A 57,671-nucleotide genomic window follows, 5' to 3' on the forward strand; every position below is an offset into this window, starting at 1 on the left:
CACACCGCGCTCGAAGGCTCAACACCCATCCAACGCGTTCACAACCTCACGGGGAAGAACACCTAACCGGATGAGGGAAGATGAGACGTCCACAGTCTCCGATCACGAGGTCTCACCGTGCGCCTGCGTCCGCTCGCCCTGCTGTCCACCGTCGCCGCGGCGACCCTGATCCTGGCCGGCTGCTCGGGTTCGCCGGATGCCGGGTCGACGCCGACGCCCACCAAGAGCTCGTCGTCGTGCGTGCTGGACACTCAGCCGGGAGCGACCTCCGACTCGGTGAAGGTGGAGGGGTCCGGACTGGAGGCCAAGGTCACCGTCCCCAAGGACGCGAAGTTCGCCGACGTCGAGCGCACCGTCGTGAAGAAGGGCGACGGCAAGGACATCACCCCGACCGACTTCATCTCCGTCCGGTACCAGTTGATCGAATCCGGTGACAGCAAGGTGCTCGGCACCTCCGAACGCGGACCGGAAGGCGTGCTGCCGGTGCTGCTGAACCCGAACCAGCAGCAGCAGTTGTACGACTTCACCCAGTCGTCGATCTTCGTGATCGCGACCGAGTGCATGCCGATCGGCTCCGAAGCCGTGCTCGCCATCCCGGGCGAGAAGCTCGGTGAAGGTCAGCCGTCGGTCGTGCTCTATGTGCAGACCCTCGAGAAGCTCCCGACCGTCGCCACCGGTGAGGAGGTCGACCCGCCGGCCGGCATGGCGACGGTGAAGCTCGGCAAGGACGGCGCGCCCACGATCACCATCCCCGAGACCGACCCGCCCGCCGAGACCGAGATCGGGCAGCTCAAGCAGGGCGACGGCGCGACGGTCACCGAGAACGACCTGGTGACCGTGCAGTACCGCGGTGTGAAGTGGAGCGACGGCAAGGAGTTCGACTCCACGTGGAGCCGCGACGCGTACCCGTCCCAGTTTCCCGCGACGGGCGTCGTCACCGGATTCCAGAAGGCTCTCATCGGGCAGAAGGTCGGCTCGCAGGTGATCGCCGAGATTCCGCCGAAGGACGGCTATGGCGCGTCCGAGGGACATGAGCTCCAGAAGGAGACCCTCGTCTTCGTGGTCGACATCCTCGGCGCGACGCCGCTGGAGAAGTGACGCGCGGGACAGCGCAATAGGCTGACAGCATGCGTCGCATCCTCGTCCTCGGCTCCACAGGCTCCATCGGCACCCAGGCGTTGGACGTGATCCGCGCGAATCCGCGGAGGTTCGAGCTGGTCGGCATCGCCGCCGGATCGAACGCGGCGATGCTGGCTGAGCAGGCATCCGAGTTCCGGATCGAGCACACCGCGCTCGGCGCGGAACAGGCGGAGCAGTTGGTGCGCGACGTCGAGGCCGACGTGGTGCTCAACGCGATCACCGGCTCGATCGGACTGGGCTCCACGCTCGCGGCTCTGAAGGCGGGGCGCACCCTGGCGCTGGCGAACAAGGAGTCACTGATCGTCGGCGGCTCGCTGGTGCGGGCCGCCGCGGCTGAGGGGCAGATCGTCCCGGTCGACTCCGAGCACTCCGCGATCGCGCAGGCGCTGAGATCGGGGGAGCACGGCGAGGTGCGGCGTCTGGTCGTCACCGCATCCGGAGGTCCGTTCCGCGGGCGCAGCCGCGAGCAGATGGCGGACGTCGCCCCGGCGGAGGCACTCGCCCATCCGACCTGGGACATGGGGCGGATGGTGACGACGAACTCCTCGACCCTGGTGAACAAGGGCCTGGAGGTGATCGAGGCGCACCTGCTGTTCGACGTCGCCTACGACGACATCGAGGTGGTGGTGCATCCGCAGTCGATAGTGCACTCGATGGTCGAGTTCGTCGACGGGTCCACGATCGCGCAGGCGTCGCCGCCGGACATGCGGCTGCCGATCTCGCTGGGGCTGGACTGGCCGCACCGCGTGGGCGGCGTGGGGCGGCCGCTGGACTGGCGACAAGCCACCAGCTGGACCTTCGAGCCCCTCGACGACGTGGCGTTCCCATCCGTGGCGCTCGCGAAGCAGGTCGGCCGAGCCGGCGCGACCTTCCCCGCCGTCTACAACGCGGCGAACGAGCAGGCGGTGGACGCCTTCCACGAAGGGCGACTGCCGTTCCTCGGGATCGTCGACACGATCGCCGCGGTCGTCGACGCGCACGAGCCGCCGGAGCAGCTCACGATCGAGACGCTCGCGGATGCCGAGACCTGGGCTCGCGCGAAGGCCGACGCCCTCATCGCCGCCGCCGGTCGTTGAGCGCGCGCCGAGGAACATCCCGCTCCTCGGTCGTTGAGCGAGCGAAGCGAGTCGAAGTGACGAAACGCTCTCAGATCAGCTGAAGCCGTTTCGTCTCGCTCCTTCGTCGCTCACTCAACGACCTGAGGTCGCTCAACGGCCGGAGGACGCTCAACGACCGGAAGGCGCCGGCCAGCCGGCATCCTGCAGCGCCTGGCGGGCCAGGGCGCGCGCGGAGAACGGGGTGCGGACGCCGTCGATCTCGCGGTAGTCCTGGTGGCCGGGACCGGCCCACAGGATCGCGTCGCCCTCGCCGGTCATGGCGACCGCGGTGCGGATCGCCTCCTCCGGAGCGGCGATCTCGATGATCTCGGCATCCGTCCCCGCGGAGCGAGCGCCCTCCAGCAGGGCGGCACGGATGGGAGCCGCCTCCTCGTAACGGGGGTGGTGATCGGTGACGATGACGACGTCGGCACCCTCGGCGGCGACGCGCCCCATGATCGGCCGCTTGAGCGTGTCCCGGTTGCCGGAGGCGCCGAACATCATCAGCACTCGGCCGGGGGTGACCTTGCGCACGGCGGCGAGGGTCTTCTCGAACGAGTCCGGAGTGTGCGAGAAATCGACGTAGACGACAGGACCCTGCGCGCCGGAGACGATCTCGGTGCGCCCGGGCAGCACCGCCCGGACCCCGCCGTCGCGCTCCAGAACCGCCGCGATCTCCTGGAAGTCGTGGCCGGCCTCGACGAGCATGGCGATGGCGAGGCCGGTGTTGGCGGCCATGTGCGCTCCGATCACCGGGATCGTGGTGGTGATCTCCGCGCCGCCCGGCGCGCGGACCGTGAACGTCGTGGCGCGCTGCGTCTCCTGCTCGATGCGGACGATCCAGTCGGCTGAGGCCGCGGCATCCGCATCCTGCGCCAGCTGCGGCGCGCCCACGGTCACGACCGGGATCTCCGCGCGCGAGACGACCTCGAGCCCCGAGGGAGTGTCCACGCAGATCACGCCGCGGCGGGCGCGGTCCGGCCGGAACAGCGCGAGCTTCGCCTCGAGATACGTCTCCAGGTCGCCGTAGTCGTCGAGGTGGTCATGGGTGAGGTTGGTGAAGCCCGCGACGTCGAACAGGAGCCCGTCCACGCGGTGCCGCGAAAGCGCCTGGGCGCTGACCTCGACGGCGACGGCGGCGACGTCGCGTTCGCGCATGAGCGCGAGCAGCGCGTGCATCTCGGACGACTCCGGCGTCGTCAGCCGCGACACGATGGTCTGTCCGGCGATGTGCCGCTCGGCCGTGGAGCTCAGGCCCGTCACGACACCGAGCTGGTTCAGGATCGCCTCGAGCACGTGCGCAGTGCTCGTCTTGCCGTTGGTTCCCGTGACGGCGAGCAGCGTGGGCATGTCGCGGTCGGTGCCGTACAGCCACGCGCTGATCCCGCCGAGCACCGCACGCGGGTCGTCAGCGATCAGCACGGGGAGCCCGCTCGCGGAGGCGATGTCCGCGCCCTGCGCGTCGGTGAGGATCGCGACAGCGCCCTGCTCCGCGGCCTGGCCGGCGAACTCGGCGCCGTGCCGGCGCGCACCGTGGATGCCCACGAACACCTCGCCGGCGCGCAGATCGGCCGTCGCGAGCGTGATGCCCGTGACGTTCCGACCGGTGAGATCCCCGCGGATGCCGAGTCCGAAGCGCTCGGCGAGATCGGACAGCGTCCGGTGCGGAGGGCGCTCCGGACGCAGGACGGGGGGCAGGGGAGCGGAGGCAGGTGCAGTGGCCATGGCGGTTCCAGTCTCCCACCCCTTCGGAGTCACAGCGGATTCCTCGCCACGGCCAGTACGGTGATCTGGTGGAAATCCTGCTGTACCTGGGCGGCATCCTGTTCATGCTGATCGGTCTCGCGCTGTCCATCGGACTGCACGAGATCGGGCACCTCGTGCCCGCGAAGCTCTTCGGCGTGCGCGTCGGGCAGTACATGATCGGCTTCGGCCCGCGGCTGTGGTCCAAGCAGATCGGGGAGACCGAGTACGGCGTGAAGGCGCTGCCACTGGGCGGCTTCATCTCGATGTCGGGCATGTATCCGCCGTCGAAGGACACCGGCAAGGCCAAGGGACTGTTCTCCAAGCTGGTGCAGGATGCCCGTTCCGCCAACGACGAGACGATCGCGGAGGGCGCCGAGGACCGCGTCTTCTACAAGCTCCCGGTGTGGAAGCGCATCATCGTGATGTTCGGCGGTCCGTTCATGAACCTCGTCCTCGGCCTGCTGATCTTCACGGTGGTCGCGTCGGGCATCGGCATCCAGCAGGCCACGACGACCGTCGCCTCGGTGAGCGAGTGCGTGCTCCCGGCCGGGACGAGCCAGACCGCCTGCGCGCCGGACGACCCGACGGCACCCGCGGCCGAGGCGGGCATTCAGCCCGGCGACGTGCTGCTGAGCGTCGATGGAGAGCAGGTGGACACGTTCGCCGAGGCGTCCGCGATCATCCAGGCCTCCCCGGGAGAGGCGCTCCCGGTCGTCGTGGAGCGCGACGGCGAACAGGTCGACACGACCCTCACCCCGGTCCCCGCGCAGCGCCAGGAGGTGGATGCGAACGGGCAGCCCGTCGTCGACGCGAACGGCGAGCCCGTGATGCACGAGGTCGGGTACGCGGGCATCACCTCGCAGCTGGCCTACGTGCAGCAGCCGATCGGCATGGGCGCGCAGATGACCGCGCAGCAGGTCGGGGGCGTCGCCTCGATGATCGTCACCCTCCCGCAGAAGATGTGGGACGTCGCCGAGACGGTGTTCGCGGGCGCGCCGCGCGACCCGAACGGGCCGCTCAGCGTCGTCGGCGTCGGGCGCCTGGCCGGTGACGTCGCGGTGACAGACAGCCCGGTCCTGAACCGACTCAGCACGCTGCTGTACCTGCTCGGGGCGCTGAACATCGCGCTGTTCGTGTTCAACCTCATCCCGCTGCTCCCGCTCGACGGCGGTCACATCGTCGTCGCTCTCTGGGAGGGCATCAAGCGCACCTGGGCGAAGCTCACCGGCCGTCGGCAGCCGAAGCCGGTCGACGCGACGCGGCTCGTCCCGCTCACCGTCGTGGTCGCGGTCCTCATGATCGGGATGGGCGGACTGCTGATCGTCGCCGACCTGCTCAAACCCGTCAACCTGCTGGGCTGAGGGCGTGCTCCAGCGCGCGACCTGGCGGCTGTGGCCGTGGCTGAACTGGCTGCTGCCGATCGGGTTCGTGCTCTTCTGCCTGTGGCGACTGCTGAGCTTCCGCGGCGAGACGGCACTGACGCTCGTGCTCGCCTCGCCGCTGATCATCCCGGCGGCCGGGCTTCTCGGCTCGCTGCCACGCCTCGTCCTGCGCCGCGCCGGAGTGCGTTCGACCCCCGCGCCCCGGATCTGGCTGCTGGTGCTGCACTGGTGGTGCTGGCCCGCGGTGGCGTTCGCGATGCCGGACATGACCCTCACGGGGGATCCCACGGAGACACCTTCGGCCCCGGTCCCGTCCGTGCTGCAGCAGATGGTCGGCGCTCCGATGGGCGGAGTGCTCTCGGCATGGGCGCTCGTGGTCGCGGTCGTCGTCGGCCTGGGATCCTGGGTGGCGCTGCTGGTGGTCACCGCCGGTCCGGCGGCGCTGCGGCATCGGCGAGCGTGGCTGCGGGCCGGGTGGGCGGCGGCCGTCCTGGCGCCGGTGCTGCTGTTCGGGGTGGCCGCAGCGGGCGTCGCCGCCGGGCAGGCGCGGTGGGATGCCGCGGGTGAGCGTCCGGCGCAGGCGACGGCGCGGACGGCGGACGAGCAGATCGCGCTCGCCGAGCACCGCTACGACACGGTTCAGCAGGTCGTCGCAGATCTGCGCGCCGTGGCGGCTCCGCAGCTCTGGGAGTCGGATGCCGCATGCGCGGAGCCCGCCGATGCCACGGCGACCGGCCTGGACTCCTATCGGGTGATCATCGGCTTCCGCCACCAGGCCACCGGCGACCTCGTGGTCGATCGCGACGCCTTCGTGCGCGTGCTCGCCGACGCGGGCTGGACGATCACCGACGAGCGGGAAGCGCCGATGTCGATCGAAGCCCGCGGCCCGCAGGGCGCCGAGATCCGCCTCGTGGCCGACGGCGACATGCCCTTCCGGATCTCCGCCACCGCAGGTTCGTGGTGGCAGTCGGCGGATCAGCCGGGCACGTCGAGAACGTGCGAACCGGGCCGCGGCGCCGGTGGCGGCTACGCCGCCGACCGCTGGCCGGGGCTCGGATGAGCCGGAATCGACCCGCGGACGCTCAGCGACCGTCGGATGCCAGGGCGTGCTCCGCGAGCCGCTCGAGGGTGCGGATGCCGTCGCGGGACAGGATCGACTCGAGGTGGCCCTGGATCGATGCGAAGCGCTCGCCGCGGAGCGCGTAGACATCTCCGGTCACCGCATCGGCCGAGACCTCGACGTCCGCCGCGGACACGGTGCCGGGGGAGACCCGTGCGGTGAAGGTGTTGTAGAAGCCGACCGAGGCGTCCTCGCCGAACACCGGCACGATCTTCTGCACCCCCTGATGCGGCGCGTCCAGCGGCACCAGTGCGATTCTCAGCGAGTCCGCGAGGATCTGGTGGCTCAGGCACACGGCCAGCAGCGGAGCATCCGCCGTCCGGCGACGGGCGACGACCTCCCGCATCCGCGCGATGCGCGCCGAAGCGGCATCCCGAGGGTCACCGGGGCCGGGGCCGGCCACCACCAGGTCGGCGGCGTCGATCTCGTCGTCGGTCACGGTGTCCCACGACACGACGCGGGCCTCCAGACCCAGGTGGCGCAGCTGGTGGGCGAGCATCGTCGTGAACCGGTCCTCGGCGTCGACGACGAGTGCGGTGCGGCCGGACAGCGGGCCCGCAGCCGCGGCGTCCTGCGGCTGCAGCCAGAACTCGGCCAGCCGCGCGTTGCGTGAGGCGAGCAGCTCGGCGACCTCTGGGTCGTCTGCGAGCGACGGTGCCGCATCGGGGGCGTCGGCGTCGTCGCGCGCCTCGGCGGCATGGTCGCGTTCGATCGCGCCGATCGCGCCCAGCACGCCGGCGGCCTTGCCGTGCGTCTCGCCGACCTCGCCGTACGGGTCGGAGTGGCGCACCAGCGTGGCGCCTACCGGGACGGCGAGAGACCCGCGGTCGACATAGACCGTGCGGATGAGGATCGGGGCGTCCAGGTCGTGGCCGCCGCTCGCGTTCGGGCTGAACAGCGCCGCCACGCCGGAGTAGTAACCGCGCGGTGACCGCTCATGCCGACGGATCACCGTGCACGCGTTCTGCATCGGCGAGCCGGTGACGGTCGGCGCGAACATCGTCTCGCGCAGCACGTCGCGCGGGTCGAGAGCGCTCCGCCCGCGCAGCATGTACTCGGTGTGCGTCAGCCGCGACATCTGCTTCAGGTGCGGACCGGTGATGCGCCCCCCGTCCGAGCAGACCTGGCTCATCATCTTGAGCTCCTCGTCGACGACCATGAACAGCTCCTCGGTCTCCTTCGTCGAGGAGAGGAACTCGGTCAGCGCCGCCTTCGTCGCACCGCCCGCCGGATGTCGGAACGTGCCCGAGATCGGGTTCATCGTGACGAACCCGTCGCGGGCGACGACGTGCGCCTCCGGGCTCGCCCCGACCGCGATCCGCCCGGGTGTGATGACCGCGAACGTCCAGTAGGCGCCGCGCTCGTGCTCGAGCAGGGCGCGGAACCAGGTCAGCGCCGCGGTGCGGTCGTCCGTGTCGAAGGATGCCGTGTAGTCGCGGCGGATCACGAAGTTCGCGCCCTCGCCGCGACCGATCTCCTCGTCGATGACCTGCTCGACGATCGCGGCGTAGTCCTCGTCGGAGATGTCGAATCCGCCGTCGCGCAGCGCGATCGGTTCGTCCGGCAGAGCGGCGATCAGCTCTGCGGCATCCAGCGTCTCGTGCTCGTCGACGAGGATGCAGCGCAGCGGTGTGCCGTCGTCCTGCGCCTCGAAGCCGCGCTCGCGCACCTGCCGGTACGGCACGAGGGCGAAGACCTCGCGGTCCGGCTGCAGCGGGATGTCGGCGAGCAGCTCGACGTCGGCGACGGTGCCCGTGAGCAGCTCGACACCGCCGTCTCGCGCGATGAGCACGAACGACGCGTCGGGGTCGGCGGTGAGGGCGTGCAGGCGGTCGGCGATGGCCATCGGGTCTCCTGTATCGGGGAATCCGGCGCGGGATGCAAAAAAGACCGCCCCGGAAGGCGGTCTGATTCTCGTGGGTACGCGAAACTCCGCCTAGAAGGCGGGCCACCAGGTGCGGTTCGCGGACATATGGCGAAAGTACCACACAGGCGGCATCCGGCCCAGGCGTGTGACGCCCGGGTACGCTGGAGGGGTGCCAGCAGTGAACCTGGGGATGCCGCGCGTCCCGGAAGTCCTCGCGCCTCGTCGCAAGTCCCGTCAGATCCGGGTCGGCAAGGTGCTCGTCGGCGGCGACGCCCCCGTCAGCGTCCAGTCGATGACCACGACGAAGACCACCGACATCAATGGCACCCTGCAGCAGATCGCCGAGCTCACCGCCTCGGGCTGTGAGATCGTGCGCGTCGCGGTGCCGTCGCAGGACGACGCCGATGTGCTGCACATCATCGCTAAGAAGAGCCAGATCCCGGTCATCGCCGACATCCACTTCCAGCCGAAGTACGTGTTCCAGGCGATCGACGCAGGATGCGGCGCGGTGCGCGTCAACCCCGGCAACATCCGCAAGTTCGACGACCAGGTCGGCGCCATCGCCAAGGCGGCGAAGGATGCCGGGGTCTCGCTGCGCATCGGCGTGAACGCGGGCTCGCTCGACCGCCGGCTGCTCGAGAAGTACGGCAAGGCGACCCCTGAGGCGCTCGTGGAGAGCGCCGTCTGGGAGGCGTCGCTGTTCGAGGAGCACGACTTCCACGACTTCAAGATCTCGGTCAAGCACAACGATCCCGTCGTCATGGTCAAGGCGTACCGCATGCTCGCCGAGCGCGGCGACTGGCCGCTGCACCTCGGCGTGACCGAGGCCGGCCCCGCGTTCCAGGGCACGATCAAGAGCGCCACGGCGTTCGGCATCCTGCTCGGCGAGGGCATCGGAGACACCATCCGCGTGTCGCTCTCGGCGCCGCCGGCCGAGGAGGTCAAGGTCGGCCACCAGATCCTGCAGTCGCTGAACCTGCGCGAGCGCAAGCTCGAGATCGTCTCCTGCCCGTCCTGCGGGCGCGCCCAGGTCGACGTGTACACGCTCGCCGACGACGTCACCGAGGGCTTGAAGGACATGACCGTGCCGCTGCGCGTCGCCGTCATGGGTTGCGTCGTGAACGGTCCCGGCGAGGCCCGCGAGGCCGACCTCGGCGTCGCCTCCGGCAACGGCAAGGGTCAGATCTTCGTCAAGGGCGAGGTCATCAAGACCGTGCCGGAGGCGGACATCGTCGCCACGCTCATCGAGGAGGCGAACCGCATCGCCGCCGAGATGGGCCCCGACGCCCCGCTCGGCACCGCGCAGGTCGTCACCAGCTGACCGACGCCGGACATGTCCGATCACGGACATCGGAATTCCTTGTGAGTCTCACAGCCACTTGATTCACTGCTCATGAGTTCAGGCACCCCAGGCCTGGCGAAGAGTAAGGAGATCAGTGCTGATGAAACTCTCGATCAAGACACCCCTCGCGATCGCCTCGATCGCAGCCCTCGCGGTCACCGGCTTCGGAGCGTCCGCCGCCTCAGCGGCGACCGCTCGGACGGCGCCCGTGACTCCGGCGTCCATCGCGTCCCCGTCGGATGCCCAGGATGCGGCGTCTGCGCGCGCACAGTTCAACGAGTATCTGAAGACCGCCGATCTCGATGACGCGACCCGGGCGGAGTACGAGGCGATCGGCGCCTCGGACGAGTCGTTCCGAGCCGCCGTGCAGACCGAACTCGCCGCCGTGCGCGAGACGCTGCGCGACGCCGGGATCTCGGAGGGGATGGCCGGCGCCATCGACCCGGGTGACTACGAGTGCAGCACGAGCGAGCTGACGACGTGGGCGCGCGCCAAGCTGGCGGCCGTGGACCCGCAGTCGTGGCAGTGGTACAACAACGGCCTGCTCGGTGTCTCGCCCGCGCTGTTCCTGCAGTACTGGACGCTGATGAAGACCCCGACCGACCCGCACGACGCCCAGTTCGGGGTGAACGGCGACAAGACGAACGAGATGTCGCGCACGTTCCGCGCGCTGGAGAGCTTCTGGGGCATCGACGACAGCGAGATCGGCCTGGTTCCGTTCGACGCGAAGGTGTTCGCCGACACGCCCGAAGCGGCGGCAGACCGGCAGTTCGTCTACGACAAGTTCGGCGAGGTCAACGGCCTGATCTCCATCCTGATGATGCTCTCGGTGGAGAGCGGCGTGAAGGCGGGCTGGGTGGACGGCTTCCCCGGCGGCGTCGACAACCCCCTGTTCACGCTGAACGCGTTCGCGCTCGACCCGGACCGCGCAGGCGACAGCACGGGGATGCTCGCGGACCTCGGGATCACCCGCCGCGTCGCGATGGGTGTGGGGCTGAGCAGCATGTGGAGCGAGATCGGACTCGGCTCGGTCGGTGACCGCGCAGTGCTCGGTCACGAGTACGCTCACCAGGTGCAGTACACGCACGACCTGTTCGAGACGGATCTGACCGATGAGTCAGAGCAGACCCGCAGGTCCGAACTGATGGCGGACGCCTTCAGCACGTACTTCACGGTCAGCAAGCGCGGCGAGTCGCTGAACAAGGCATCGGCGCTGCAGGCCATGCAGTCGTTCTACACCGTCGGCGACTGCTCGTTCGAGAACCCCGGTCACCACGGGACTCCGAACCAGCGCTACGCCAGCTCGGCGTGGGCGGCGGACTTCGTGAAGGCGCAGGAGAACCAGGGGCACATCATCGCCACCGAGGACCTCGCCACCGAGTGGGAGCGGGTCTTCCCCGAGCTCATCGCCCCGGACGCGGAGTGACCTCGCCGTATCCGTGACCGAACCGCGCGCATGACCGTGGCGGCCGTCGAGTCACACCCAGCCCTGCATGGCCAGCTGCAGACCCAGCTGGAACCTGGTGTCCACACCGAGGTGCTCCTGTAGAGCGGTGACTCGGCGGCCGACCGTGCGTTCCGAGACGCCCAGCTCGCGGGCGATGGCCCGGTCGGTGATCCCTAGGCTGAGCAATCGGACCAGCTCGCGGTGCTCCTCCGGCGCGGGATGGCGCACCGACTCCAGGGCGCTGCCCGGGTCGAAGGGCAGCGCCAGCTGCCAGAACGTCTGGAAGACCGCCCGCCACGAGGCGACCAGCCGACGGCTGCGCATGAACGCGAGATGGATGGGCTCATCGTTGTCGTACGAGACGTTCAGGGTCGCGCAGTCGTCGGCGATGACGAGATTCACCGGCACGCGGGGGAGCACCCTGGCCTGCTCTCCTGCCGCGACGCACTCTGTCGTGACGGCCAGAGCCGACTCGTTCTCGAACAGTCGGCTGTGGTACACGACCTGCACGCTCACACCGCGGTCCAGGGCATCCAGCAGGCCATGCGCGGGTTCGATCGTCATCCCGGCTCGCGGACCGATCGAGAGCGCGAGGATCTCGCGTCGTGCCTGCGCGATGTGGGCGTCGAACTCCCGGCTCGCGGCCGGTCCGGAGAGCACCTCCACGCCGACCTCCTGACCACGAGCCGTGCGCCAGATCGCCATCAGATCATCGATGGCGAGCTGCGCGGCGACGGCCCGCTGGGTGTGCTGGTCCGCGATCTCCTGCAGCGGACCGGCCGGCGGCACGATGTCGACTGATCCGGCATGCACGACGGCCAGCCCTGCCGCGAGGAGAGTGCGCAGCGCGGCAGTGTCGATCTGCTCGAGCGGGAGCGGGCCCATGCTCGCCAGGTGGGCGTACAGCGTACGGGAATCGTCGTCGATGCCGGGCAGGTCGTAGTGCGCGGGGAGCAGCAGCCGCGGGATGCGTTCGTTCACTTCACGGTCACCTCGGGTCGGACGTGGCGGGAGCATCCGATGCCTCAGCGTATCGCGCGCTGATGCCGCGGACGCCGCCCGCGTGGAAGCATGGAGTCATGCATCCCGATGTCCTCGCGCGCCCCACGACCGTCACGTTCCCCACCGGAGCTCTGCGGGCGGATGCCCGGGTGCTCGCGGTGCAGGGGGACGTCGTGGTCACCGATGCCACCCCGTTCCACCCCGTGGATCACACCTGGCCCGATCAGCCGGGTGACTCAGGGACGATCGTGGTCGGTGCGGATGAGGTCGCGGTGGCGGAGGCCGTGATGGCGGCGATCAGCGACGACGGCGCCTTCGCTGTCGGGACCGACATCCCGGTCAAGCGCGGCGCCGAGGGCTGGACGTGGCTGGTCGCCCACCGCATGGACGGCGAGATCCCGGCATCCGTCGTCGCGGGGTCCACTGCGGCGCTCGAGGTGGACGCGGATCGCCGTGCCGGGCTGAGCCGCGGGCACACGGCCTGCCATCTGGCATCCCTCGCCCTCGATCTCGCACTGGCGGACCTGTGGCGCAAGGACCCGGGGCCGGATGCTCTCGGCAATCCGGATTTCGAGGGCCGAGCGAATCAGACCAGCTTCATCCACGCCGACGGCGCCGTCGACGAGTATCGCCTCGGCAAGAGCCTGCGCAAGGCGGGCTTCGACACCGAGACGTTCGCCGCGAGCATGGCGGAGCGCGAGGCGGCGATCAACGGCACGCTGGCCTCGTGGGTGTCGTCCGGGGCACCGAGCCGTGTGGTCGTCGACGGTCCGACGATCATCGACATGCGGCGCTGGGAGTGCGAGCTGCCCGAGGGCACCGCGTCGATCCCGTGCGGCGGCACGCACGCCTCCTCGCTCGCGGAGTTCGCCTCGATCACCGTCTCGCTGGACCTCTCCGACCCTCAGCTGCTGGTCATGACGACGACGGCCGTTCCGGCCTGAGGTCTCAGGCCGTCGCGCGGCCGTCGAGACCGTGCTCGTCGAGCCAGGTGTGCCAGGGTGACACCGTCTCGACGAACGCGATCGCGTCGAACGCCGCGCGCACCGGCAGCGGCTGCAGCACGTCCCCGTTCTGAAGCCCGGCGGTCCGATCCAGCGCCTCGGCCGCCGCCGGCGTCGCCTGACGCAGATCCACGACGAAGTCGCCGACACCCGCGCGGGCGAATGCCGCATCCGCGCTGTCCGGACGCGCGGGTTCGAGAGGCTGCACGAACGGCCGGGAGTGACCGGGGGCGTCCGCAGGATCCGGCCGGTGCAGCCACGCGTCACCACCCCCGAACGAGGTGCCGATCGCGACGTAGTCCGACCCGAACCGGTCTGAGAGGTGCCCGCCGAGAGTGATCATCGGATCGGGCACGTACGGCGGCGCTGAGAACGGCGTGTGCTGCACGTGTCCGTTCGCTGCGGCCACGAGGATGCGCGGCTCGTCGCGCAACATCCGCTCGACCGCATCCGCCATCCAGAGATCCCGGATGTTGGCGGGCGGCCAGGTGCGGACCGGCCCGACGGCCATCGCACGCAGGAAGTCGTCGGCGGCACGTGCGCTCTCCGCCGCATGGATCGCGGAGTCGACACGGCGCACCGCCGACCGGCCGCCGCCGCACCGCGCGACCAGGTCCGGCCGGAGCGCCCGCATCCGTGCGGTGAGATCTCCGATGGCTGCCACGATCTCATTGCGCCGCTCGGGCGGGAGGGCGAGGTAGGCCTGGATGGCCGGTGCCGCCTGCACCAGCCCGGTACGATCCGCGGGGAGATGGTCGAACAGTGGGACGACGCTCGCGCGGACGTGTGCCGCGTACGCCGGGTCGGCCTCGTCGAGAACCTCCAGTGCGGCGAGGATGCCGGGAAGAGCGCTGGCCGAGGAATCCGGCACGTCCATCCCGGCGAATCGCACCGGGATGCCGCGGACGTTCTGTTCTCGCATCCAGGTGACCTGATCGAGCATCTCCTCGCAGGCGTCGAAGCGGTAGGTGATCCCGCGACTGAGCACCTCGCGCAGTCCCGTGCCACCGTGACGCAGCCAGCGATCCACGCCGAGCCCTTCCGGCTGCCCGCTCTCCATCACCAGGGCGGTGAACCCTGCACGGCGCACCAGGAAGCGGAACACACGGTGCCGCAGAGCGAGGAACTCGTGCACGCGATGCATCGACTCGCCGATCGCGACGATGCGCGCGTCGCCGATGATGCCGAGGAGCGGCTCGAGGTCGCTGTCGTCTGGTTCGTCCGGATCCAGGGTGCGCAGCCGGTGCGCGTCGGTGCGGAGCCAGGAGACGAGCGGGTCTGCAGTCACAGCAGGATGGTACGCCGCGCGAGGTCTCCACACGTCCGGCGTCGACCCCGCTGCCTTCTTCCTCGTCGAGGGAGTAGCGTCGTTGCCTGTGACCGCCAATCGGATGAGCAGGGCCCTCCGGTGCGCGGCCGTCGCCGGTGCGGCTGCGCTCGCCGCCGTCATGGTCTGGTCGGAGCTCGTGCACGAGCGCTCCTCCCGCCGGCGGATGGGCGCCGGTGACGGGCATCCGGTGCGGCGCGAGGCGATCGTGGTGCTCGGGTTCCGCAATCGGGGCACGCACGCGAACGCCGTGAACCGCTACCGGGTGCGTGCCGCGCTGCGATCGCTGTCGCCGGATGCCGGCGAGGCGGTGCTCGTGCTCTGCGGTGGCGCGGTGGGCGGGGATGTCCCCGAGGCGGAGCTGCTCGCCGCGTACGCGAGGCGACGCGGGTACGCCGGCCCGGTCCGGCTCGAGACTCTGAGCAGGACGACGCGCGAGAACGTGCAGAACGCGACCGGGCTGATCGAGGATGCCGATGCGATCAGGATCGTGTCGAACTCGCCGCACGCCGAGCTCGCCAGGGCGTACCTCTGGGAGCTGCGGCCCGATCTCGGCAGGCGCCTGCAGCGCGCGAAGGAGCAGCGTCTCGGCGAGGTCCTCTACATGAAGCCGTATTCGGCCGTGCGCGGGCTCAGCGCTCTCGCGCGGTACGACCGTGGAACCGGAGACGAAGGAGCATGACGATGCAGAAGCGAACCCTCGGGCAGGGACTCGAGGTCTCGGCGATCGGGCTGGGTTGCATGGGGATGTCGCGGGCCTACGGCCCGAACCCCGGAAGCCGAGACGAGATGATCGCCGTACTCCGCGGCGCCGTCGATCTCGGTGTCACACTGTTCGACACCGCGGAGGTGTACGGGCCGTACGTGAACGAGGAACTCGTCGGCGAGGCACTCGCACCGGTGCGCGATCACGTGGTCATCGCGACGAAGTTCGGATTCCGCATCGGCGAGGAGGGCCTCGACAGCAGGCCGGAGCACATCAGAGAGGTCGTCGACGCCTCGCTGGGACGCCTCGGCACCGACGTGATCGACCTGCTGTACCAGCACCGCGTCGACCCGGCCGTGCCGATCGAGGATGTCGCGGGGACGGTGGCCGAGCTCATCGCCGAAGGCAAGGTGCGGCATTTCGGCCTGTCCGAGGCATCCGCCGCGACCATCCGTCGCGCACATGACGTGCATCCGGTGACGGCCGTGCAGAGCGAGTACTCGCTGTGGACCCGTGACCCCGAGGCGGAGGTGCTGCCGGTGCTCGGCGAGCTCGGCATCGGCTTCGTGCCGTTCAGCCCGCTGGGACGAGGGTTCCTCACGGGCGGGATCGACACCACGACGGTTTTCGCGGCCGACGACATGCGCAACGGATTGCCGCGCTTCAGCGAGAAGAACCGCGAGGCGAACGCCGGTCTGATCGCACATGTCACCGCGCTCGCCGCGGCGAAGGACGCCACGACCGGGCAGATCGCGCTGGCATGGCTCCTCGCTCAGCAGCCGTGGATCGTGCCGATCCCCGGCACCCGACGGCTCTCGCGCGTCGAGGAGAACCTCGGGGCGGCCGAGCTCGTGCTCCGGGGTGACGAGCTCGCCGCGCTCGACGCGGTCGCCGACGTCGTACAGGGGGAGCGGTACACCGCCGCCCAGTTCGCCCAGGTGGATCGGTGAGCGCGCCGATCGTCGATCAGCCGCGGAGGAACCCCAATACCGCGTCGACGTACGCCGAGGGGCGCTCGACGAACGCGAAGTGGCCCGCCTCGGCGATCGTGGCCACCGAGCCTCGGGTCGCCGCGCGGTAGTCCGCCACGATCGCCGGGGCGGCGACGAGGTCCGCCTCACCGTGTACCAGCATCGACGGCATGGTCAGGTCTGCCAGACGCGGCAGCCGGTCCACGTACATGTCGGCCAGCAGCACGCGATGCGACCACGACTTCGACCAGTCCAGCTCGTCGGGTGCGGCATCCGCGATCTCCTCGTAGCGCCTTCGCCCGTCCGCGTCGGCGAAGAACAGGTCGAGGTACTGCGCGCCGAGCGGCGTCATCGCCTCCCACGACCGGTCCTCCGCGGTGAGCCGGTCCCCGCGCGCCGCGATCTCGCGGCAGCGCGCGGCCTCCTCCGGCATTCCGGCGGCATCGAGCATGGCGGCGGCGCGCGGCAGGCGATGCCGGTCGGTCGCGTCCGTGTCGAGCGCGGGGCAGTCCAGGACCAGCCGGGTGACGGCGCCGGGGTGCGCCAGCGCGTAGTCGAGCGCATACGCGCCACCGGAGGAGTGCCCGATGAGCGACCACGCCCCGATGCCGAGTGCCTCGCGCAGCTGTTCGAAGTCCTCGATCAGCACCGGCACGCTCAGGGCGGGTTCCTCCGGCAGCGCGTCCGAGCGTCCGACGCCGCGCTGATCGACGCCGATGACGCGCACGCCGCGACCCGCGAACAGGTCGCCGACCGACTCCATGAAGTCCCAGGACGGGTTGCCCGGTCCGCCGTGGATGAACAGCAGCGGCTCGCCGCCTGAGGGGCCGCGCTCGTCGACGAAGATCCCGGTTCCGTTGATGTGCAGCGTCTGACCCATGGTTCCGGAGGTTAGCAGCGCAGTCCCGGAACGTCAGTCGGTCTTGTACATCAGCCGAGGCACACCGACAGGACCGCCTGCTGCGCCGGCAGGAGCGTCCTCTTGAAGCCGTGGCCGGCGAAGGCGGGATGCCGGAACGCGTCCGCGGTGGCCTCCCGGCCGGCGACGTGCGGGGGGACGGGGGATGAACTGCGCGTCGGCGGGCGCGGCGTCGAGTAGCGCGGCAGTGATCCGGAACGGTGCGAGAGCCTCGGCATGAGGGCCTGGCCCATCCGTGATGATGACGTCCGCCGTCGTGATCGCGCGAGCGAGGTCTTCGGTGTTCACGAGCCCGGGCGTCGCGAGTTCGGGCGGGCAGCACTGCATGAGGTGGAGGCCCAGCACGTCGCTGATCTCCTGCCAGGCGCGGGCGATGTTGCCATCGGCACCGACGAACAGGAATCTCAGCGACTGCGGCTCGCGGGTGCGGCTGAGCGCGTACACGTCGCCGATGACCTCGCAGGGATGGTTCAGCTCGGTCATCGCATTGACGACGGGGATCGGGCTGGACGCGGCGAGCTCCTCGATGATCTGCATGCGCTGCCGCACGATCAGGACATCCGCCCAGGAGGCCAGATACCCGGCGACGTCGGCGAGGGCCTCGGGCTTCTCCAGTGACTCGGTCGGAAACACGATCGGCTGCAGCCCCATCAGCTGCGCACCGCGTTCGAAGGAGACACGCGTGCGCAGGCTGCTCGGCGGGAAGAACATCACCGCACATCCCTCGCGACGGGGGCCCGCGCCACGCTCGTACTCGTCTGCGAGGGCGAACACCCGCTCGACATCGGCGCGATCCCAGTCGGACAGGCGGATCAGATGGCGCATCCGGCCATGCTATCCACGAGGCGGATCAGCCGAGGGCCTTCGTCATCCGGAAGTTGGTGAGCTCGATGCCGTCGATCACCGGATGCTGCTCGGCCTCGACCACGAATCCGGCATGCTCGAAGAACGGCCGGGCGGTGATGCTGACGTTCGAGGAGAGGCCCGTGGCGCCGGCATCCCGGGCCCTGGTCTCGAGCTCGGTCAAGAGTGCGCGGGCCAGGCCCCGGCGTGCGAAGCTCGGGGAGACGAACATCATGTCGATGTACCCCGCCGCGTTGACGTCGGAGAACCCCGCGACCTGTCCATCGACCACGGCGACGATGCCGGCGAGCCGGTGCATCGCTGCGCTCCAGTCCGCGAGGCCGCGCTTCTCGGGCCGCGCCCATGCCGCGATCTGTTCCGGTGAGTAATCCTCGGCGGCGGTGACGGTCACGGCGTCGATGAACACCCGCAACGTCGCGGCCGCGTCGGCATCGCGGTAGTCGCGAATCAGGACGCCGCTCACCGCACGAACCCGTCCTGGACACGTCCGCCGGCGCGATCGAGTTCCGCCTGCACTCGATCGGCGAAGGCCGGGTGGTCATCGCTCAGCAAGGGCGCGGTCAGCGTATCGACCCGCGCCGGGTCGAGCTCCCGAAGCCGGCGGGGGAGCCACTTGCCGGTGCCCAGCCAGCGCCCGTCGGTGAGCAGCATGAGTTCGGCCGTTCGCTCGAACAGCATCGATGCCAGTACTCGGCGCTCCAGCGGATCCGTCGCGTCGCGCAGGTCGTCCAACGCATCGGTGATCACGTAGCGACGGAACGCGGCTTCCTTCGGCGTCAGCGACGGGCCGGACTTCAGCACGGCGCTCCAGTGCTGTCTGAGCGCCGCGAGCTCTGCACCGGCACGCACGGGGAGGCCCTCGACGAGCATGTGCACGATCACCGGACGATGCTGCTCGATGCCCCGCTCCGCCCACTCCCGGAAACCCTCCGCGGTGTAGGCGAACACCTCGAAGACCTCGCCGTCGAAGACGTGGGTCGATGCCGACGACATCTGCCCGTCGGCGAACAGCTGCTCGCCGATCAGCAGCAGATCGACATCGCTGCTGGCGGTGCGCTCGCCGCGGCTCGTGCTGCCGGCCACGATCGCCGTCGTCGCATCGGGAAAGTGACTGGCGATGAATCTCTCGGTGACCTCGGCGAAGTGCATTCGGCCAGCGTATCCGGCGGCGGCAGCATCTCGGAGAACTGCCATATCTCGGAGGAAACCGCTCCCCGGCGTCCGCGAACGTACCGAACTCCGACGCGGCGCCCGCTCCGACGCGGCGCGCTCAGAACGCGGCGAGCGCCTCGGCCAGCATCCGGTGCCCTTGGCGCTCGAAGGGCTCGTCGCCGACCTTGTACGCCCAGACGGCGGTGCCGACGGCCTCGCGCAGCGCGTCGAGACGCCACAGCTCGGGGTCACGTGGATCGGGGCCGTACCCCTCGAAGAAGGCGGCCTCGAACTCCGGATGCCCGCGCCACTGCTGCGTCGTCAGGCGCACGAGATCGGTGGATGCCGGTCGGAACGCGAACCGTCCGAAGTCGATCGCACGCACGACGCCCCGGTCGAAGAGCCAGTTGCGCGGATGCCAGTCGCCGTGCGTCGGCACCATCGTCACCGCGGATGCCGGAGCGGAGGACAGGATCCGGCGGGCGTGCTCTGCCGTCACGCTGTCCACCCTGTGCGGCTGGTCGAGCCATTGCAGCGCGCGGGCCGTCGCACGCGCCTCGTATTCGGCATCCGTCCTGGTCTCCAGCCGGTGCAGCCTGCTCAGCAGCTCGCCGGCCTGCCGGTAGGTGTCCGACTGCCGCTCGGTCTCCGTGCCGAGCACGAGCGTGCCGGGCAGATACTCGAGCAGGATGATGCGGGCCGCGGCATCCGCGTCGAGCAGGCGCGCGGCCTGCCCCGTGGCCGCGAGCGGCGCGACGTACCCGGGGTGCGCGGACATCTCCCGCGGCAGGTGCGTGTCGTCGGGACCTGCGGCCTTGACGACGAAGTCCCGCCCGGCGGACCGCACGTGCAGGACGGTGGTGTCGACGAGGTTCCACGACATGTCCGCGACGACCTCGGCGCCCGGCAGCCGCTCGGCGACCCAGGCCCGCTGTGCGGCATCCAGTCGGACGCTCACCTCGGCCCCGCGGTCGAGAAGGCGACAGCGCCGGTGCGGATGTCGGCGGCGTCGAGCCGCACGCGCACGACGGCGCCCGGCCTGGCCTCTGCGGGGATCGGTGCGCGGGCGGTCACCGCGGGCTCGGCGATCTGCACGGTCGCCTTCCCCTCGCCGTTAGCGGGGCGGATGACAGTCGCCTCGAACACCTCGCCGACGCGCGGTGCGAGCAGGGCCGCCTCGACGCACTCGACGGTCTGCGCGTTCAGCTGCGACGCCCGCGACGACGACTCCTGCATGAGTTCCGGCAGCTCGGCCAGACCTTCGCGTGCCCACGCCGGAACCTCCTCGCCCCGTGAGAGCGCCAGGCAGATCGCGAGGGACCATCGGTCGACGAGCCGACGCAGCGGTGCCGTCGCGTGCGCGTACGGCGCGCCGATCGCCGCCTGCATCCGCTCCTCGGGCGGCGTGCCGTCGAAGACGACGTAGCCGGCGCCGCGGAACAGGGCGCTCGCCGCCTCGAGAACCGGAAGGGTCAGCGGATCCGCCCGGTCCAGACCGCGCAGGTACTCGCCGTACCGACCCGTGGTCCAGGGACGGCCGAGCGCCTGCGTCTGCGTGCGGAACTCCTCGAACGTCTCCTCATCGGGCTGCGGCATGGTGCGCAGCACGCCGACGCCGCCGTCGAGCATGATGTCCGCGGCGGCCATGCCCGTCATCAGCGACAGCTGGGCGTTCCAGTCCTCGACGGGCAGCGGCTGCCTGCGCTCGATGCCGTACTGTCCCGGGCCGGTGCGCACGACCTCCGCGTCGGGCAGGTTCAGGCTCGCGCCGCCGCGTGCAGCCTCCTGCTCGAGCCGCAGCCGCCCGATCTCGGGCAGCAGCGCGGCAGGGGAGTCCTCGCCGCGGTCCAGCGCCTGCTGGGCGGTGACGTAGTCGAGCTGTGCGCGGGAGCGGATCAGCGCGCGCTGCAGGGTCGTCTCCGTCACGACCCCCTCGGCGTCCAGGGCGAACGTCCACACCAGTGCAGGGCGGTCCTGATCGGGCAGCAGCGACGCGCTGCCCTCGCTGAGCACCGGCGGATGCAGCGGGATCGAGCCGTCCGCGGCATACAGCGTCTGCCCGCGCTCGCGCGCTGCGGCATCCAGCGCCCCACCCGGTGTGACGAACCCCGGCACATCCGCGATCGCGTACCGCACCGTGAAGCCCCGGCCGGCGCGCTCGAGCTGGAACGCCTGATCCAGATCCCTGGATCCTTCGGGGTCGAGCGTCGCGAACGGCACATCGCGCAGATCCACGTCGGGCGCGATCGCCGTGGCTCTCTCGGCCTCGGCGACCGCTTCGGGCGGGAACGGGGTGTCGAACGGCGCCCGTACCGCGGCAAGGGCCTCGGCCAGAGCGCTCTGCGCGGCGGATTCTGCGATGTGCGATCGGCGCTGAGGCATGGCGCCAGCCTATGCGCCTTCTTCGGACACATCGGCCCCGGGCCTCCGTCCCGGCGTTAGCGTGGCTGTCATGACCAACACTGCGGACAAGGCACAGACACTCGCCGCCCTCTACGACGCGCCGGAGATCCTGCGCGTCGTCAACATCTGGGACGTCGTCTCGGCGCAGGCGATCGCCGCACTGCCCGAGACACGCGCCCTCGCCACAGCCGGGCACTCCATCGCCGCCACCTTCGGATACGCCGACGGCCAGATCCCGCGCGACATCATGATCGACTTCGTCGGACGCATCGCCGCCGCGGTCGAGCTGCCGGTGAGCGCGGACCTCGACGACGGCTACGGCGACGCCGGCGAGACCACCCGGCTCGCGATCGGCGTCGGCGTGGTCGGCGCGAACATCGAGGACCGTCTGAAGCCGCTGGCCGAGTCCGTCGCCCAGATCGAGGCGATCGTGAAGGCCGGCGAGGCGGAGGGCGTGCCCTTCGTCCTGAACGCGCGCACCGACGCGATCGTGCGCGGCGGCGACAAGCCGCTCGCCGACAAGCTCGCCGACGCCGTCGAGCGCGGCCGCGCCTACCTGGACGCCGGGGCCAAGGCGGTCTTCGTGCCCGGCATCCTCGATGCCGATGCGACTCGCACGCTCGTCGACGGGATCGGTGTCGGCAAGGTGAGCGTGATCGGCCTGCCCGGTGCGCTCACGGCGGCTGAGTACGAGTCGCTGGGGGTGGCGCGGATCTCCTACGGCCCCGTGCCGCAGCGGGTCGCGCTGACCGCACTGCAGGATGTCGCGACGAGCCTCTACGCGAACGGCGTGATCCCCGAGGGCACCCGCGCACTGAACTGACGATGGTGAAGGGGGCGGGCGGCCACCCGTAGAATCATCCCGTGGTCACCCGTCTCTCCCATCTCTTCGTCCGTACGCTCCGTGAAGACCCGGCTGGTGCCGAGGTCACGAGCCACAAGCTGCTGATCCGTGCCGGCTACATCCGGCCGCAGGCAGCCGGCATCTTCGCCTGGCTCCCGCTCGGGCTGCGCGTGAAGGCGAAGATCGAGAAGATCGTCCGCGAGGAGATGGAGGCCGCCGGCGCCCAGGAGGTGCACTTCCCGGCACTCATGCCCCGGGAGGCATACGAGGCGACCGGTCGCTGGGAGGAGTACGGCGATCTGCTGTTCCGCCTGCAGGACCGCAAGGGCGGCGACTACCTGCTCGCGCCGACGCACGAGGAGGCGTTCACGCTGCTCGTGAAGGACCTCTACTCGTCCTACAAGGATCTGCCCCTGTCGATCTACCAGATCCAGGACAAGTACCGCGACGAGGCGCGTCCGCGGGCCGGCCTGCTGCGCGGCCGCGAGTTCACGATGAAGGACGCGTACTCGTTCGACTACACCGATGCCGGGCTCGATGCGAGCTACCAGGCGCAGCGCGACGCCTATGAGCGCATCTTCCAGCGCCTCGGCATGGAGTACGTGATCGTGCAGGCGGATGCCGGCGCGATGGGCGGATCCCGCAGCGAGGAGTTCCTGCACCCGACCCCGATCGGTGAGGACACCTTCGTGCGCTCCGCCGGCGGCTACGCCGCCAACGTCGAGGCGTACACGACGCCGGCGGTCGCAGCGGTCGCCTTCGACGCGGATGCCGCACCGGTGATCTTCGACTCGCCGAACACTCCGACCATCGACACGCTCGTCGCGCACAGCAACGCCGTGCTGGACGGCGACTACACCGCCGCGGACACGCTGAAGAACGTCGTGCTCGCGCTGACCCACCTCGACGGCACCCGCGAGCTCGTCGTCGTCGGCGTGCCCGGCGACCGCGAGGTCGACGAGAAGCGCGCCGAGGTGGCCTTCGCGCCCGCCGAGGTCGAGCCCGCCACGGACGCCGACTTCGAGAAGAACCCGCTGCTCGTGCGCGGCTACATCGGCCCGTGGAGCGAGACCGGCGCTGTGCTGGGCGAGGAGTCCGCCACCGGCATCCGCTACCTGGTCGACCCGCGCGTGGCCGAGGGCACCAGCTGGATCACCGGCGCGAACATCGACCAGAAGCACGCGCACAGCGTGGTCGCCGGCCGCGACTTCGCCGCGGACGGCTTCGTCGAGGTCTCCAGTGTGCGCGATGGCGACGAGGCGCCCGACGGCTCCGGCCCTGTCACCATCTCGCGAGGCATGGAGATCGGCCACGTCTTCCAGCTGGGCCGCAAGTACGCCGAGGCGCTCGGACTCAAGGTGCTCGACGAGAACGGCAAGCTGACGACCGTCACGATGGGTTCCTACGGCATCGGTGTCACCCGCATCCTCGCGGCGATCGCCGAGCTGAACAGCGACGAGAAGGGTCTGATCTGGCCCGAGACCATCGCGCCGTTCGACGTGCACGTGATCGCCACCGGCAAGGACCAGGTCGCCTTCGATCTCGCCGCACAGCTGTCGGCGGACATCGAGGCGACCCGCCGCGAGGTGCTGTTCGACGACCGTCCGAAGGTCTCGCCCGGTGTGAAGTTCGGCGACGCCGAGCTGCTCGGCGTGCCGACCATCGTCATCGTGGGACGTGGCGCGGTCGACGGCCAGGTCGAGCTCTGGGACCGCCGTTCTGGCGAGCGCGAGACCATCGCGGCGTCGGACCTGGTCGCCCGCCTGGGCTGACCGGTCCGCCTTCGTTCGTCCGTCAGCGCTCGGCGAGCAACTCGCGGATCTCCGCCTGCATCCGTTCGGACTGCGCGAGCAGCGAGCGCAGGCGGTCGTCGCGGGTGGCCGCGTCGTCCTTCGCCGTCGCCCCCGCCGCGACCGCTCCGGATGCTGCGCCGCCGGCGACCCCGGCGGATGCAGCCTTCGCCGTGTCGGGCGTGTTCTGAGCATCCGTGTCGGCTGTGGCGTCGGCGGTCACGGCACTGGCTTCCGCGTCGGACGAGTCGTCCTTCGACGGGCCGAGGAACAGGTTCGCGAGATACCCGGTGAACGTTCCGAAGATGCCGACGCCGACGATGATGATCAGCACGCCGAGCACACGCCCGACGTTCGTCACCGGGTACTGATCGCCGTAGCCGACCGTCGAGATCGTGACGACGGTGTACCAGAGCGCGTCGGATGCCGAGGTGATGTTCGCGCCGTCCGCGTGCTCCTCGACGGCGAGGATGGAGATGCTGCCGAACTGCAGGACCAGGATTCCCAGCAGCAGCAGGGTCATCAGGGTGCTGTTCGCGCGGTCGTGCACCAGCGTCGACACGATCTTCCGGAAGCCCAGCGCTCGGAGCAGCCGGAACACGCGCAGCAGGCGGAACACGCGCAGGATCTTCAGCTGCGGGAAAGGCAGGCTCGCCAGGAGGTCGGCCCACCCGAATCCGCGGAAGAAGTACTTCCAGGGTGTGTCCGAGGTCGTGATGCGGTACACGAAGTCGATCAGGAAGATCACGCTGAACAGGGCGTTCATCACGGACAGCACCAGCTGCATCGCGCCGTCGCCGGCGAACACGTAGACCAGCACGAGGTTCGCGATCGAGAGCAGTGACAGGATGCCGATGAAGATCTCGTACGCGGTGTTCTTGAGCTCGCTGTGACGCGCGCGCTTCGTCCTGGCCATGGGGCGTTCTCCTCCTGCCGTGCTGCACGGCGCGGCAGCACTCATCTTCCGGCACTGCGGACCCGGCGGCGGTGAGGACTCGCCCGGCGCGGGCGACGATCACCGCGTCGGTGGCGCCCGTGCGGCCACCGCGTGACAGGGTGGAGGCATGACCGACGTGATCCTTCCCGATGATCTCCGCGCCAGACTGGGGGCGCTGCTCGACGCCGAGGGAGTCACGGGCAACAGGAGTCTCATCACCCGCATCCTGCAGTCGGCGATCGCGCTGGGACAGGACCGCACCGACCGCCTCGATCTGAAGATCGCCTCGGCCGCGCTCAGCGAGATGCGGGACGCGTTCCGCCTGTTCGCGCCGCTGCGCGGCGTGCCGAAGGTCACGATCTTCGGATCCGCCCGCACGACCCAGGCCGATCCGCTCTACGGCCAGGCGCAGAATGTCGCGAGGCTGCTGTCGAAGGACGGCTGGATGGTGGTGACCGGGGCCGGCCCCGGCATCATGCAGGCCGCGGCGGAGGGCGCAGGGCGGGAGATGTCGATCGGGGTCTCGATCCGCCTGCCGTTCGAGGAGAAGGCGAACGCGGTCGTCGCGCAGGACGCGAACCTCGTGTCGATGAAGTACTTCTTCACCCGCAAGCTCATGCTGGTCAAGGAGTCCCGCGGATTCGTCTGCCTGCCGGGCGGATTCGGCACCATGGACGAGATGTTCGAGCTGCTCACCCTGCAGCAGACCGGCAAGGCCGAGCCCGTGCCGATCGTGCTGCTCGACGAGCCGGGCGGCACGTTCTGGCACGGGCTGAAGACCTTCGTCGACGGGAATCTCGCGGCGGGCGGTTACATCTCGGCCGGCGACCTGGACCGTGTGCTGATCACGGACTCGGTCGATGCGGCGACCCGCGAGATCCTCGGCTTCTGGCACAACTACGACTCGCTGCGCTGGGTCGGCGATCAGTTGGTGCTGCGTCTCCACCACGAGCCGACGGACGCCGAGATCGCGGACCTGAACGACCGGTTCGGCGATCTGCTGCTGCGCGGGCGCATCGAGCGCACCGAGGCTCTCGCCCCGGAGCGCGCGGATCACGACGCGGTCGACCTGCCGCGGCTCGTGCTCGTGTTGAACCAGTTCCGGGTGGGCGCGCTGCACAGCCTGATCAGGGCGATCAACACGCTGCCGTCGGCGGGCTGAGCGCCGTCACCGGTCGGCGAGCCGTTCGATCCGGTCCGCCGCCACTGTGGCACCCCGCTGGGCGCGCAGCCGGACGCCGGTCTGTGCGGCGATCGACCGGATGCGCGCATCGGCGAGCAAGCCGGTGATCGTGTCCGCCAGCTCCGGGGCGAGCGCCGAGCGCGGCAGCGTCCTGCCCACGCTCTGCGACTCGACGATCCGGCCGATCAGCGGCTGGTCGGAGCTCGTGTTCATCGGCAGCACGAGCAGCGGCACCCCGTGTGCGAGCGCGGCGAGTGTCGTCGAATGACCGCCGTGCCCGATCATGATCGCCGCATGGGGGAGGAGCTCGGTGTGCGACGATCGCCCCCGCACCTCGACGTTCGGCGGGACCTCACCCTGCAGCGGGGTCTGCGGGGTCGCCCTGGTGACGATCGCCCGCACGGGCAGACGGCCCAGCGCGGTGATCACCCGGCGATACACGTCGTCCTGCTTGCGCTGCCAGACGCTGCTGAGACTCACCAGCACGAGGGGCGGCTCCTGGGCGGGGTGCGGTGCCGGCGGCGCACCGCGCTCGGTGGTCCCCGTCCACTCGAACCCGATCGTGTTCTCCTCGTCGGTCAGCGGGTCGAGGTCGCGATCGGTCAGCAGCAGCCGGGCGTCCGCCGCACCCCACACCGCGATCGGGCTCAGGCCGAACGGCGCGAGAACGGCGTTCGCAGCTCCCTGCGACATGCGTCCGCCCCAGAGCGCTCCGAAGGAGTGGAACAGCACAGCGACGGGCTGGCCGATTCGGGTCGCCTCGCGGATCGACGAGATCATGATGCCGTCGATCACGACGACATCCGGGTGCCGCTGCCCGATCGCCTGCCGCACCTGCCGCGCGACGCCCCGGCTCATGCCCATCCGCGCCATGTCCGTCAGCTGGGCGGCGCCGCTTGTGGCGAGCCCTGGCTGATGCCCGACGAGCGCGGGAAGCGGCACCGGTTCCACACCCGGATGCCGGGGGAGCATGCCGGCGAAGGCGACGCGATGCCCGCGCGCGACGAGCTCGCGCGACACGGCGACCGCAGGCGGCACGTTTCCGCCCGCATCCGCGCCGATGAAGAGAATGTTCAGCGGTGCCACGGGAGTCCCGATCTCGTTCCCCAAGTGGGATGCCCGGCATCCCTCGAAATCCGATGTGATCAGGGTAGACCCGGCGTCGTCGCCCGACAAGCGCCGGCACTGTCGCGCGGACGGGGATCAGGCGGGAGCCGGGCGGCCGGCCGGGGACTCGGCGACCGCGGCGGCGAAGGCCGCCAAGTCGACCGGGCGGCCGAGCACGCGCTCCGCGGCGCGATGCCCCGAGGCGTACGCACCGCCTACCGTGGCGGGCTCGTCGCCCCAGGTGGCCTCGCCGGCGATGTGCAGCACGTCGTCCACCGGACCGGCCAGTGCGTCGTGATCGCGATGCGAGGTGCCCGTCGCCTGATACGAGTAAGACCCGAGCGAGTGCGGATCCTCGCCCCATCGTGTGATCCAGTGCGCGACGGGCTCGGGGACGCCATCGCCGTAGAGTGCGCGCAGCGCGGTGAGCACGTCGGCGACGATCGCGGCATCCGACACCTCCTGCAGATGCCGGCCCAACGGGCCGGCGGCGAAGGTGAGCAGCGTCGGACGCCCGCCTATCGCGGAGACGTCGTACCAGGAGTGCCACAGTTCGCCCGCCTCGCCGAGGGCGCGGATCGCATAGCTGCCCTCGTCCCAGAACCGCTCGGGGAACTGCAGGAAGATCTTGTTGAACACGCCCATGCCGAGCCGGTCGAGCGGCTCGGCGACCTGCTCGGGCAAGGGTGGATCGAAGGCGATCACGCCCGCCTTCAGCACGCCGAGCGGAGCGGTGACGACGACGGATGCCGCGTCGAACGCGCCGTCATCCGTCGTCACCGTCACACCGTCCGTCGTCCGCGAGACGGCGGTGACGGCCTGCGACAGGCGCACGTCCAGCCCTGCCGCGATCCGGTTCGGCAACTCGTCGTACCCGCGCGGGAAGATCACCTCGTCGCCCTCGATCGCGTCCTCGTCCAGCCCGTGCGCATCGAGGTCGCCGATCCATGCGCCGCACTGCTCTTCGACGCGATGCCGGAAGAACTCCCGGATCTCGTCGATCCGCTCCGGCTGGAGGCCGGATCGGTCCAGCACCCGCTCGGTCACGTCGAGGTAGGTGTCGCCGGGGGAGGCGGCGGCGATCTCGTCGAGCACCGCCGCGTCGACGCGGGCGACGTCGTCCACCCACTGCGCGCTCGCTGCAGCATCCATCCGGCGCCCTGCGCCGTCGAAGTCCTCGATCGGCCGGCCACCGGCCTGGAAGCTGCCGACCGTGAACTCGATCGTCGGCACTCCGAGCGCCTGGGCGAGCGCCCACAGCGGGGAGTCCGCGATCCCGTGGATCCAGGATGCGCCGAGGTCGACGGGGAAGCCTGCAGAGCGGTCGGTGTTCATCCGGCCGCCGATCCGGTCCCTCGCCTCCAGCACCAGGACGCGCTGTCCGGCGTCCTGCAGCATCCGGGCGCACGTGGTGCCGGCCATGCCGGCGCCGACGACGATCGTGTCGTACCGGTCCATCAGCGCCTCCGGATCTCGATCGGGCCGGTGACCGACTCGGAGTCCTCCCAGACGCTGATACCGGAGATGTCCGGCATCCGATCCCTGGTGAAGATCGGGTCGAAGCCTTCCCTGCGCTGCTGGGAGTAGTCCTTCAGCAGCCGGAACGCGACGCCCGAGAGCAGCGCGATCGCGATCAGGTTCACCAGCGCCATGATGCCCATCGCGCCGTCGGCGAAGTTCCACACCACGTCGGCGGAGACCACCGAACCGACGAACACCGCGACGATCGCGACGATCCGGTATCCGGTCAGGGTGCCGCGATGCGTGGTGATGAACTCGATGTTCGACTCGCCGTAGTAGTAGTTGCCCAGTACGGAGCTGAACGCGAGCAGGAAGATGATGACGCTCAGCGCGATGTTCGACCAGTCGCCGAGCGTGCTCACCAGCGCTCCCTGGGTGAGGTCGATGCCGCGCGTGGCGCCGGCGAGATCGGGCACGGAGACGAGGATGATGAACGCGGTGATCGAGCAGACCAGGAACGTGTCGAAGTAGACGCCGAGCGTCTGCACCAGGCCCTGCTTCACCGGATGCGTGACGGCAGCCGTCGCACCGGCGTTCGGGGCAGAGCCGAGGCCGGCCTCGTTCGAGAACATCCCGCGCTTCACGCCCTGCAGCACGACATACCCGAAGGCGGCACCGACGATCTCGTTGGGGCCGAACGCCTGGCCGAAGATCGCCCCGAACACGTACGGGATGCGGTCCCAGTGCAGAGCCACGACGATCAGGCCGAGCAGCAGATAGCCGAGCGCCATAAGCGGCACGAGCATCTGCGTGACCGAGGCGATTCGCCGCACGCCACCGAACACGACCAGCGCCATCAGCACGGCCAGCGCGATGCCAGTCACCCACGGCAGCCAAGCCGGGGCGGAGTCGCCCAGGCTGCCGGCGAGCGTCGCCTGAATCGTGTTGGCCTGCAGCGAGCTGAACGCGATCGGGAAGCACACGATCAGCACCACGGCGAACAGCACGCCCATCCACCGCGCCTTCAGGCCGTGCTGCATGTAGTACGCGGGCCCGCCGCGGAAGCCGTCCGCGTCGCGGACCTTGAACAGCTGGGCCAGCGATGACTCGATGAAGCTGGACGCACCGCCGATGAACGCCATCAGCCACATCCAGAACACCGCGCCCGGCCCGCCGATCGCGATGGCGGTGCCGACCCCTGCGATGTTGCCGACGCCGACGCGGGATGCCGCGGAGATGGTGAAGGCCTGGAACGCCGAGACCGACTGCGGCTCGCCGTCGGCGTTGCGCGGAGTGCGATCGGTGAGGGTGCGGAACATCTCCGGGATCATCCGGAACTGCACGACGCCGGAGCGGAGGGTGAAGTACAGGCCGAGCAGAACCACGATCGGCAGCACCAGCCACGTCCAGAAGTTGTCGCCCCACGTCAGCAGCCAGTCGTTGATCGCATCCATGTCCGCCAGTATCCGGGGCGGAGACCGCACTCGTCCAGCGGCGCGCGGGGCACGCGCCGTGGAAATGCCGGGGTGGGGCGACGGCCTTCGCACACGGAGTTCAGGTCGAGTTCACGTGCGCGTCATCCCATGGGGCCACCATGTCCGGCGACCGCACCCCGATGAGGAGGATCCCCCATGTCCCTGGCTCAGAACATCCGACGCAGCCTGCCGATGGCCGATCACGCGAAGGGCAAGCGCTCCGCGGTGACCTGCCAGCTGAAGTGCGCGAACGCGTGCCTGGGCCCGGAGTGCAACACCTCGGCGAACGAGGACTTCCGGTCGATCGCCTCCGCGGTCTTCTCACGGCGCGCGCTGTTCGGCCTCGGCGCGGCGGCGGCCGTCGCGGTCGCCGTCGGCGTGGGGCGCGAGACCCCGGCATCCGCGGCGACGGGGACCACGGCATCCGGACCAGGCGCCTCCTTCGCGCGCCCCGGTCGCGCCGGACTCGCCTTCGGCGCGATCGCGCCTGTCGACGCCGAGGTCGACGCGTTCACCGTGCCGGCGGGGTACACCTGGTCGCCGATCATCCGCTGGGGCGACCCGCTGTTCTCCCGTACACCGGCCTTCGACATCATGGGTCAGACGCCGAAGGCGCAGGCGGAGCAGTTCGGGTACAACAGCGACTACCTCGACATCGTGCCCGACCCCTCAGGGAAGACCGGCGTGCTCGTGAACAACCACGAGTACGTCAACCCCGACCTCATGTTCCCGCCGACCGCGGATGCGGCGGAGCTGCGCCGCCGCGGCGACATTTACAAGGCCGCGCAGGGAATGTCGGTCGTCGAGATCCGGCGCAAGGCGGTGGGCGACCCGTGGACCTACGTCGTCGACGGTCGCCGCAACCGCCGCATCACCGTCGAGACCGTGTTCGAGCTGACCGGACCTGCGGCGGGCTCCGAACTGGTGAAGACCGCCGCTGATCCCGAAGGACGCTGGGTGCGCGGCACGCTCGGCAACTGCGCCGGCGGCACGACGCCGTGGGGCACGATCCTCTCCGGCGAGGAGAACTTCAACGGCTACTTCGCCTGGGCCGCCGACACGGCCGAGCAGAAGCGCTACAGCGCCTCCTCGACGACGAGCACGTCGACCGGCTGGGAGTCGTACGACTCGCGCTTCGACGCGCACGATGCGGACTACGTGAACGAGCCCAACCGCTTCGGGTACATCGTCGAGATCGACCCTCAGGATCCGACCTCCACGCCGCGCAAGCACACCGCCCTCGGCCGGTTCAAGCACGAGGGCGCCAACATCCATGTGGCCGACGACGGCCGCGTGGTCGCGTACATGGGCGATGACGAGCGCAACGACTACCTGTACAAGTTCGTCTCCAAGAACCGCATCTCCGGCTCGCGGCGGAAGAACATGACCCTCCTCACAGAGGGTGACCTGTTCGTCGCGAAGTTCAGCGGCAACTCGCCGGCTGCGGAGATCACCGGCACCGGCGCCCTGCCCTCCGACGGTGCGTTCGACGGCACCGGCACGTGGATTCCGCTGACCAGGAACGGCGCGAGCGCGGTGCCCGGTTTCACGCTCGAGCAGGTGCTCGTCTACACGAGGCTCGCAGCGGACGCCGTCGGCGCGACCAAGATGGACCGTCCGGAGGACGTGGAGCCGAACCCGGTGACCGGCAAGGTCTACGTCGCGCTCACGAACAACTCCCGGCGCGCGGCCGTCGACGAGACCAACCCGGTCACGGGCAACCGCTACGGTCACGTCGTCGAGCTCACCGAGACGGCGGGGCACTCCGGGACCATTTTCGGCTGGAGCATCCTGATGCTCTGCGGCGACCCGAACTCGTTCGGGAACGCCTACTTCGCCGGCTTCCCGAAGGAACTCGTCTCGCCGATCTCCTGCCCCGACAACGTCGCGTTCGACTCGGAGGGGAATCTCTGGATCTCGACCGACGGTGCGCCCAGCACGATCGGCTACGGCGACGGCCTGTTCAAAGTGCCGCTGACAGGCGCCGAGCGCGGTCACGTGCAGCAGTTCCTCTCCGTCCCGCGGGACGCCGAGACCTGTGGTCCCGTCATCCACGACCGCGAGGGTCTGGTCTTCGTCGCGGTGCAGCACCCGGGGGAGGACGGCACCTTCGCCGCGCCCCGTTCGCTGTTCCCCGACTACGGCTCCAGCGCTCCCGGTGATGTCTCCACCGCGCCGCGGCCGTCGGTCGTGCAGGTGCACAGGGCCTGACCCGGTTCACGCACCTCTCGATGCCCGTGCCGCCCATCCGGTGGCGCGGGCGTCGTGCTGCGGGCATCGGGTATTCTGGTCGGATGCCCGCGGCGAACCTGACCGCGGTGAGAGCTTAATAGGGAGGCCGTCATGGACATCGAACTCGGACTGCTGCGCGGTATCGAGAAGGAGAAGGCGATCCCCTTCGATGAACTCGTCGAGATCATCGAACAGGCGATCCTGACGGCCTACCTCAAGAACGCGTCCTCGGAAGGCGAGGAGACCACCGAGGGCGTGCGCGTGCACCTCGACCGCAAGAGCGGTCACGTCGCCGTGCTGCAGCCGGTGCTCGACGAGGAGGGCGCGGTCATCGGCGAGGAGGAGACCACGCCGGACGACTTCGGCCGCATCGCCGCCTTCGCCGCCAAGCAGGTCATCAGCCAGCGGCTGCGCGACATCGCCGACGACGCCGTGCTCGGCGAGTTCCGCGGCAAGGAGGGCGACATCGTCGCCGGTGTCATCCAGCAGGGCCCGAACCCGCGGATGATCCACGTCGACCTCGGCTCGGTCGAGGGCATCCTGCCCCCCGAGGAGCAGGTCCCCGGCGAGGAGTACACGCACGGCTCGCGTCTGCGCGTCTACGTCACCAGCGTGTCCAAGGGCGCGAAGGGTCCGCAGATCACCGTGTCGCGCACCCACCCCGGGCTGGTCCGAAAGCTGTTCGCGCTCGAGGTCCCCGAGATCGCCGCAGGCCTGGTCGAGATCGTCTCGCTCGCCCGCGAGGCCGGTCACCGCACCAAGATCGCCGTGAAGGCCAACGACCCGTCGATCAACGCGAAGGGCGCCTGCATCGGCGAACTCGGACGCCGTGTGCGCGCCGTCACCGAGGAGCTCTCCGGTGAGAAGATCGACATCGTCGACCACAACCCCGACCTCGCGACGTTCGTCGCCAATGCGCTCTCGCCTGCGAAGGTCACCAGCGCCTTCGTGCTGGATGCCGGCACCAAGGCCGTGCGCGCACTGGTTCCCGACTACCAGCTGTCGCTCGCGATCGGCAAGGAAGGGCAGAACGCCCGCCTCGCCGCCAAGCTGACCGGGGCGAAGATCGACATCCAGCCCGACAGCGTCATGGACTGACCCGGCGCGGGGGAACGGACACCCGAGGCCGAGGTGTAGGATGGAACCTGTACGAACGTGTGTCGGTTGCCGCGAACGTGCCTCTCGATCCGCCCTGATCAGGGTGGTTGCCCGGAATGGTGAACTCGTCCTCGACGAGCGCGCCGTGCTGAGCGGGAGGGGAGCGTGGCTGCATCCGACGCGGGAATGCATGGATGCCGCGCAGCGGCGCCGTGCTTTCGCACGAGCACTGCGTGTGTCCGGATCTCTGGAGCTCTCCGAGACGGACGCGCAGACCATCGAAAGACACCGCCAGAGAAACAAAGGCTGAACGGCTATGGAAACAAAGTGAACGGCTCGAAATGAGACCCGTCCGCGACTGATGGTCTGCCCTGCCTGGGCGGACCGACCCAGACAGGAGAATTGTGGCTGCCAAACCACGTGTGCACGAGATCGCCGCTGAACTCGGCGTCGACAGCAAGTTCGCTCTCGCGAAGCTCAAGGAGCTCGGCGAGTTCGTGAAGAGCCCGTCCTCGACCATCGAACCGCCGGTGGCGCGCAAGCTGCGCGCGGCGATCGAGGCCGACCCGACCGCGAAGCCGGTCGAGGCAGGGCCCGAGACGAAGAGCGCCCCGAAGCCCGCGGCTCCGGGTGCGAGCAGCGCCCCGAAGCCGGGACCGAAGCCCGGTCCCGCGAAGCCGGCAGCGCCCGCCAAGCCTGTTGACGAGGCTCCGGCGCCGGCTGCGGAGAAGACCACTGCCGAGAAGCCGGCTGCGGCCGCGGCTCCGGCATCCGACGCGCCCAAGCCGGGCGGCAGCGCACCCAAGCCGGGTGGCGCGCCGAAGCCGGGTGGCGCCCCGAAGCCGGGCGCGCCGCGCCCCGGCAACAACCCGTTCTCGTCCTCGCAGGGTATGGGTCAGCGCCCCGCAGGCCCCCGCCCCGGCAACAACCCATTCGCCTCGGCGCAGGGTATGGGCCAGCGTCCGACCCCGGGCAACATCCCGCGTCCCCAGGCGCCGCGTCCGGGTTCCCCGCGCGTCGGCGGTCCCCGTCCGGCGGGCGCCGGTCGTCCGGGTGGCGCACGTGGTGGCCAGGGCGGTCGTCCCGGTGCACCGTTCCAGCAGCGCTCCGGCGGTCCGGGTCGTCCCGGCGGTCCCGGTGCAGGTGCCGGTGCGGGCGGCGGCTTCCAGCGTCCGGGCGGCGGCTTCGCCGGTCGTCCCGGCGGTGGTGGCGGTCGTGGCCGCGGACCCGGCGGCGGTACCGCGGGTGCGTTCGGCAAGGGCGGCGGCAAGAGCAAGCAGCGAAAGTCGCGGCGGGCGAAGCGGCAAGAGTTCGAGATGCGGTCGGCGCCGGTCGTCGGCGGCGTCAACGTCCAGAAGGGCAACGGCGAGATCATCCGCCTGCGCCGCGGTGCATCTATCGCCGACTTCGCGGACAAGCTCGAGGCCCTGAGGGGTTACACCGTCCAGCCCGGCACGCTCGTCACCATCCTGTTCAACCTGGGTGAGATGGCGACCGCGACCGAGTCGCTCGACGAGGCCACCTTCGAGGTGCTCGGCGAGGAGCTCGGCTACAAGGTGCAGATCGTGTCCCCCGAGGACGAGGACAAGGAGCTCCTGGAGGGCTTCGGTCTCGACCTCGAGGCCGAGCTGGAGGCCGAGAGCGAGGACGACCTCGAGATCCGTCCTCCGGTGGTCACCGTCATGGGCCACGTCGACCACGGTAAGACCCGACTGCTCGACGCGATCCGTCAGACCAACGTCATCGAGGGTGAGGCCGGCGGCATCACCCAGCACATCGGTGCGTACCAGATCTGGACCGAGCACGAGGGCAACGAGCGCGCGATCACCTTCATCGACACCCCGGGTCACGAGGCGTTCACCGCCATGCGTGCCCGCGGTGCGCAGGTGACCGACATCGCGATCCTCGTGGTCGCCGCCGACGACGGCATCATGCCGCAGACGGTGGAGGCGCTGAACCACGCCCAGGCGGCGGACGTGCCGATCGTGGTCGCGGTGAACAAGGTCGACAAGCCCGAGGCCAACCCGGCCAAGGTGCGCCAGCAGCTGACCGAGTACGGTCTGGTCGCCGAGGAGTACGGCGGGGACGTCATGTTCGTGGATGTGTCGGCTCGTGCCGGCACCGGCATCCAGGAGCTGCTCGACGCCGTGCTGCTGACCGCCGACGCGGGTCTGGACCTGACGGCGAACCCGAACAAGGCCGCCCGCGGTGTCGCCATCGAGGCGAAGCTCGACAAGGGTCGCGGTTCGGTCGCCACGGTGCTGATCCAGTCCGGAACGCTGCACGTCGGCGATGCGATCGTCGCGGGCACCGCCTACGGCCGCGTCCGCGCGATGCTCGACGAGAACGGCGACCCGGTCGAGGCCGCAGCGCCGTCGCGTCCGGTGCAGGTGCAGGGTCTGAACTCGGTGCCGCGTGCCGGTGACGTGTTCATCGTCACCGACGAGGACCGCATGGCTCGCCAGATCGCTGAGAAGCGCGAGGCCGTCGAGCGCAACGCGCAGCTGGCGAAGGCCCGCAAGCGCATCTCGCTCGAGGACTTCACCCGCGCTCTCGAAGAGGGCAAGGTCGAAACGCTCAACCTCATCATCAAGGGCGACGTGTCCGGTGCCGTCGAGGCGCTGGAGGAGTCCCTCCTCAAGATCGAGGTCGACGACTCGGTGCAGCTGCGGATCATCCACCGCGGTGTCGGCGCCATCACGGAGTCGGATGTGAACCTGGCGACGATCGACAACGCGATCGTCATCGGCTTCAACGTCCGCCCCGACGCGAAGGCCCGCGAGGCGGCGTCCCGCGAGGGCGTGGACATCCGGTTCTACTCGGTGATCTACAACGCCATCGACGAGATCGAGAGCTCGCTCAAGGGCATGCTCAAGCCGGAGTTCGAAGAGGTCCAGTCGGGTGTCGCCGAGATCCGCGAGGTGTTCCGCTCCTCGAAGTTCGGCAACATCGCGGGTGTCATCGTCCGCTCGGGCACGATCACGCGCAACGCCAAGGCGCGCGTCATCCGCGACGGCGTCGTCATCGCCGATGGCCTGGCCATCGAGTCGCTGCGTCGCTTCAAGGACGACGTCACCGAGGTGCGCACCGACTTCGAGGCCGGTATCGGCCTCGGCAAGTACAACGACATCCAGATCGGCGACGAGATCGAGACCACCGAGATGGTCGAGAAGCCGCGCGGCTGATCGAATCCGTACGATGTGAGGGGCGCCTGCGGGCGCCCCTCATTCGTCACACAGGGGAGTAGAGAACATGGCTGGCGAACGACAGGCACGGCTCGCGGACCGCATCCGCGTCATCCTCGCCGAGAGGCTGGAGAAGGGGCTGCGCGACCCGCGCCTCGGCTTCGTGACGATCACGGACGTGCGCGTCTCGGGAGATCTCCAGCACGCCTCGGTGTTCTACACGGTGCTCGGCACCGAGGAGGAGCGTGTCGCCAGCGGCGCCGCGCTGACCTCGGCGACCGGCATGCTCCGCAGCGAGGTGGGACGTCAGCTCAGCACCCGTCTGGTGCCGACGCTGGAGTTCATCCCCGATGCACTGCCGGAGACCGCGGACCACATCGGCGCACTGCTGCGCCAGGCGCAGGAGCGCGATGCCGAGGTGGCCAGGCTCGCGTCCACCGCCACGCACGCCGGCGAGGCCGACCCGTACCGGACCGATGACGAGGACGACGCGTCGTAACACGCGGCATACCGGATACCACCGGGCCATGCGATTAGTTTGTAATCGGTGCTAACATTTTGCCCACGCGATCAGCGTTGTGATCGGAGGGCGATGTGGCCACGGTTTTCGCAGTACCCAGGAACGTCCGCGGATCGATGGCGGCGGCGCTTCCGACGCTGAATCGAACGATCGCGCCGCATGTGCACGCGCGGCTCGTCGCGACCTGCTGCGGGGACGAGGCGATCGCTGCCGAGATCGCGGACGCCCTCACTCCGGAGCAACTCACCGGCCTCAGCGCACTGCCCGACCCGCTGCCTCTCGTCCCAGGCATCCGATCCCTGGTCGGAGCGGCGCTGGGGCCGTCCGACCTGCGGATCCTGCTGATCGCTGCCGTCTGCGTCGACGATCGCGTCGACGTGCTGCTCGAGGCCGGCGGCACGACGATGGCGCTGCTGATGGGCTCGGCCGCCAGTTCCGTCCTCTCGCTGGTCGCCGGCCGGTTCTGGTACGCGGATCCGCGCGTGCGGATCCATGTGCACGAGTCGGCCGGCCTCGCCGCGCGCACTGCCGTGCACCGCGCCCTGCAATCGGTGTACGAGGCACGCGGCGAAGAGGAGCGTGCGCTGTGGCATCGTGCGCTCGGCTGCATGCAGGGCGACGGCGAGCTCACGCGGCCGCTGCTGCAGCTGTCCGCCCGGGCGCTGGACGCCGGTCAGGCCGACCGGGCGTACGCGATCGCCCGCGAGGCGGCGAGCCATGCGGATGCCCCGGACGTGGATGCCGCCCGCATCGCGGCCGGACGCGCGGCGCTGAGCGGCGGCTGGCTCGATGATGCAGTGGCCTGGCTGACCCCGGTCATGGCCGGGGCCCACCCGGACGCATCCGCGGCGCGCGCGCTGTCGATCGCGACGATGCTGCGCTACGGAGCCGCACCCTCGGTGGTCGAGGACGAGCGGGATGCGGTCGACCGCGACCTTCTCGCCGGAATCTGGTCGGGCGTCGACGTCTCGCCGGCCGAGGATGTCGACCCGATCGAGGCGCCGCTGCGCGCCGCCCTGCGAGCCGCGCTCGGAGGCGACGTCGCGGAGGGACTCCGGATCCTCGCCGTCGCCACGGCGCCGCAGCCCGCGAATGCGGATGCCAGTGCGCTCGGCGTCGCGCACAGCCCCCTGCTGCGCGCGCATCGCGAGGTGCTGGCGGCGCTGCTGCGCACCTGGGAGGGTGAGCTCGGCGAAGCCCGCGCCGCACTGCAGCGCGCGGCGTCCGCGGTGCCCCTTGCGCTGCCGTTCTGCGGGCTCGCCATCCGTCTCGCGCGGCGGCTGGAGCTGGCCTGCGACGGCCGCAGCGGCGAGCTCTCGGCAGCCCTCGAGGCCGTTTCGCCCCTGCCGCGCGTGCAGGCGCGCCCGGTGGAGCGGGCGATCGCCGCCTACCTCTCCGGACGCAGCGACGAGGCATCCGTGCACCTGCGCATCTGGGCCGAGCGGACGCCGCAGGGGATCGGGATCGGGCTGCCTGGCATCGACGAGGTCGGCCCGCTGGAGGTGCCGGCGCAGGTCCAGCCGCCGGATGCCGCTCACGCCGGCGCCCTGCGCCGGCAGATCCGCGCCGTCGGGGTCGGTGCCTCAGGCACGGTGCTGGACGACCTCGCCGAGGAGGCGCGATCGATCCGCTCGCCGTTCGAGCGGGGCAGGACCGAAGCGCTGCTGGGCATCACCTTCCTGACCAGAGGCGACGCCGCCTCCGCGACGCGGCACCTGCAGGCAGCCATCGGCATGCTCTCCGATGCGGGAGCCGACGCGTGGCGCTGCGCGGTGGAGGCACGGCTCGCCAGGCTGGGGGAGCTGCCCGTCATCGACGTGCGCACCCCGACCACGCCGATCCAGATCTGCGCGAGCGATCCGCTCGGCGTGTGCCGTTCGGCGTGGCAGCCGATGCTGACCGCGCGCGAACTGGAGATCGCCATGCTCATTGCCGAGGGGGCGAGCAACCGCGACATCGCGGAGCGGCTGCACCTGTCCGTGCGCACGGTCGAGGTCCATGCCGGCCGGGTGTTCCGCAAGTTCGACGTGCGCAGCCGAGGCGAGCTGACTGCTCTCGCGCATCGGACCAACCAGCACGGCTGACGGTTCCTCCGGGGTATGTGGAAACCACGGATGTGGAGCTCCTGCCCGCGCCGATAGCGTCGGGCCAGCCCGGATCCCGGGCCTGCTGTCCGTTCGGAGAACAGGAGCCCCATGCACACACGTCGATCCTCGTTCCGGCTGCGCGCCGGAGCGGTCATCAGCGCCGCGGTGGTGATCGCGGGCTTCGCGGTCGCCTCGAACGCGGTCGCCACCGCTGCGGAACCCTGTCAGACGCCGTGGGCGGCCGCCACTGCCTACACCGGCGGCACCCAGGTGTCGTACAGCGGCGCGAACTACCGGGCGAAGTGGTGGACGCAGGGCGAGACCCCCGGCGCCGGAGCCTGGGGCGCCTGGGAGAGCCTCGGCGCCTGCGGCGGCTCGACTCCGGACCCGGAGCCGACACCCACGCCCGATCCGACCCACACACCGGACCCCACTCCCACCCCCGACCCGACTCCGACGACGGAGCCGGGCACCCCGTGGACGTCGAACCCCGATGAGAAGTGCCGCCCGGACGGCCTGTACCAGACGCCCGGTGTCGACGTCCCGTACTGCACGGTGTACGACCAGGCCGGGCGCGAGAAGCTCCCGAACGGCCTCGAGAACCGCGTGATCGGCTACTTCACCAGCTGGCGCACGGGCAAGAACGGGCAGCCGAGCTACCTGGCATCCGACATCCCCTGGACGAAGCTCAGCCACATCAACTACGCCTTCGCGCACATCGGTGGCGACGGCAAGGTGTCGGTGAACCAGGATGCGGCCGGCAACCCCGCCACGGACATGACCTGGCCCGGCCAGGCAGATGCCGAGATGGATCCGGCGTACTCGTACACCGGTCACTTCAACCTGCTGAACAAGTACAAGAAGCAGAATCCGGGCGTGAAGGCGCTGGTGTCGGTGGGCGGCTGGGCCGAGACCGGCGGTCACTTCGACGCCGACGGCAACCGCGTCGCCGACGGCGGCTTCTACACGCTGACCGACTCGCAGGCGAAGATCGACGCCTTCGCCGACTCCGCCGTGCAGTTCATCCGCACCTACGGCTTCGACGGGGTCGACATCGACTACGAATACGCCAACAGCAACGGCAAGGCCGGAAGCCCCGACGACTTCGCGTTCTCGGAGCCGCGTCGTGCGAAGCTCTGGGCCGGCTACCAGTCGCTCATGAAGACGCTCCGCGAGAAGCTCGACCGCGCAGCGGCCGTTGACGGCAAGCACTACATGCTGACCGTCGCCGCACCGGCATCCGGCTGGCTGCTGCGCGGCGCGGAGGCGCACCAGATCCTGCAGTACCTCGACTACGTGAACATCATGAGCTACGACCTGCACGGGTCCTGGAACGACTACGTGGGCGGCAACGGCGCGCTGTACGACGACGGCAAGGACCCCGAACTGGCAGCCGGCGGCGTCTACAACGCGTACAGCAACATCGGCTATCTCAACACCGACTGGGCGTACCACTACTTCCGCGGCGCCATGCCGGCCGGCCGGATCAACGTGGGCGTGCCGTTCTACACCCGTGGCTGGGACGGCGTGCAGGGCGGAACCGACGGACTGTACGGCTCGGCACCGCTCGCCGACCAGACGAAGTGCCCCGCAGGAACCGGTCCGTCGCTCGGCGGCACCTCCGAGTGCGGTGCGGGCGCCGTGGGCATCAACAACCTGTGGCACGACCTCGACAAGTCCGGCGGCGAGGTCGGCGCGGGCGCGAACCCGATCTGGCACGTGCTGAATCTCGAGAAGGGCGTGGTCGGCGACTACGCCGCCTCGTACGGAGCGCCGACGACGATCACCGGCACCTACACCCGCCACTTCGACCAGACCACGAAGGTGGAGTGGTGGTGGAACGCGCAGACGAGGACGTTCCTCTCCGGTGACGCGGATCAGGCGATCGCGGCCAAGGCCGACTACGTCGCTGACAACGGCATCGGCGGAGTGATGATCTGGGAGCTGGCCGGTGACTACGGCTACAACCAGGCCAAGGGCCAGTACGAGATGGGCGAGACGCTGATCGACATCATCCACGATCGCCTCGCGGCGTCGACGCCGTACGGTGCGACGAAGGCGAACGTCGCGATGCCGACCAAGGCCCTCGACCTGCGGGTCGGGTACAGCGACTTCGCGCTCGGCGACAACAACTATCCGATCAATCCCAAGGTGACCTTCACCAACAACGGCAAGACCGCCATCCCGGCGGGCGCGACGATCACGTTCGACACCGGCACCAGCGACACCGGCGCCATGGGAGAGCAGAACGGATGGGGGCTGACCAAGGTCTCCAGCGACCACACCGGCAGCAACGTCGGCGGTCTGAAGGGCGACTTCCACACGTACTCGCTGAAGGTGCCCGCGGGCGGCATCCCGGCGGGCGGCTCGGCATGGACGAAGCTCAGCTGGCGACTGCCGATGGCGCAGATCTCGAACCTGCGCGTGACGATCGGCGCCGAGACCTATTCGACGCTGCACGACCTGACGCGCGGTGCGACCCTCGTCGAGCCGAGCAGCGGAACCGGCGGGGGATCGGACGGCGGCGGCACCGGCACCTGCACTGCGCCGGCCTGGAGTGCCACCTCGGTCTATACCGGCGGCCAGAAGGTCGGCTACGACGGCTCCGAGTACACCGCCAAGTGGTGGACGCAGGGCGACAAGCCCGGCACCGCCTCGGTCTGGGGCGACGGCGTCCGCTGCTGAGACGGCGTCACCCGCTGAGTCCCCGGGCGGCGCGATCCCTCCTCGCGCCGCCCTGAACAGCCGTCCCGCACATCGCGGGGCGAACCGCGGATGCCCGGCATCCGCCGAAACAGGAAGAGAAGGTATGAAGAAGACCAGATCACCCCGGCGCGGCATCGTCGCAGCGCTCGCGGGCGTAGCGGCCGCAGCGACGCTGGCCGCGGCCTTCGCGGTGCCGGCTGCAGCGGCCACACCCGCCGAGACCACATCGGCGAGCGAGACCGGCAACGTCAACGGCTACCGCAACGTCGGCTACTTCGCCCAGTGGGGCGTGTACGGCCGCAACTTCAAAGTGAAGCAGCTCGACACCTCCGGCGCCGCCGACGACCTCACCCACATCAACTACTCGTTCGGCAACATCCACTATCAGACGTTGAAGTGCTTCATCGCGAACAAGGCGCAGGGCGAGGGGCCGAACGGCTCCGACGGCGCCGGGGACGCCTGGGCCGACTTCGGCATGAGCTACGACGCCGCCTCGTCGGTCTCCGGCAAGGCCGACACCTGGGACCAGCCGCTCGCGGGCTCGTTCAATCAGCTCAAGCAGCTCAAGGCGAAGCATCCGAACCTCAAGGTTATGATCTCGCTCGGCGGGTGGACCTGGTCGAAGAACTTCTCCAAGGCCGCGGCGACGGATGCATCGCGCAAGGCGCTGGTGTCCAGCTGCATCGACCTGTACATCAAGGGCAACCTGCCGGTGATCGACGGGCGCGGTGGCGCGGGTGCCGCGGCGGGCGTGTTCGACGGCATCGACATCGACTGGGAGTGGCCGGGCAGCCAGAACGGCAACGTCGGGAACTACGTCGACGAGGTGAACGACAAGGCGAACTTCAAGGCGCTGCTGAAGGAGTTCCGCACCCAGCTCGACGCCTACGGCGCCACCAGCGGCAAGAAGTACCTGTTGTCGGCATTCCTGCCGGCCAACCCCTCGGACATCACCGCGGGCGGCTGGAACGATCCGGAGAACTTCCAGGCGCTCGACTACGGCAACGTACAGGGCTACGACCTGCACGGCGCATGGGACCCGGCGCTGACCGGGCACCAGGCGAACCTCTTCGACGATCCGAAGGACACTCGCGCGGAGAACCGCCGGTTCAGTGCCGACAAGGCCGTGCAGATGTACCTGAAGGCCGGTATCGACCCGAAGCAGCTCGGCCTGGGCATGGCCGCCTACGGCCGCGGCTGGAAGGGCGTCGCCTCCGCTGAGCCGTGGAACACGGCGACCGGCGCCGCCCCCGGCACGTGGGAGGCCGGCAACGAGGACTACGACAAGCTGAAGACCCTCGGCACGGAGTACTACGACGCCGCGACCGCCTCGGCCTGGCGCTACAACGGCGACCAGTGGTGGAGCTACGACAACACGCAGTCCATCGAGCGCAAGGCGCAGTACGTGCTCGACCTCGGCCTCGGCGGAGGCATGTTCTGGGAGCTCGACGGCGACCGCAACGGCGAGCTGATCGGCGCCTACGCCGACAAGCTGCGCACCGGCACGCCCGGCGACGGCGACACCCCCGGCAACGGCGGCACGGATCCCGGCACCGACCCCGGCACCGACCCCGGCACGGACCCGGGAACCGGCGAGTGCGCGGCTGCGGCCTGGTCCGCCACCGCCGTCTATACCGGCGGTGCGAAGGTGAGCTTCGAGGGCGCCGAGTACACCGCGAAGTGGTGGACGCAGGGGGACAGTCCCGGCAGCAACGCCGTATGGGAGAAGGTCGGCAGCTGCACCACCGATCCCGGCACCGACCCGGGAACCGATCCCGGCACGGATCCCGGCACCGACCCCGGCACGTGCGCCGCGGCATGGAGCGCCGGAACCGCGTACCCCGGCGGCTCGACCGTGAGCCACCAGGGGTCCGAATACAAGGCGAAGTGGTGGACGCAGGGCGAGACCCCCGGCGCATCCCCGTGGGGTGCGTGGGAGCTCGTCGCCGCCTGCAGCTGATTCGCATCGCCTGACGCCGCGCAGCGGCGTGCGGACGCCCCGGGGATTCGGGTTCCCCGGGGCATCCGTGCGTTCAACGGGGGAGCAGCAGGTGGCCGTCCAGTGCCTCGATGAGGCCGTCGGCGATCAGCGAGTCGATCGCCCGGTCGCGCTGGGCTCGATCGGGCCAGTCCGCGAGCACCTCATCCGCCGGCATCCGGTGGTCCGGCGCGTGGCGGAGCGCGCGCAGGATGCCGCCCCTGGCCTGCCGGTCCGAGCCCTCGTAGCGCGCCTGCCGGCGCCGCTTGTCGCCGGTGTCGGGACGACCGGCGGCGAACCACGCGCAGGATGCCGCGATCGGGCAGACCTCGCAGCGCGGGGAGCGGGCCGTGCAGACGACCGCGCCGAGCTCCATCGCGGCGGCATTGAACACCGCAGCATCCGTGTCGTCATCCGGAAGGAGAGCTGACATGCGCGCCAGGTCGGATCGCGCCGGCGGCGCGGGCTGGGAGCGGCCGTCCACGGCCCTCGCGATCACCCGTCGGGTGTTGGTGTCGACCACCGGATGCCGGTCCCCGTAGCTGAACACCGCCACGGCGCGGGCCGTGTAGTCGCCGATTCCGGAGAGCGCGAGCAGCGCGTCGACATCGCGCGGGACGACGCCGCCGTGTCTTTCTACGACCTCGATCGCGGCACGATGCAGCCAGAGCGCGCGCCGCGGATAGCCGAGGTTCGCCCACTGGTGCACGACCTCCGCGGGCGTCGCCGACGCCTGCGCGGCGGGCGTGGGCCAGCGATCCAGCCACGCCTCCAGGTGCGGGATGACGCGGGTGACGGGCGTCTGCTGCAGCATGAACTCGCTGACCAGGGTGCCCCAGGCGCCATAACGATCCGAGAACTCCGGCCGTCGCCAGGGGAGATCCCGGGCCTCTTGTGCGTACCATTCCAGCAGAGCTGGGCGCCACGCGGCGGGGGGAATCGCGGGCGTGGGCATCCAGCCAGCCTATCGAGCGGAACGGATGTGACGGAGGGCGACCGATGACCAGGATGATGGGAGAGCGCGCGACGGCGACGCTGGGCGCGATGACACTGGCGGTGATCCTGGCAGGATGCGGGACGCCGACGCCCACGAGCAGCACTGCGCCGCCTCCCACGTCGGTGCAGTCGCCGACCCCGACGCCGATCGAGACAGAGCACACGAACCCGGAAGCCGATCCGGCCGACCCGACCACGTGGACGATCACGGCGGAGGGCATGGGACCCGTGCAGCTGGACGAGCTCTTCGCCGACGCGGTCGCGGGCGTGCCCACCTGGACCGTCGACGAGAACTGCACCTGGGCGGCGTTCTGGAACGACCAGGAGACCGGTGTCACCGCGTACTTCGCGCGGGACAGCGAGGTGAGCGACGGGAATGTCACGACGATCGACGTCGCGTCCACGACCGACACGGTGCAGCCGCAGGACGGCCCGCGCACCGCCGACGGGCTCGGTGTCGGCTCCACACGCGACGATGTGCTCGCAGCCCACCCGGACGCGGTCGAGCAGAAGCCGACCATCGGAGACGGGGCACTGCTGCGTGTGGGACCCGCGGGTGAGGGGCAGGGGGCGATCTTCTTCTCGTTCCGTGCGGGGGAGGACACCGTCAGCGCGGTGACCGTCACCGCAAGAGAGGAACCGCCGTACGAGGTCTGCGGCTGACACGCCCTAGGCTTGAGGGATGGTCTTGCCCGGAATCCTCCTCGTCGACAAGCCAAGCGGGCTCACCAGCCATGACGTCGTGGCCCGCGTGCGACGCGCCTTCGGCACCCGCAAGGTCGGCCACGCCGGCACGCTCGACCCGATGGCCACCGGACTGCTCGTGATCGGCATCGAGGGCGCCACGCGGCTGCTCACGTACATCGTCGGCGCGGACAAGACGTACGAGGCGACGATCCGCCTCGGGCAGGTCACGAGCACCGACGACGCAGAGGGCGAGATCGTCTCCCAGGCGGATGCCGGAGACGTGACGGCCTCGGCGATCGCGGCCGGGATCGCCGCGCTGACCGGCGAGATCTCGCAGGTACCCAGCTCGGTCTCCGCCATCAAGGTCGACGGGCGCCGTGCCTACGACCGGGTGCGTGCGGGGGAGCAGGTGGAGCTCGCGGCCCGCGACGTGACTGTCTCGCGCTTCGAAGTGCTGGCTGAGCGTCGCAGCGGCGGGGTCGTCGACCTCGACGTCGTCGTGGACTGCTCATCGGGCACCTACATCCGTGCGCTGGCGCGTGACCTGGGCGCTGGACTCGGCGTCGGCGGGCACCTCACCGCGCTGCGGCGCAGCCGGGTCGGCGACTTCGACGTCGCGGACGCCGTCACCGTCGAGCAACTGTCGGATGCCGTGCCGATGACCCCCGCGGCGGCCGCGGAGTGCGTGCTCCCTGTGCTGACGGTCACGGCCGACGAGGCGCGCGACCTGCGGCACGGGAAGCGCCTGTTCGGTCAGGCGACCAGACTCTCCGCGCTGCTGGCCGCGGCGATCGATCCCGAGGACGTGCTGGTGGGGGTCGTCGAAGCCCGCGGCAAAGACCTGAAGAGCGCCATGAACATGCCCGAGGAGGCAACCGGATGATCCTGTGGTTCACCGTCGTGCAGATCGTCATCGCCTGCCTGTCGGGGCTGTTCTGCCTCATCGCCGGCTTCGCCGGCCGCCGCCCGAGCGACTGGACCGTCGGCAGTCTCGCTGTCGTGGAGCTGCTGCTGATCGTGCAGGTGGTCGTCGCGATCATCGCGCCGTTCGCGGGGAATCCGCCCACCGGCGACCTGCTCGAGTTCTGGGTCTACCTGATCGCCGCGGTGCTCCTGCCGCTGGGCGGCGTGGCCTGGGCGCTGCTGGAGCGCAGCCGGTGGAGCACCGTCATCCTCGGCGTCGTCGGTCTGTCGCTCGCGATCATGCTGTGGCGGATGCAGGTCATCTGGACGATCCAGGTCGCCTGAACCTGCCTTTCACCTCTTCGCGGAGAGGCGATGCTCGACGCCGTCGAGCAGAAGAGCGAGACCGAAGTCGAAACTGTCGGACGGACCGGTCGACAGAGCTCCGCTGTCGATGGCCGTGAGCAGCTGCGGGAACCGTTCCGCGGTCGCCAGCCGCGTGATCATCCGGGACTCGGACAGCACGATCTCGGATGCGTCCGCACTTGGCTCGTTGCGGTATCCGCGCTCGACGAGCGCCCGGAATCTCGCATGACCGCTGACCTGCAGCACGACGGAGAGCCGCTCGTGCATCGACAGCGCCGTGTGGCGGAGCGCGGCGAGTCCGGCCTCCATCCAACTGAGATTGTTCGGGGTCGTGGCGATGCCGGAGATCGGGATGTCGAGCATCCACGGATGCGATCGATATACCTCTTCCGATGCCTTCGCGTACGCGGTGAGCCCTGCGCGCCAGTGCGCGGCTCCGGCGATGTCCGGGGGCGGGCTTCCCATCCCGTGGTCCTGCAGAAGCAGTAGCAGTGTCTCTTTCGAGACGACGTATCGGTAGAGCGACATCGCTGTGAGGCCGAGCGCCTGCGCGACCGAAGGCATCGTCACCGCAGTGATGTCGTCGGCGTCGGCGAGGGCCATCGCGGCGTCGAGCACCTGGTCGAGCCGGAACTCCCGTTTCGGTCCTCGTTGTGGTTGCGGGACCGCGCCCCATGCGAGGGCGATCCCTCGTGGCACGTCGGGATCGGTCATCTGCCCAGCTTATGCGTGCGCTCGTCACGGCCACGCTCCGACATCCGGTTCACACGGCCGACCAGCCGCCGTCCGTGGCGAGGATGACGCCGTTGATGTTCCCCGCTTCCTCGCTCGCGAGCCAGAGGATCGTTCGCGCGATCTGCTCGGGCGACGCCGGCGGCGACATGGTGGCTTGGAGCACGGGGCCGGTTCGGGACACGCCGAAGTCCGAGCGCCAGGACACGTCCAGTCCGGTGTCGACTGCGCCGGGCGCGACCGCGTTCGTGCGAATGCCCTCCGGCCCGTACATGAATGCGGTGCTCTTCGTCAGGCCGACCACGGCGTGCTTCGATGCCGTGTAGGCGACACCACCGACCGAACCGCGGAACGACGCCTCTGAGGCGACGTTGACGATCGCGCCGTGCCCGCGTCCCCGCATCAGAGGAAGCACGGCGCGCGTCATCCGCAGCGAGGCCGTCACGTTGACGTCGAAGACGCGCTGCCAGGTCTCGTCGTCCACTTCCTCTGCCGGCAGGACGCCGTCCATGACTCCGGCGATGTTCCCGAGTACGTCCACTCTGCCGTTCGCGGCATCGATCACCTCCTGCACTGTGCGCTCGTCCGTGATGTCCCCGGCCACGGTCGCGAGAGAGTGATCCGGCAACTCATTCGCGAGCTGCTCCAATCGCGCCTCCGAGATGTCGCACGCGATCACCCTCGCACCGGCGGCGGCGAAGAGCATGGCAGATGCCCTGCCGATTCCTGAGCCGGCGCCGGTGAGCACTGCGGTGCAGCCGGCGAACTGATGCGCGTTCTGTCGGTTCATGGTCTCGTTCTCCCTTTTTACTAGTACAGGCATAAACAGTATATGAGCATACGGGAAAAGGAGTGGGGTCGGAAGGAACGGTCTAGCCACACGCCCGTAGGATGGAACACGCCATGACCAACACTGTTTCGCGCGCCCGGATGACGGGTGTCGGCCGAGTCCTCGTGATCGTCTACGCCGTGATGGCGCTCGGCGCGACCGGACGCAGCTTCGTGCAGATCGTCCGCCGCTTCGACGAGGCGCCCCTGGCGTACACCCTGTCGGCGCTTGCCGCCGTGGTGTACATCCTTGCCACGCTCGCGCTGATCAACGCCGGCAGGCCTGGCTGGTACACGGTGGCGTGGATCGCGATCGTCTTCGAGCTGGTCGGCGTGCTGGTGGTCGGGACGCTCAGCCTGGTGGAGCCCCAGCTGTTCGGGCACGATTCCGTCTGGTCGTACTTCGGCATGGGTTACGTGTTCATCCCGCTCGTGCTGCCGATCTGCGGCCTGTGGTGGCTGCGCATGCACCGCCCGGAGGCCTCCGCATGATCGTGTTCCGCAGCCCGGAGGAGGTCCCCGCAGACTTCGGACCCTCGGTCGTCGCCATCGGCAAGTTCGATGGCGTGCACATCGGTCATCAGGCCGTCATCCGCCGGATGCGGGAGGACGCGGCGGCGATCGGCGCCCGTACGGTCGCGGTCACCTTCGACCGCAACCCGCTGGCCGTGCTGCGCCCGGAGATCTGCCCGAAGAACGTTGTCGACGTCGAACGCAAGCTCGAGCTGCTCGGAGACCAGGATCTGGATGCCACGCTGCTGCTCACCTTCGATGAGGAGCGTGCGTCGCAGCCGGCCGAGGAGTTCGTCGAGAAGATCCTCGTCGGAGCTCTGCACGTGACCACGGTGCTCGTCGGCCGGTACTTCCGCTTCGGCAGCGGTGGTCGAGGCACTCCGGAACTGCTGCAGGAGATGGGGCAGAAGCTCGGCTTCACGGTCGATTTCGTCGAGGACGTCTACCTGCCCGGCTCCGAACGACAGGTCTCGTCGACGTGGATCCGGGAAAGACTGGACGCCGGCGACGTCGCGCAGGCGGCTCGTGCCCTGGGACGAACCGTCGGCGTGACGGGCGAGGTCGTGCACGGCCTCAAGCGCGGGCGGGAGTTGGGATTCCCGACCGCGAACCTCTCCGAGACCGTCGACGCACTGGTCCCCGCTGATGGCATCTACGCCGGCTGGCTCTTCGACGACGGCGTGCGGTACCCGGCGGCGATCTCGGTCGGCACCAACCCGACCTTCGACGACGTGCCACGGCGGCAGGTCGAGGCGCACGTCATCGGACGCACCGGCCTGGATCTGTACGGCCACGTCGTCACCGTCGAGTTCGTCGACCGGCTGCGGGGCATGGTGGCGTTCGAGGGTGTCGATGCGCTGATCGCGCAGATGTCCGACGACGTGTCCGCAGCGGAGCGGGTGCTGGGCGTCGGCGCCTGACACGCCGCCGGTCACCGCACCGGTCCGCCGCAATGGCGTAGACTTGTGCGCGGATTCCCGCCCGAGCGCATCTGCTGCGCATCGGCGCCGGCGATCCGGAGGTCGCGGGGGCAACGGCCCGAGTGCGCAGTCGTCATGCGAGTACGCATCCGGCGAGGCCCGTTCCGGCAGCACGCCGCCCGCGGACGACAGGTACGGCCGAGCATCCTCGGCACGGATATCTCAGCTCAGGAGGAGCATGCCGACCACGGCGACCGCCGCCCCGCGGCGAAAGAAGACGTCCCGTCGCGATGACGAGGCGCCTCTGATCCCGATCCTCGCCCGAAAGGTGCGCGAGATCGAGGCGAAGGCCCAGCGCGGAAAGCTCGGGCCCACCAATCGTGTGAAGTTCCAGGTCATCGCCTTCCTGGTGCGCGAGGAGCGCGCCAGGGTGAAGGCCGACCAGGAGCTGTCCGACACTGCCCGCGCCGAGCTGCTGAAGCGCCTCGACGGCGTGGCGACCATCCTCGCCAAGACGGCTGCGCGCGACACCTCGCTGATCCAGCTGCTCGAGGCCGACCAGGCGACGAGCCCGGTGGCCAAGCGCATGCGGCGCGACTGGCTGCTCGAGTCGGGCGCGGAACTCGCCCCCGAGGAACTCGTCATCACCGACGTCGTCGCCCCGGTGCGCCAGACCACCGTGGTGTCCGCGGCGCTCGCCGAGAAGCAGGTCACGCCGCCCTCGGTGGAGTCCCGCCAGCTCGCCAACCCCTTCCTCGCCCCCGACCTCACGCCGCGCCCGGCCTCCACGCCGCGCCGCCGCTTGGACGGCTGGGAGCTGATGGGCCCGCTGTACAAGGCGTTCGAGTCCGGCGCCGGTGGGGGAGCAGCGACCATGGAGTTGCCGCCCGTGCCCGAGTACGACCACATCTCGCCCAAGGGGCGCGAGGTCATGGTGCATCAGTCGCGGTTCATCGAGTCCGTCCGCGCTGGGCACCGCAGCTTCCTGCTCGCCGACGAGCCGGGGCTGGGCAAGACGGCGCAGTCGGTGCTCGCGGCATCCGTCGCCGAGGCGTACCCGCTGCTGGTCGTCGTGCCCAACGTCGTGAAGATGAACTGGGCCCGCGAGGTGGAGCTGTGGACCCCGCAGCGCCGGGCGACCGTCATCCAGGGCGACGGCGCCGACATCGACGCGTTCGCCGACGTGTTCATCGTCAACTACGAGATCCTCGACCGGCACCTGTCCTGGCTGAGCTCGATCGGCCTGAAGGGCATGGTCGTCGACGAGGCGCACTTCATCAAGAACCTCTCCTCGCAGCGTTCCCAGAACGTGCTGGCACTGGCCTCCCGCATCCGCGATCGCGAGCGGAACCCGCTCATGCTCGCCCTCACCGGAACCCCGCTGATCAACGACGTCGAGGACTTCGATGCGATCTGGCGCTTCCTGGGTTGGACCAACGGCGAGAAGCCGGAGCCGGCGCTGATGGAGAAGCTGGACGCCACCGGGCTGACCCCCGCCGACAAGTCGTTCTACGCCGAGGCGCGGGAGGCCGTCATCTCGATGGGCATCGTGCGGCGCAAGAAGAAGGACGTCGCCGCAGACCTGCCCGACAAGCTCATCGCGGACCTGCCCGTCCAGCTGGACGACGAGTTCGGCCGCGGCATCCGCGAGGCCGAGCGCGAGCTGGGCCAGCGGATGGCGGCGAAGTACCGCCGCATCGTCGAGGCGCGTGCCGCCGCGCACGGCCCGTCCGAGGCCGGCGAGATCGACGAGGACATCGTCCGTCTCGTCGCGCACAACGAGCTCGAGGAGTCCAAGGCCGCGGGCACCGGCGGAGACAATGTCTTCACGATGGTGCGCCGCATCGGCCAGGCCAAGGCACAGCTCGCCGCCGACTATGCCGCCCAGCTGCAGCGCTCGGTCGAGAAGGTCGTGTTCTTCGCCAAGCACATCGACGTCATGGACCAGGCCGAGGCGCACTTCGCGGCGTCCGGCATCAAGGCGGTGTCGATCCGCGGCGACCAGACCACCCCGGCCCGCCAGGCAGCCATCGACGCGTTCAACTCCGACCCGGATGTCGGGATCGCGGTGTGCTCGCTGACCGCGGCCGGCGTCGGCGTGAACCTGCAGGCCGCCTCGAACGTCGTGCTCGCCGAGCTCAGCTGGACCGCGGCCGAGCAGACGCAGGCCATCGACCGCGTGCACCGCATCGGTCAGGACGAGCCGGTCACCGCGTGGCGCATCATCGCCGCGCACACGATCGACACCAAGATCGCCGAACTCATCGACCAGAAGCAGGGCCTCGCCGGTCGTGCGCTGGACGGCGAGAACATCGAGCCGGGAAGTGTGGAGTCCGTGCAGCTCGGCGCCCTCATGCACCTGCTGCGCGAGGCGCTGCAGGGAGCCTGACGTCACGAACCGTTCAGAGGGCGTTAAGAACATTCGTTCTTGACGCCCTCTCGCGTTCGAGATCGTTGAGATCTCGCAAGATCATGGTTTTGCCCCGTGACGGCTCGCAAGATTCCCGGTTTTCGCTCGGTTCGAATGGCATCGGATGCCGCCGCACACTAGGGTCGGAAGCAGGCAGCGTCGCCTTTACCCTTTTCCCCCGAAGCACGAAGGCAGCAGCATGAAGATCGGCATTCTGACCAGCGGTGGCGACTGCCCCGGACTGAACGCAGTCATCCGCGGCATCGTGCTCAAGGGCACCACCGCCTACGACCTCGAGTTCGTCGGCATCCGTGACGGCTGGCGCGGTGTGGTCGACGGTGACTTCTTCCCGCTCACCCGACACGAGGTCAAGGGCCTGTCCAAGGTCGGCGGCACCATCCTCGGCACCAGCCGCACCAACCCCTACGAGGGCGAGCGCGGCGGAGCCGAGAACATCGCCAAGACCCTGTACGGCCACCGCATCGACGGCATCATCGCCATCGGCGGCGAGGGCACTCTGGCCGCCGCCGACCGCCTCGCCAAGGACGGCATCAACGTCATCGGTGTGCCGAAGACCATCGACAACGACCTGCGCGCCACCGACTACTCGTTCGGCTTCGACACCGCGGTCAACATCGCCACCGAGGCCATGGACCGGCTTCGCACCACCGGCGACTCGCACCAGCGCTGCATGGTCGCCGAGGTCATGGGCCGGCACGTCGGCTGGATCGCACTGCACGCGGGCATGGCGGCCGGTGCGCACGCCATCCTCATCCCCGAGGTGCCGCAGACCCTCGAGGAGATCGCGGCGCTGGTCACCAGCGCGCACGACCGCGGCCGTGCGCCGCTCGTCGTCGTGTCGGAGGGCTTCAAGCTGCAGGGTATGGACGAGGCGTACAGCGACAAGGGTCTCGACGCCTTCAACCGCCCCCGCCTCGGCGGAATCGGCGACCGGCTGGCTCCCGAGATCGAGCGCATCACGGGCATCGAGACGCGCGCCACCATCCTCGGACACATTCAGCGCGGCGGCTCGCCCTCCGGGTTCGATCGCGTGCTCGCCACCCGCCTCGGCCTGCACGCCGCAGACGCGATCGTCGACGGCGCCTGGGGGCAGATGGTGGCCATGCAGGGTACCGACATCGTGCGCGTCCCGTTCGAGGACGCGCTGGGCGAGCTCAACACCGTGCCGCGCAGCCGCTACGACGAGGCCGCAGCGCTCTTCGGCTGAGGATCAGGGCCGGCGCGCGGCGCCGGCCCTGATCCGTCAGCCAGCGAGGCCGAAGCGGTCCAGCATCCAGGCCAGCGCGAACGCGCGCTCGCGCCAGGCGTTGTAGCGCCCGCTCACTCCGCCGTGCCCTGCGGCCATCTCGCACTTCAGCAGCACGTCGTCGGCGCCCGCGAACCGGAGAGCGGCCACCCACTTGGCAGGCTCCACGTACAGCACACGGGTGTCATTGATCGAGGTGATCGCAAGGATCGGCGGGTACGCGGCATCCGTCCTGATGTTCTCGTACGGCGTGTACGACTTCATGTACCTGTACACCTCGGGGTCGTGCAGCGGGTCGCCCCACTCGTCCCACTCGACGACAGTCAGGGGGAGCGACGGATCGAGGATCGACGTCAGCGCGTCGACGAAGGGCACTTCGGCCAGGATGCCGGTGAACAGCTCGGGCGCGAGGTTGGCGACCGCGCCCATCAGCAGGCCCCCGGCGCTGCCACCCTCCGCGATCATCCGATCCGGAGTCGTGACACCCGCATCCACCAGGTGCTGCGCGCACGCGATGAAGTCGGTGAATGTGTTGCGCTTGCGCAGCATCTTGCCGTCGTCGTACCAGTGCCGGCCCATCTCGCCGCCGCCGCGCACATGCGCGATCGCGAACACCACACCGCGGTCGAGCATGGAGAGGCGCATGGGGGAGAAGCCGGGATCCATCGACGACTCGTAGGAGCCGTAGCCGTAGAGGTGCACCGGGCGGGGCTCCGCACCCGGTTCGCCGAACGAGCGCCGCCACACGAGCGAGATCGGCACCTGAGCGCCGTCCTCCGCCGTCGCCCAGAGCCGGCGCTGGTCGTAGTCGGCGGGGTCGTACCCGCCGAGCACCGCCTGCTGCTTGCGCACCAGACGCTCACCTGTCGCGACGTCGAGGTCCATCACGGTCGAAGGGGTGATGAACGAGACGTAGCCCATCCGCAGCAGCGGGGCGTGCCACTCCGGATTGCCGGAGAACCACGCCGAGTACAGCGGCTCGTCGAACTCCAGCTCGTCGAGCACGTCATCGGCGTAGGACAGCAGGGCGATCTGTCCCAGCCCCTCGCGGCGGTACTCGACGGTCGCGAAGTCGCGGAAGCAGTCGACCTCGAGGATCCGGCGACCCGGCGTGTGCGGCAGCACGACGCGGCGCTCGCCCTGCGGGTCGGAGGCCGGCACGGCGACGAGCTCGAAGTCGAGGGCGCCGTCGTTGTGCAGCACGTACAGCACGTCCTCGCCGTCGATCACGGCATGGTCGATCTCGTACTCCACGCCGTCACGGCGCGGCCAGACCACCCGACCGCCCGCGGTGAGATCGGCGAAGTCGAACAGGCGCGCCTCGCTGGTGATCTTCGAGCCCATCTCGACGACCAGGTACTTCTTGCTGCGGGTGATCCCCGCGCCGAGCCAGAACCGCTCGTCTGGTTCGTGGAACAGCTTCACATCCTCGGCCACAGGCGTGCCCAGCCGGTGCAGCCAGAGGGTGTCCGGCCGCCAGGCCTCGTCGCGCGTGGTGTAGAGGATCGCGCTGCCGTCCGGGGTGAAGAACGCCTGCCCCGTGTTCTCGATGACGTCGTCGAAGTCGGCGCCGGTCGCGAGGTCGCGCGCGTGCACGGTGTACAGCTCGTCTCCCTCGACATCCACAGACCACAGCATCCGCGTGCCGTCGTCCGAGACGTCGAACGCGCCGAGCGAGAAGAACTCGTGCCCCTCGGCCTCGACGTTGCCGTCGAGCAGCACCTGCTCGCCGGGCACGGGTTCGCCGGGCAGCAGCTTCGGAGGAGTCCAGTCGTCGGCGGATGCCGCGGTGCGGCACTGGATGCCGTACTGTGCGCCCTCCTCGGTGCGGCCGTAGTACCACCAGTCGCCCTGGCGCGTCGGCACCGAGAGGTCGGTCTCCTGCACGCGGCCCTTGACCTCCTGGAAGAGGCGCTCGCGCAGCGCGTCGAGGTGCGACGTGCGCTGCTCGGTGTACGCGTTCTCGGCCTCGAGGTGGGCGACCACCTCCGGATCCTCCTTGGCGCGGAGCCATTCGTAGGGGTCGTCGAAGGTGTCGCCGTGGTGGGTGCGGGGCGCGGGGCGGCGCGCCGCGACGGGTGCGCTCGTGGTCTGCTCGGTCACCCTCCCACGCTACCGGGCGCGAGTTGACCGAGGGGGAGCAGGGTGGGAGGATTCAGAAGGGCCGATTAACGGATCTGATACCCACGGTGAACTCTTCGTTCGTCACGCCGACCTCGTCGGCACTGTCTCTGCATCTTCAACGAAAGCGACCGGTGGAAACCGCAGCCCTCATCGTCGTGCTGGTCATCGCGCTGGCACTGTTCTTCGACTTCACGAACGGCTTCCACGACACCGCCAACGCGATGGCGACGCCCATCGCCACCGGTGCTCTCAAGCCCAAGACCGCTGTGCTCCTGGCCGCGGTGCTGAACCTGGTCGGCGCGTTCCTGTCCACCGAGGTGGCCAAGACCGTCTCGGGCGGCATCGTCCGCGAGGATCAGATCGATCACAGCCTGCTGCCCTCGCTGATCTTCGCCGGGCTCATCGGCGCGATCACCTGGAACATGCTCACCTGGCTGCTCGGTCTGCCCTCGAGCTCGTCGCACGCGCTGTTCGGCGGCCTGATCGGCGCGACTCTGGTCGGCGTCGGCGTGGGCGGCATCAACTTCGGCGTGGTGCTCTCGAAGGTCGTGCTCCCGGCGCTCATCGCTCCGGTCACCGCCGGTCTGATCGCCTTCGCGGCGACGAAGGTCGCGTACGGCATCACCCGGCGCTACGACGGCAAGCCCGACGGACGCTCCGGCTTCCGGTGGGGGCAGATCTTCACCTCGTCGATGGTCGCGCTCGCACACGGCACGAACGACGCGCAGAAGACGATGGGCGTGATCACTCTCGCCCTGATCACCGTCGGCTGGCAGACCGGCGACCCCGGCAGCGCGGACTATCACAACCCGGAGTTCTGGGTGATCGTGGCCTGCGCGTTCACCATCGCCCTGGGCACCTACCTCGGCGGCTGGCGCATCATCCGCACGCTCGGCAAGGGGCTCACCGAGGTGAAGCCGGCGCAGGGCTTCTCCGCCGAGAGCTCGACGGCCGCCACCATCCTCGCCTCCAGCGCCTTCGGATTCGCGCTCTCGACGACCCAGGTCGCCTCCGGCTCCGTGATCGGCTCCGGTCTCGGCCGACGTGGTTCCACGGTGCGCTGGCGCACCGCGGGGCGCATCGCCCTGGGCTGGCTGCTGACGCTGCCGGCCGCCGGAGCGGTCGGAGCGGTCGCCGCGCTCTTCGTCGTCTGGCTCGGCGGCTGGGGCGTGATCATCGATGCGATCGCCGCAGTGGCCATCATCGTGGGGCTGTTCCTGAAGTCCCGCAAGAACGCGGTCACGGCGAGCAATGCGATGAGCGACGTCGCCGAATCCGGCCACGCGATCGATCTGCCCGACGTGCCGGGCCCGACCCGCCGCACCAGCCGCATCGAGCTGATGCGTGCGCTCGAGCGCGCGGAGCGCAAGGCCGATGAGGCCGAGCGCGCGGCGCAGAAGGCCAAGAAGCTGAAGAAGAAGGGCGGAACGCCCGGCGAGGTCAAGGCCGCGCGGAAGGCGGCTGAGCGCGCCGCGCAGAAGTACGCCGAGGCCGATCAGGCGGCCAAGGAGTGGGAGGAGCTCAGCGGCAGCCGACGCAAGCGCGCGGAACTCGCCGAATGGGACCTCGACATCGATGAGCAGGAGGACGCACGATGAGCGTCGAGATCGACTGGATCGCCTTCGGCTACGTCTTCTTCGCCGCGCTCGTGGGCGCGGTCGCCATCGTGTTGTTCTACTCGCTGGGGCTTCGCATGCTCGTGCGCGCCGGTCGCATCCCGGTGGTCTCGCCGGCGGAGTTCACCGACGCGATCACCGTGCTCTCCGACAAGGAGATCCGCCGCGCCGAGAAGCAGGCGGCCAAAGCGGCGAAGAAGAGTCCGCTGACCGAGGC

Annotated in this window: 48 protein-coding genes (1 of these 48 running past the window's edge); 30 read left to right on the top strand and 18 right to left on the bottom strand. The window is 69.8% G+C overall.

Annotation, left to right across the window (positions count from 1 at the left end; translation table 11 throughout):
- Nucleotides 1-117: 117 nt before the first annotated feature.
- Complete coding sequence (locus GON06_RS08105) at nucleotides 118-1,098, top strand: FKBP-type peptidyl-prolyl cis-trans isomerase (protein WP_332837281.1); 981 nt, start codon at nucleotides 118-120, stop codon at nucleotides 1,096-1,098.
- Between the two features lie 29 nt (nucleotides 1,099-1,127).
- Nucleotides 1,128-2,216 carry a 1-deoxy-D-xylulose-5-phosphate reductoisomerase gene (gene dxr / locus GON06_RS08110; RefSeq protein WP_157311836.1) on the top strand — a complete coding sequence of 363 codons (1,089 nt, stop codon included), beginning with the start codon at nucleotides 1,128-1,130 and terminating at the stop codon, nucleotides 2,214-2,216.
- A 150-nt stretch (nucleotides 2,217-2,366) separates the two neighbouring features.
- On the opposite strand, the gene GON06_RS08115 is transcribed toward dxr, so the two are convergent.
- Nucleotides 2,367-3,962 (bottom strand): Mur ligase family protein, encoded by a 1,596-nt coding sequence (locus tag GON06_RS08115; RefSeq protein ID WP_157311837.1) that lies wholly within the window; start codon nucleotides 3,960-3,962, stop codon nucleotides 2,367-2,369.
- Between the two features lie 68 nt (nucleotides 3,963-4,030).
- Between GON06_RS08115 and GON06_RS08120 the strand changes: the two genes are divergently transcribed.
- Nucleotides 4,031-5,344, top strand: coding sequence for a M50 family metallopeptidase (locus tag GON06_RS08120; protein ID WP_332837283.1), 1,314 nt, complete (start codon nucleotides 4,031-4,033; stop codon nucleotides 5,342-5,344).
- 4 nt (nucleotides 5,345-5,348) lie between these two features.
- Nucleotides 5,349-6,425, top strand: coding sequence for a hypothetical protein (locus GON06_RS08125; RefSeq protein WP_157311838.1), 1,077 nt, complete (start codon nucleotides 5,349-5,351; stop codon nucleotides 6,423-6,425).
- Nucleotides 6,426-6,447: 22 nt separating this feature from the next.
- Here the strand turns inward: GON06_RS08125 and GON06_RS08130 are convergent, their stop codons facing one another.
- Nucleotides 6,448-8,331 (bottom strand): anthranilate synthase family protein, encoded by a 1,884-nt coding sequence (locus GON06_RS08130; RefSeq protein WP_157311839.1) that lies wholly within the window; start codon nucleotides 8,329-8,331, stop codon nucleotides 6,448-6,450.
- A 190-nt stretch (nucleotides 8,332-8,521) separates the two neighbouring features.
- On the opposite strand from GON06_RS08130, the gene ispG reads away from it, so the two are divergent.
- Nucleotides 8,522-9,673, top strand: a complete 1,152-nt coding sequence (gene ispG, locus GON06_RS08135; protein ID WP_332837284.1) for a flavodoxin-dependent (E)-4-hydroxy-3-methylbut-2-enyl-diphosphate synthase — start codon at nucleotides 8,522-8,524, stop codon at nucleotides 9,671-9,673.
- Between the two features lie 121 nt (nucleotides 9,674-9,794).
- Entirely contained in the window at nucleotides 9,795-11,120 is a 1,326-nt protein-coding gene (locus GON06_RS08140) for a hypothetical protein (protein ID WP_157311840.1), read from the top strand.
- Between the two features lie 51 nt (nucleotides 11,121-11,171).
- On the opposite strand, the gene GON06_RS19065 is transcribed toward GON06_RS08140, so the two are convergent.
- On the bottom strand, nucleotides 11,172-12,122 hold the full coding sequence (locus GON06_RS19065) for a helix-turn-helix transcriptional regulator (protein WP_157311841.1): 951 nt from the start codon (nucleotides 12,120-12,122) through the stop codon (nucleotides 11,172-11,174).
- A 98-nt stretch (nucleotides 12,123-12,220) separates the two neighbouring features.
- On the opposite strand from GON06_RS19065, the gene GON06_RS08150 reads away from it, so the two are divergent.
- A complete protein-coding gene (locus GON06_RS08150) occupies nucleotides 12,221-13,087 on the top strand; it encodes a hypothetical protein (protein WP_157311842.1) in 867 nt (288 codons plus the stop codon).
- A gap of 4 nt (nucleotides 13,088-13,091) precedes the next feature.
- Here the strand turns inward: GON06_RS08150 and GON06_RS08155 are convergent, their stop codons facing one another.
- On the bottom strand, nucleotides 13,092-14,435 hold the full coding sequence (locus GON06_RS08155) for an erythromycin esterase family protein (RefSeq protein ID WP_198346656.1): 1,344 nt from the start codon (nucleotides 14,433-14,435) through the stop codon (nucleotides 13,092-13,094).
- A 103-nt stretch (nucleotides 14,436-14,538) separates the two neighbouring features.
- Here GON06_RS08155 and GON06_RS08160 point away from each other — a divergent pair, with 103 nt between their 5' ends.
- Nucleotides 14,539-15,156: a YdcF family protein gene (locus GON06_RS08160; RefSeq protein ID WP_198346657.1), complete on the top strand. Its 618-nt coding sequence runs from the start codon at nucleotides 14,539-14,541 to the stop codon at nucleotides 15,154-15,156.
- Nucleotides 15,157-15,158: 2 nt separating this feature from the next.
- On the top strand, nucleotides 15,159-16,130 hold the full coding sequence (locus GON06_RS08165; protein ID WP_157311844.1) for an aldo/keto reductase: 972 nt from the start codon (nucleotides 15,159-15,161) through the stop codon (nucleotides 16,128-16,130).
- A gap of 16 nt (nucleotides 16,131-16,146) precedes the next feature.
- Here GON06_RS08165 and GON06_RS08170 read toward each other — a convergent pair whose 3' ends face one another.
- From GON06_RS08170 to GON06_RS08195, 6 genes are all read right to left on the bottom strand, one after another.
- On the bottom strand, nucleotides 16,147-17,031 hold the full coding sequence (locus tag GON06_RS08170; protein ID WP_157311845.1) for an alpha/beta fold hydrolase: 885 nt from the start codon (nucleotides 17,029-17,031) through the stop codon (nucleotides 16,147-16,149).
- A 33-nt stretch (nucleotides 17,032-17,064) separates the two neighbouring features.
- A complete protein-coding gene (locus GON06_RS08175; protein ID WP_232528366.1) occupies nucleotides 17,065-17,895 on the bottom strand; it encodes an ornithine carbamoyltransferase in 831 nt (276 codons plus the stop codon).
- Between the two features lie 25 nt (nucleotides 17,896-17,920).
- Entirely contained in the window at nucleotides 17,921-18,397 is a 477-nt protein-coding gene (locus GON06_RS08180; RefSeq protein ID WP_332837286.1) for a GNAT family N-acetyltransferase, read from the bottom strand.
- Nucleotides 18,394-19,083 (bottom strand): nucleotidyltransferase domain-containing protein, encoded by a 690-nt coding sequence (locus tag GON06_RS08185; protein WP_157311846.1) that lies wholly within the window; start codon nucleotides 19,081-19,083, stop codon nucleotides 18,394-18,396. Before GON06_RS08185 ends, GON06_RS08180 begins: the two co-directional genes overlap by 4 nt.
- A gap of 121 nt (nucleotides 19,084-19,204) precedes the next feature.
- Nucleotides 19,205-20,044 carry a phosphotransferase family protein gene (locus GON06_RS08190; protein WP_332837287.1) on the bottom strand — a complete coding sequence of 280 codons (840 nt, stop codon included), beginning with the start codon at nucleotides 20,042-20,044 and terminating at the stop codon, nucleotides 19,205-19,207.
- Complete coding sequence (locus tag GON06_RS08195; RefSeq protein ID WP_157311847.1) at nucleotides 20,041-21,468, bottom strand: RNB domain-containing ribonuclease; 1,428 nt, start codon at nucleotides 21,466-21,468, stop codon at nucleotides 20,041-20,043. The genes GON06_RS08190 and GON06_RS08195 overlap by 4 nt, the downstream gene beginning before the upstream one ends.
- A gap of 70 nt (nucleotides 21,469-21,538) precedes the next feature.
- Between GON06_RS08195 and GON06_RS08200 the strand changes: the two genes are divergently transcribed.
- Both GON06_RS08200 and GON06_RS08205 read left to right on the top strand, forming a co-directional pair.
- Nucleotides 21,539-22,312, top strand: a complete 774-nt coding sequence (locus GON06_RS08200; RefSeq protein WP_157311848.1) for an isocitrate lyase/PEP mutase family protein — start codon at nucleotides 21,539-21,541, stop codon at nucleotides 22,310-22,312.
- Nucleotides 22,313-22,353: 41 nt separating this feature from the next.
- A complete protein-coding gene (locus GON06_RS08205) occupies nucleotides 22,354-24,105 on the top strand; it encodes a proline--tRNA ligase (protein WP_332837288.1) in 1,752 nt (583 codons plus the stop codon).
- Nucleotides 24,106-24,127: 22 nt separating this feature from the next.
- Here GON06_RS08205 and GON06_RS08210 read toward each other — a convergent pair whose 3' ends face one another.
- Complete coding sequence (locus GON06_RS08210; RefSeq protein ID WP_157311849.1) at nucleotides 24,128-25,039, bottom strand: potassium channel family protein; 912 nt, start codon at nucleotides 25,037-25,039, stop codon at nucleotides 24,128-24,130.
- Between GON06_RS08210 and GON06_RS08215 the strand changes: the two genes are divergently transcribed.
- Together GON06_RS08215 and GON06_RS08220 are read left to right on the top strand one after the other, a co-directional pair.
- Nucleotides 25,038-25,175 (top strand): hypothetical protein, encoded by a 138-nt coding sequence (locus tag GON06_RS08215; protein ID WP_157311850.1) that lies wholly within the window; start codon nucleotides 25,038-25,040, stop codon nucleotides 25,173-25,175. The genes GON06_RS08210 and GON06_RS08215 overlap by 2 nt on opposite strands.
- A gap of 12 nt (nucleotides 25,176-25,187) precedes the next feature.
- Nucleotides 25,188-26,222, top strand: a complete 1,035-nt coding sequence (locus tag GON06_RS08220) for a TIGR00730 family Rossman fold protein (protein ID WP_157311851.1) — start codon at nucleotides 25,188-25,190, stop codon at nucleotides 26,220-26,222.
- Between the two features lie 6 nt (nucleotides 26,223-26,228).
- On the opposite strand, the gene GON06_RS08225 is transcribed toward GON06_RS08220, so the two are convergent.
- The 3 genes from GON06_RS08225 to GON06_RS08235 form a co-directional block, all read right to left on the bottom strand.
- Nucleotides 26,229-27,329 carry a glycosyltransferase gene (locus GON06_RS08225; RefSeq protein WP_157311852.1) on the bottom strand — a complete coding sequence of 367 codons (1,101 nt, stop codon included), beginning with the start codon at nucleotides 27,327-27,329 and terminating at the stop codon, nucleotides 26,229-26,231.
- A 117-nt stretch (nucleotides 27,330-27,446) separates the two neighbouring features.
- A complete protein-coding gene (locus GON06_RS08230; protein WP_157311853.1) occupies nucleotides 27,447-28,808 on the bottom strand; it encodes a flavin monoamine oxidase family protein in 1,362 nt (453 codons plus the stop codon).
- On the bottom strand, nucleotides 28,808-30,265 hold the full coding sequence (locus GON06_RS08235) for an alanine/glycine:cation symporter family protein (protein ID WP_157311854.1): 1,458 nt from the start codon (nucleotides 30,263-30,265) through the stop codon (nucleotides 28,808-28,810). The genes GON06_RS08230 and GON06_RS08235 overlap by 1 nt, the downstream gene beginning before the upstream one ends.
- A 177-nt stretch (nucleotides 30,266-30,442) precedes the next feature.
- Between GON06_RS08235 and GON06_RS08240 the strand changes: the two genes are divergently transcribed.
- The 8 genes from GON06_RS08240 (at nucleotide 30,443) to GON06_RS08275 (ending at nucleotide 44,074) form a co-directional block, all read left to right on the top strand.
- Entirely contained in the window at nucleotides 30,443-32,497 is a 2,055-nt protein-coding gene (locus GON06_RS08240) for a PhoX family protein (protein WP_157311855.1), read from the top strand.
- Between the two features lie 132 nt (nucleotides 32,498-32,629).
- On the top strand, nucleotides 32,630-33,616 hold the full coding sequence (gene nusA, locus GON06_RS08245) for a transcription termination factor NusA (protein WP_116241427.1): 987 nt from the start codon (nucleotides 32,630-32,632) through the stop codon (nucleotides 33,614-33,616).
- Between the two features lie 40 nt (nucleotides 33,617-33,656).
- Complete coding sequence (locus tag GON06_RS08250; protein ID WP_157311856.1) at nucleotides 33,657-33,926, top strand: YlxR family protein; 270 nt, start codon at nucleotides 33,657-33,659, stop codon at nucleotides 33,924-33,926.
- A 94-nt stretch (nucleotides 33,927-34,020) separates the two neighbouring features.
- Nucleotides 34,021-36,801, top strand: coding sequence for a translation initiation factor IF-2 (gene infB / locus GON06_RS08255; RefSeq protein ID WP_332837289.1), 2,781 nt, complete (start codon nucleotides 34,021-34,023; stop codon nucleotides 36,799-36,801).
- Between the two features lie 67 nt (nucleotides 36,802-36,868).
- Nucleotides 36,869-37,300: a 30S ribosome-binding factor RbfA gene (gene rbfA, locus GON06_RS08260; RefSeq protein ID WP_157311857.1), complete on the top strand. Its 432-nt coding sequence runs from the start codon at nucleotides 36,869-36,871 to the stop codon at nucleotides 37,298-37,300.
- 137 nt (nucleotides 37,301-37,437) lie between these two features.
- A complete protein-coding gene (locus GON06_RS08265) occupies nucleotides 37,438-39,405 on the top strand; it encodes a helix-turn-helix transcriptional regulator (RefSeq protein ID WP_157311858.1) in 1,968 nt (655 codons plus the stop codon).
- Nucleotides 39,406-39,516: 111 nt separating this feature from the next.
- Nucleotides 39,517-42,093 (top strand): glycosyl hydrolase family 18 protein, encoded by a 2,577-nt coding sequence (locus GON06_RS08270; RefSeq protein ID WP_157311859.1) that lies wholly within the window; start codon nucleotides 39,517-39,519, stop codon nucleotides 42,091-42,093.
- 124 nt (nucleotides 42,094-42,217) lie between these two features.
- Nucleotides 42,218-44,074 carry a glycosyl hydrolase family 18 protein gene (locus GON06_RS08275; RefSeq protein WP_198346658.1) on the top strand — a complete coding sequence of 619 codons (1,857 nt, stop codon included), beginning with the start codon at nucleotides 42,218-42,220 and terminating at the stop codon, nucleotides 44,072-44,074.
- Between the two features lie 73 nt (nucleotides 44,075-44,147).
- On the opposite strand, the gene GON06_RS08285 is transcribed toward GON06_RS08275, so the two are convergent.
- Nucleotides 44,148-45,047 carry an A/G-specific adenine glycosylase gene (locus GON06_RS08285; RefSeq protein ID WP_157311860.1) on the bottom strand — a complete coding sequence of 300 codons (900 nt, stop codon included), beginning with the start codon at nucleotides 45,045-45,047 and terminating at the stop codon, nucleotides 44,148-44,150.
- 44 nt (nucleotides 45,048-45,091) lie between these two features.
- Here GON06_RS08285 and GON06_RS08290 point away from each other — a divergent pair, with 44 nt between their 5' ends.
- The 3 genes from GON06_RS08290 to GON06_RS08300 are packed head-to-tail and all read left to right on the top strand — an operon-like array spanning nucleotide 45,092 to nucleotide 47,023.
- Complete coding sequence (locus GON06_RS08290) at nucleotides 45,092-45,751, top strand: hypothetical protein (RefSeq protein WP_157311861.1); 660 nt, start codon at nucleotides 45,092-45,094, stop codon at nucleotides 45,749-45,751.
- A gap of 19 nt (nucleotides 45,752-45,770) precedes the next feature.
- Nucleotides 45,771-46,658, top strand: coding sequence for a tRNA pseudouridine(55) synthase TruB (truB, locus tag GON06_RS08295; protein ID WP_157311862.1), 888 nt, complete (start codon nucleotides 45,771-45,773; stop codon nucleotides 46,656-46,658).
- Complete coding sequence (locus tag GON06_RS08300) at nucleotides 46,655-47,023, top strand: hypothetical protein (RefSeq protein WP_157311863.1); 369 nt, start codon at nucleotides 46,655-46,657, stop codon at nucleotides 47,021-47,023. Before truB ends, GON06_RS08300 begins: the two co-directional genes overlap by 4 nt.
- 9 nt (nucleotides 47,024-47,032) lie before the next feature.
- Here GON06_RS08300 and GON06_RS08305 read toward each other — a convergent pair whose 3' ends face one another.
- Complete coding sequence (locus GON06_RS08305) at nucleotides 47,033-47,758, bottom strand: TetR/AcrR family transcriptional regulator C-terminal domain-containing protein (RefSeq protein ID WP_157311864.1); 726 nt, start codon at nucleotides 47,756-47,758, stop codon at nucleotides 47,033-47,035.
- Between the two features lie 49 nt (nucleotides 47,759-47,807).
- Complete coding sequence (locus tag GON06_RS08310; RefSeq protein WP_157311865.1) at nucleotides 47,808-48,566, bottom strand: SDR family NAD(P)-dependent oxidoreductase; 759 nt, start codon at nucleotides 48,564-48,566, stop codon at nucleotides 47,808-47,810.
- 140 nt (nucleotides 48,567-48,706) lie between these two features.
- Between GON06_RS08310 and GON06_RS08315 the strand changes: the two genes are divergently transcribed.
- From GON06_RS08315 to GON06_RS08330, 4 genes are all read left to right on the top strand, one after another.
- Nucleotides 48,707-49,096, top strand: coding sequence for a hypothetical protein (locus tag GON06_RS08315; protein ID WP_198346672.1), 390 nt, complete (start codon nucleotides 48,707-48,709; stop codon nucleotides 49,094-49,096).
- On the top strand, nucleotides 49,093-50,037 hold the full coding sequence (locus GON06_RS08320; protein WP_157311867.1) for a bifunctional riboflavin kinase/FAD synthetase: 945 nt from the start codon (nucleotides 49,093-49,095) through the stop codon (nucleotides 50,035-50,037). Before GON06_RS08315 ends, GON06_RS08320 begins: the two co-directional genes overlap by 4 nt.
- A gap of 238 nt (nucleotides 50,038-50,275) precedes the next feature.
- On the top strand, nucleotides 50,276-52,426 hold the full coding sequence (locus tag GON06_RS08325; protein WP_157311868.1) for a DEAD/DEAH box helicase: 2,151 nt from the start codon (nucleotides 50,276-50,278) through the stop codon (nucleotides 52,424-52,426).
- Between the two features lie 220 nt (nucleotides 52,427-52,646).
- Nucleotides 52,647-53,675 (top strand): ATP-dependent 6-phosphofructokinase, encoded by a 1,029-nt coding sequence (locus GON06_RS08330; protein ID WP_157311869.1) that lies wholly within the window; start codon nucleotides 52,647-52,649, stop codon nucleotides 53,673-53,675.
- 36 nt (nucleotides 53,676-53,711) lie between these two features.
- Here GON06_RS08330 and GON06_RS08335 read toward each other — a convergent pair whose 3' ends face one another.
- The gene (locus GON06_RS08335) at nucleotides 53,712-55,817 is read right to left on the bottom strand and encodes a S9 family peptidase (RefSeq protein WP_332837291.1); all 2,106 of its coding nucleotides are present in this window, start codon (nucleotides 55,815-55,817) and stop codon (nucleotides 53,712-53,714) included.
- 152 nt (nucleotides 55,818-55,969) lie between these two features.
- On the opposite strand from GON06_RS08335, the gene GON06_RS08340 reads away from it, so the two are divergent.
- Both GON06_RS08340 and GON06_RS08345 read left to right on the top strand, forming a co-directional pair.
- Entirely contained in the window at nucleotides 55,970-57,436 is a 1,467-nt protein-coding gene (locus GON06_RS08340; protein ID WP_332837292.1) for an inorganic phosphate transporter, read from the top strand.
- Nucleotides 57,433-57,671 carry the 5' portion of a peptidase gene (locus tag GON06_RS08345; protein WP_157311870.1) on the top strand. Its footprint extends 97 nt past the window's final position, so the window shows 239 of its 336 coding nt (coding positions 1-239); its start codon is at nucleotides 57,433-57,435; the stop codon falls past the right edge of the window. Before GON06_RS08340 ends, GON06_RS08345 begins: the two co-directional genes overlap by 4 nt.

Origin of the sequence: Microbacterium sp. MAH-37 (assembly GCF_009758255.1) — a bacterium.
In the GTDB taxonomy this organism is placed as follows: Bacteria; Actinomycetota; Actinomycetes; order Actinomycetales; family Microbacteriaceae; genus Microbacterium.

Bases quoted from the DNA above. Each gene is read 5' to 3' on its own strand.
- GON06_RS08325 (WP_157311868.1), top strand. From the start codon at position 50,276: ATGCCGACCACGGCGACCGCCGCCCCGCGGCGAAAGAAGACGTCCCGT.
- GON06_RS08265 (WP_157311858.1), top strand. From the start codon at position 37,438: ATGGCGGCGGCGCTTCCGACGCTGAATCGAACGATCGCGCCGCATGTG.
- GON06_RS08115 (WP_157311837.1), bottom strand. From the start codon at position 3,962: ATGGCCACTGCACCTGCCTCCGCTCCCCTGCCCCCCGTCCTGCGTCCG.
- GON06_RS08290 (WP_157311861.1), top strand. From the start codon at position 45,092: ATGACCAGGATGATGGGAGAGCGCGCGACGGCGACGCTGGGCGCGATG.
- GON06_RS08270 (WP_157311859.1), top strand. From the start codon at position 39,517: ATGCACACACGTCGATCCTCGTTCCGGCTGCGCGCCGGAGCGGTCATC.
- rbfA (WP_157311857.1), top strand. From the start codon at position 36,869: ATGGCTGGCGAACGACAGGCACGGCTCGCGGACCGCATCCGCGTCATC.
- GON06_RS08310 (WP_157311865.1), bottom strand. From the start codon at position 48,566: ATGAACCGACAGAACGCGCATCAGTTCGCCGGCTGCACCGCAGTGCTC.
- GON06_RS08275 (WP_198346658.1), top strand. From the start codon at position 42,218: ATGAAGAAGACCAGATCACCCCGGCGCGGCATCGTCGCAGCGCTCGCG.
- GON06_RS08235 (WP_157311854.1), bottom strand. From the start codon at position 30,265: ATGGATGCGATCAACGACTGGCTGCTGACGTGGGGCGACAACTTCTGG.
- GON06_RS08315 (WP_198346672.1), top strand. From the start codon at position 48,707: ATGACGGGTGTCGGCCGAGTCCTCGTGATCGTCTACGCCGTGATGGCG.
- GON06_RS08195 (WP_157311847.1), bottom strand. From the start codon at position 21,468: ATGCCTCAGCGCCGATCGCACATCGCAGAATCCGCCGCGCAGAGCGCT.
- GON06_RS08140 (WP_157311840.1), top strand. From the start codon at position 9,795: ATGAAACTCTCGATCAAGACACCCCTCGCGATCGCCTCGATCGCAGCC.
- GON06_RS08320 (WP_157311867.1), top strand. From the start codon at position 49,093: ATGATCGTGTTCCGCAGCCCGGAGGAGGTCCCCGCAGACTTCGGACCC.
- GON06_RS08130 (WP_157311839.1), bottom strand. From the start codon at position 8,331: ATGGCCATCGCCGACCGCCTGCACGCCCTCACCGCCGACCCCGACGCG.
- GON06_RS08165 (WP_157311844.1), top strand. From the start codon at position 15,159: ATGCAGAAGCGAACCCTCGGGCAGGGACTCGAGGTCTCGGCGATCGGG.
- GON06_RS08305 (WP_157311864.1), bottom strand. From the start codon at position 47,758: ATGACCGATCCCGACGTGCCACGAGGGATCGCCCTCGCATGGGGCGCG.
- GON06_RS08175 (WP_232528366.1), bottom strand. From the start codon at position 17,895: ATGCGCCATCTGATCCGCCTGTCCGACTGGGATCGCGCCGATGTCGAG.
- dxr (WP_157311836.1), top strand. From the start codon at position 1,128: ATGCGTCGCATCCTCGTCCTCGGCTCCACAGGCTCCATCGGCACCCAG.
- nusA (WP_116241427.1), top strand. From the start codon at position 32,630: ATGGACATCGAACTCGGACTGCTGCGCGGTATCGAGAAGGAGAAGGCG.
- GON06_RS08215 (WP_157311850.1), top strand. From the start codon at position 25,038: ATGGGGCGTTCTCCTCCTGCCGTGCTGCACGGCGCGGCAGCACTCATC.
- GON06_RS08240 (WP_157311855.1), top strand. From the start codon at position 30,443: ATGTCCCTGGCTCAGAACATCCGACGCAGCCTGCCGATGGCCGATCAC.
- GON06_RS08300 (WP_157311863.1), top strand. From the start codon at position 46,655: ATGATCCTGTGGTTCACCGTCGTGCAGATCGTCATCGCCTGCCTGTCG.
- GON06_RS08230 (WP_157311853.1), bottom strand. From the start codon at position 28,808: ATGGACCGGTACGACACGATCGTCGTCGGCGCCGGCATGGCCGGCACC.
- GON06_RS08250 (WP_157311856.1), top strand. From the start codon at position 33,657: ATGGAACCTGTACGAACGTGTGTCGGTTGCCGCGAACGTGCCTCTCGA.
- GON06_RS08210 (WP_157311849.1), bottom strand. From the start codon at position 25,039: ATGGCCAGGACGAAGCGCGCGCGTCACAGCGAGCTCAAGAACACCGCG.
- GON06_RS08220 (WP_157311851.1), top strand. From the start codon at position 25,188: ATGACCGACGTGATCCTTCCCGATGATCTCCGCGCCAGACTGGGGGCG.
- GON06_RS08185 (WP_157311846.1), bottom strand. From the start codon at position 19,083: ATGCACTTCGCCGAGGTCACCGAGAGATTCATCGCCAGTCACTTTCCC.
- GON06_RS08160 (WP_198346657.1), top strand. From the start codon at position 14,539: ATGAGCAGGGCCCTCCGGTGCGCGGCCGTCGCCGGTGCGGCTGCGCTC.
- GON06_RS08150 (WP_157311842.1), top strand. From the start codon at position 12,221: ATGCATCCCGATGTCCTCGCGCGCCCCACGACCGTCACGTTCCCCACC.
- truB (WP_157311862.1), top strand. From the start codon at position 45,771: ATGGTCTTGCCCGGAATCCTCCTCGTCGACAAGCCAAGCGGGCTCACC.
- GON06_RS08200 (WP_157311848.1), top strand. From the start codon at position 21,539: ATGACCAACACTGCGGACAAGGCACAGACACTCGCCGCCCTCTACGAC.
- GON06_RS08330 (WP_157311869.1), top strand. From the start codon at position 52,647: ATGAAGATCGGCATTCTGACCAGCGGTGGCGACTGCCCCGGACTGAAC.
- GON06_RS08285 (WP_157311860.1), bottom strand. From the start codon at position 45,047: ATGCCCACGCCCGCGATTCCCCCCGCCGCGTGGCGCCCAGCTCTGCTG.
- GON06_RS08170 (WP_157311845.1), bottom strand. From the start codon at position 17,031: ATGGGTCAGACGCTGCACATCAACGGAACCGGGATCTTCGTCGACGAG.